This window comes from Nocardiopsis sp. KDC1DS13DA1 (genome assembly GCF_055632325.1).
This window is the reverse complement of the sequence record NZ_JBVMUY010000023.1, coordinates 1-56,689: the sequence shown is the minus strand read 5'-3', so window position 1 is coordinate 56,689 and position 56,689 is coordinate 1. Positions and strand designations below refer to the sequence as shown.

Genomic DNA, 56,689 nt, shown 5'->3' with positions numbered 1-56,689 from the left:
CGACTGGACGGCGGCCACGGCCACCAGGGCCGTGGCCGGGCCGACCTCCTCGGGCAGCCGGTCGAGGGGGACCTCGCGGACGCGGATCCCCTCGTCCTGCCGGGCCATGAAGGGGAAGACCACCGACGCGAACTCGTTCTCCGCGACCAGGACCTCCGAGCCCGGGGGCAGGCTCGCCGCGATCGTCCCGGCGAACTGGGAGACGTGGGTGCCCGCGGCGACCCGGTCGACGGGGACGCCGGTCAGGCGGGCGTAGGCGGCGCGGGCGGAGTCCACGGCGGCGTCGGTGTCGGCCGCCTGGAAACGGCCGGTGGCCACCTCGTGGGTGTGCCGTTCGAGGGCCCGCAGCGCCCGGTGGGGCGGGAGGCCGTGGGTGGCGGTGTTGAGGTAGGTGACCTCGGGGGAGAACTGCTGTCGTGCGGCGTCGAGGCGGGATCGGCTGTCGTCCATACCCTGATGCTCACAGCGGCGGACCGGTCGCTCAAGGGCCAATCCGGGCGGAAGTGGCGCCCGGCTCCGGTGCGGGTCAGCTGCGGAACTTGGCCTGTGCCGTGGTCGATCCGGCCATGAGCTTGTTGAGCAGGCGGACCAGTTCGCGGCGCTCCTCGGGTTCGAGGGCCTCGGCCCAGGCGCTCTCGCGCCGGTTGTGGGCGCGGAAGCCGCCCAGGATCGCGCCGTAGCCCGCCTCGGTCAGGCTGAGCTGGAGGGCGCGGCGGTCGTGCTCGGCGCGTTCGCGCACGATGAGCCCGTCGCGTTCGAGGGTGTTGAGCAGGGCGGACAGGGCGGCGCGGCTCATGCCGGAGATCTCGGCGGTGGTCTTGGCCTCCATCGGTCCGGCCAGCCACAGCGCGAAGATCACGCGGAACCCCGGCCAGGTGAGTCCCCTGGGCCGGTGGACGGACGACTCCAGGTCGTAGATGACCATGCTCGTCGCCCGGTTGAGCGTCAGGACCATGCGCATGGCCTCCGCGTCGACGGAGGGCAGCTCTCGTTCCGCCTTCTGCACCGCGTAGTCGACGAATGACCAGAACGTGAGATCGGTTGGGGGAGCGGTGTTATGGGTCACCTCACCAGCCTAGTACCTGCCTCCGGCGCCGTGCGGGCGGATTCCGCCCGTCCCGGTCGAACTCCGGCGGAGCGGTCCGGGGGGGCGGGTGTCGTGGTGGGGGGTGCGGCCGGGCGGGGCGGGTAACCTCGGTGTGTGACCTGTATCACCAGGCCGGCGGCCGGAGGCCTCTTGGTCGTGTGGTGCGGAGCACGTTATGGTCTAAATCATCAAAGGTTTGATCAATTGGGCGGCAGGCCGTCGTCCATGAGCGAGTGAGGGGTCCCACGACCATGGCCAAGCCGTTCGCCTCGTCCGCCGACACCGAGGCCAAGGAGCAGACGCTGGAGGTCCTGGCCGACGGCGTCTACGCGCTCACCGCCGAGGGCGACCCCAACGTGGGCGCGATCGAGGGCGAGGACTTCGTCGTCGCCTTCGAGGCCCTGGCCACCCCCGCCGCCGCGCGGGACTGGCTCGCCCTCCTGCGCGAGCACACCGACAAGCCGGTGCGCTACCTCGTGCTCTCGCACTACCACGCCGTCCGCGTCCTGGGCGCCAGCGCCTTCGACGCCGACATCATCATCACCCACGAGAAGACCCACGAACTCATCCGCGAACGCGGCAAGGAGGACTGGGCCAGCGAGTTCGGCCGCATGCCCCGCCTGGCCAAGGACCCCGACTCCGTCCCCGGCCTGACCTGGCCCACCCAGACCTTCGCCGACCGCACCACCATCGACCTGGGCGGCGACCGCGGCGAACTGGTCTTGGAGTACTTCGGCCGCGGCCACACCGAGGGCGACATCGTCGCCTGGCTGCCCAGGCACAAGATCCTGTTCGCCGGTGACCTGGTCGAGGCCGAGGCCGCCCTCTACACCGGCGACGCCTTCCACCGCGACTGGGCCGGACCCACCCTCGACCGCGTCGCCGCGCTGGAGGCCGAGGTGCTCATCGGCGGCCGCGGCGCGGTCACGCACGGCCGAGCGAACGTCGACGCCGCCATCAACCAGACCCGCGGCTTCCTCACCACGATGATCCGCGAGGTCGGCGCCGTCCACGAGCGCGGCGGCACGCTCAAGGAGGCGTTCGAGGCCGCCCACGCCGCCCTGGAGGGGGCCTACGGGCACTGGCCGATCTTCGAGCACTGCCTGCCCTTCGACGTCTCCCGCCTGTGGGACGAGTTCCGCGGCATCGAGCGGCCGGTCATCTGGACCGCCGACCGCGACCGCCAGGTGTGGGACCAGCTCCAGGGCTGATTCCGGCCGCCACCGCCCGGGGGCCGCTCCGCCGAAGGGCGGGACACCCCCGCCGGACGCCTCCGGTGCGGCACCTCCCGGCGGTGCCTCCGGCGCCCTACCACCGACCATCCCCCGACCACCGCGCCCGTGCGGGCGCCCCACGCCGAACGGAGCCCACGATGCGCCCTCCAGCTCCACGTCCCCCCGCCGACACCGTCGCCGACCCCGTCCTGGTGCTCGGCGCGGGGCCGGTCGGCCAGACCGCGGCCCTGCTCCTGGCCCGGCGCGGGGTGCCCGTACGGATCCTCGACACCAGACCCGAACGCGACGCCGTCGGCTCCAAGGCCATCTGCCAACAGCGCGACGTGCTGGACGTGTGGGACTGGCTCGGCGCCGGGACCATCGTCGAGGAGGGACTGACCTGGGACACCGCCCGCACCTTCTACCGGGACCGCGAACTGTTCAGCGTCCGCCTCCCCGACCCCGGCGCCTCACCCCTGCCCCCCTTCGTCAACATCTCCCAGTCCCGCACCGAACAGGTCCTCGACCGCCTCCTGGACGAGGCGGGCGTGGAGACGCTGTGGAACCACCACGTCACCGGGATCGCCCAGGACGACGACGGCGTCGACGTCGGCTGCGCCACCCCCGGCGGTCCGGTCCGCCTGCGCGGCTCCCACGTCCTGGCCTGCCTCGGCGCACACGGCGGCGTCGTCCGCGAGGCGCTCGGCCTGGGGTTCGGGGGAACCTCCTTCGACGACCGCTTCCTCATCTGCGACATCCGCGCCGACCTGCCCGGTTGGGAACGCGAACGCCGCTTCTACTTCGACCCCGAGTGGAACCCCGGCCGCCAGGTGCTCATCCACCCCTGCCCCGACTCGGTGTTCCGCATCGACTGGCAGGTCCCCGCCGACTTCGACCTCGACGCCGAACGCGCCACCGGCCGCCTGGACGCCCGCATCCGCCAGATCATCGGCGAGCGCCCCTACGAGATCGTCTGGAACTCGGTCTACCGCTTCCACACCCGCGTGGTCGACCGCATGCGCTCGGGCCGCGTCCTGCTCGCCGGGGACTGCGCCCACCTGGTCGCCCCCTTCGGCGCCCGCGGCCTCAACTCCGGTGTCCAGGACGCCGAGAACGCCGCCTGGAAGCTCGCCTACGTCCGCGCCGGCTGGGCGGGGGAGGAACTCCTGGAGAGCTACCACACCGAACGCCACGCCGCCGCGCTGGAGAACGCCGAGATCACCAGCGCCACCATGCGCTTCCTCGTCCCGCACGGTCCCCAGGAGCACGACCGCAGGCTCGACGTCCTCGACCGCGCCCTGACCGACCCCTCGGTCCACCCGAACGTCGACTCCGGCCGCCTGGCCGAACCCTTCTGGTACACCGACTCCGCCCTGACCACCCCCTGCCCCGACCGCCCGTTCGGCGGCCGGCCCCCGCGCGGCCGGACCCCCGACCCCTGCCCCGGGGTGATCCTGCCCGACGCACCCGCCGCGCTCCTCGGCACCGAGCGGCCCGGACGCCTGCGCCCCCTGCTCCGCGAGGGCTTCACCCTCCTGCTCGGCCCCACCCCGCGGGGACAGGACCCCGACGCGCTCCTCGACCGCGTCCGCGCCACCGCCGAACACGCCTGCCCGGCCCCGACCACCGTCCTGCGCCTGGCCGACGTCGACACCACCGGAGCACTCACCCGCGCCCTGGACCCGGCCCCCGGGCAGGTGTGGATCGTGCGCCCCGACGCCCACATCGCCGCCGTCGTCCCCGGAACCGACACCGCCGCCCTGCACACGGCCCTGCGCGCCGCCCTGGGCCTGACGCCCGACCGGGCCGCGTCCGACGCGCGACACCCGCGGACCACCACGACCCGCTGATCCCGACCAGCCCGCGGCTCCGGCCGCACGGCCCCACGACCACGGTAAGGAGATCACCGCCATGGCCCACTACCGCAGTGTCGGCGAGGTGCCCCGCACCCGCCACACCCAGCACCGCAACCCCGACGGCGGCCTGTACTACGAGGAGCTCATGGGGGAGGAGGGCTTCTCCAGCGACTCCTCGCTCCTGTACCACCGCGCGATCCCGTCGGCGATCGTCGACGCCGCAGAGTGGGAGCTGCCCGACCTGACCCGCACCCGCAACGCGCCGATGGTGCCCCGCCACCTGAGGCTGCACTCGCTCTTCGCCGACCAGGACTGGAAGGCCGCCGACGTCGTCGAGTCGCGCCGCCTGGTCCTGGGCAACGACGACGTGCGCATCTCCTACGTCGTCGCAGGGGCGCCCTCGGAGCTGTACCGCAACGGCATCGGCGACGAGTGCGTCTACGTCGAGTCCGGCCAGGCCCGGGTGGAGACCGTCTTCGGCGCCCTCGACGTCGGCCGCGGCGACTACGTCGTCCTGCCGCGCGCCACCACCCACCGCTGGGTGCCCACCGGTGACGGGCCCCTGCGCGCCTACGTCGTGGAGGCCAACAGCCACATCGCTCCGCCCAAGCGCTACCTGTCCCGCTACGGGCAGTTCCTGGAGCACGCCCCCTACTGCGAACGCGACCTGCGCGGCCCCTCCGAGCCGCTGCTCGCCGACGGCGAGAACGTGGACGTGCTCATCAAGCACCGCGGCGACGGCCCCGGCGGGATCTCCGGCACCCGCTACACCTACCCCACCCACCCCTTCGACGTCGTGGGCTGGGACGGGTGCCTGTACCCGTACGCGTTCAACATCGACGACTTCCAGCCGATCACCGGCCGGGTCCACCAGCCGCCGCCCGTCCACCAGGTGTTCGAGGGGCACAACTTCGTCATCTGCAACTTCGTGCCCCGCAAGGTGGACTACCACCCCGAGTCCATCCCCGTGCCCTACTACCACTCCAACGTGGACTCCGACGAGGTCATGTTCTACTGCGGGGGCGACTACGAGGCCCGCAAGGGCTCCGGCATCGGGCAGGGGTCGATCTCCCTGCACCCGGGCGGCCACTCCCACGGCCCCCAGCCCGGCGCCTACGAGCGCAGCGTCGGCGTGCACTACTTCGACGAGCTCGCCGTCATGGTCGACACCTTCCGCCCGCTCGACCTGGGCGAGGGCGGCCTGGCCAGTGACGACGGCGGCTACGCCTGGACCTGGGCGGGCGGGAGGAGGAACCGGTGACCCACCCCCTCTACCGCCGCCTGTTCGACGACGCCGCGCTCTTCCCGCCCGGCAACGCCCCCATGGGCCAGGCCGTGCCCGCCCACCGCGGGTACCGCGCCGGGTGGCGCGACGGCTACGTCGGCCCGTTCCTGGTCGCCGACGGCCGGGTGGCCGAACTCCGCGCCGTCCTGGCCAGGGAGGAGGACGCACCCGGGCCGCTGCCCGTCGTGGTCACCGTCCCCGGCGGCCCCGACGGCATCGGCCCCGCCGTGGAGTCCGTCCTGGCCGACCCCGCGCTGCGGCTGGTCGGGGTCGAGACCGCGGCGGCGCCCGGCGCGGCCGGGGATGCCGCCCGGCGGCTCACCCGCCACCTGCCGCCGGGCGCGTCCGGGTTCGTGGAGGTCTCCCGGCGGGGGGACGTGCCCGCCGACCTGGACGCCCTGGTCGGCACCGGCCACAGCGCCAAGTTCCGCACCGGCGGACTGACCCCCGAGGCCCACCCCGACGAGGCCGAACTCGCCGCGTTCGTGGCCGCCGCGGTGTCCCGTGAACTCCCGTTCAAGTGCACCGCCGGACTGCACCACGCCGTCCGCCGCACCACGGCCGAGGGTTTCGAGCAGCACGGGTTCCTCAACCTGCTCGTCGCCACCGCCGCGACCGTCGACGGAGCCGGAACCGACGACCTCGCCGGGGTCCTCGCCGACCGCGACGCCGCAGCCCTGGTCGACGCCGCCGCCCGGCTCACCCGGGACCAGACCGAGGCCGTCCGCGGGCGGTTCGTCTCCTTCGGCACGTGCAGCGTCGTCGACCCCCTGGAGGACCTGGTCGTCCTCGGCGCACTGGTCCCCGACGCCCGGCCGCACTGACCACCACCACCGTAGAAAGCGACAGCGATGCCCGACACCTGGCTCGACCTGGACCCGGACGCGCCGTTCGGCCCGGCCACCCTGCCCTACGGGGTGTTCAGCACCGACACCGACCCCGCCCCGCGCACCGGCGTCGCGATCGGTGACCACGTCCTGGACCTGGGCGCCGCCGCCCGGGCTCTGGAGGCCCCCTTCGCCGACACCGTCGCCCAGCCCGACCTCGACGCCCTCCTGGCCGCCGGACGGCCCGTATGGGACACCGTGCGCGCCACCCTGACCGCGTGGTTCACCGACCCGGCCCACGCCGACGCGATCCGCCCGCACCTGGTCGACCGGTCCTCGGTCCGGCTGCACCTGCCGTTCACGGTGGCCGACTACGTGGACTTCTACGCCTCGGAGCACCACGCGAGCAACGTCGGCCGGATGTTCCGCCCCGACCAGGAGCCGCTCACGCCCAACTGGAAGCACCTGCCCATCGGCTACCACGGCCGGTCCGGCACCGTCGTGGTCTCGGGCACCGACATCGTGCGCCCCACGGGCCAGCGCAAGCCCCCGACCGAGCCCACCCCCCTCTTCGGGCCGTCGGCGCGCCTGGACATCGAGGCCGAGGTCGGTTTCGTCGTCGGGACACCCAGCGCCATGGGCGAGCGCGTCGCCGTGGACGACTTCGCCGACCACGTGTTCGGGGTGTTCCTGCTCAACGACTGGTCCTCGCGCGATCTCCAGGCGTGGGAGTACGTGCCGCTGGGCCCCTTCCTGGGCAAGTCCTTCGCGACGTCGGTCTCGCCGTGGATCGTGCCGTTGGCCGCCCTGGAGTCGGCGCGGGTCGAGCAGCCCGCCCAGGACCCCGAACCGCTGCCCTACCTGCGCGGCAGCCAGCACTGGGGACTGGAACTGGACCTGGAGGTGCGGATCAACGGGTACACGGTGTCGCGTCCGCCGTTCGCCACGATGTACTGGACGGCCGCCCAGCAGCTCGCGCACATGACGGTCAACGGTGCGTCGCTGCGCACCGGCGACGTGTACGCGTCGGGCACGGTCAGCGGTCCCGAGCGCGGGCAGCGCGGGTGTCTGCTGGAGCTGACCTGGAGCGGCAGGGAGCCGCTGCGGCTGCCCGACGGTACCGAGCGCACCTTCCTGGAGGACGGCGACGAGGTGGTCATCACCGCGACCGCGCCCGGCCCGGACGGGACCCGGGTGCACTTCGGTGAGGTCACCGGCCGGATCCTGCCCGCCCGGTAGCCCCGCCCCCCGCTGACCAGGCCCCGCGCACCCTTCCGAGGGCGGACGTGCGCGGGGCCTCCATGCTGATGTGCGCCGTTCCGGTGCGAACAAAGGCAGATGAGATCAATGCCCGGTCTCGTCACGGAAAGGAGGTGGGGATGCGGGAATGCGTGCCGGAGTCGGGGATCGTGTCGTCTGTGGTGGGTGGAGGTGCACCCGGCACGCCGGTGGACGGCCCCGTGCCACCGCGAACGGGAGAGGGCTCACCACGAATACGGCGTGGACTCCTGTCGCTGGTGCCGATCCGCACGACTACGGCGGTACCGCCTACTGATGGTCGTACGCGAGGGCGCGGCACGGAGCATCCGATCACTGGCGGAGCGGGCGAGGCGGGGCTCGTACCCCGCCCCCGCGTCCCTAGCCTGAGGGGCATGCCTACCCCCTCCGAGACTCGGCGCCCACACCCCTTCGACGTCGACGCCTTCCTCCAGCGCCCCCTGGTCGCCCGCGTGGCCACCATCAACTCCGTCGGCGCACCCGCGGTCAGGCCGGTCTGGTTCCTGTGGGAGCGGGGCTCCATGTGGTGGATCACGGGTTCCTACGCGGTCGTGGCCAAACACCTGGAACGCGACCCGCGCGCCTCCGCGGTCGTGGACACCTGCGATCTGGAGCGCATGGAGTTCCTCCAGGTGACCATGCACGGCCGGGCCGAGGTGGTGCCCTTCGACCCGGCCCTGGCGCGGCGCAAGCTGCGCCGCTACCTGGGTGACGACGAGACGACCTGGCACCCGGACTTCCGGTACTACGCCGACGATGGCCGCCTGGTCCGCTTCACGCCGGACCGTACCCTCGTCCAGGACCTGTCCAAGACCGTGGACTGATGTACCGGGCGGCCGCCCGGCAGTTCGCGCGCATGACGGTGAACGGGTGCGCCGCCGCTTCGCGCTCCCCACGGCCGACGTCGCCCCGATCCCGGCGGGCACGCTCGCCGGTCCGGTCGTCACGGTCCTCATGGCGGTGGGGGAGCGGGCCCCGTGATCCGTGCAACCGTCCGTTCGTTTGCCGCGTCGAAGGTGCGACGCGCACACCCTGACGCGCGACGGCACGGAAGGACCCGGCCCGTCCATGAAGCTCGCGAAGGACCACGACGGCACACGCCCCGTGTTCGACCCGACCCTCCCCGAGGAGATGCTCCGGGGGCTGCGCACGGACACCGTCGAGATCAGGCAGGCTCCCGCGCGGGCGCGGCCACGGCTACTGCGAACCCGGAGGGAACGCCTGGTCACAGGGGCGGTCCCCTTCACGGTGACCCTGTCCGCGGTGGCCGTGTGCGACTTCGTGCTGGGTCCCTCCGCCGACGCGGCCGCCATCGGCGTGGGTTTCCTGGGGCTGTTCGCCTACATACCGGTGCGCCTGTCCGGGAAAGGCATGAAGAACGTGGGAAGGAGCCTGGTCGCGGGGTTCTTCGCCTCCCTGGGGACGGTGGGGCTCACGTTCATCGTCGGGACCTTCATCTACTTCCTCTTCGTCCACCTCCTGCGGTACGCACTCTTCGTGTCTCTCGGGAAGCGGGAGGAGTACCTCGTGCCCGCGGACCGCTTCGTCGACCCTGCCACGCTCGGATACGAGGCGCGCGGGAGGCTGCGCCGGATCCAGGGCGCGTGCGACCGCGTGGAGCAGGCCCAGCGCCTGATCCCGGACTTGGACGCCCGGTCGGCACTGGTCGTCCTGCGCGAACAGGAGTGGCTCGCGGCGCGCGACCTGGCCCGGATCGCGCCGCTCGGCGCGCAGGTCTCCAGGCTGAGTGCCGAGGCCGCCTCCGACCGGGTCCGTGAGGCCGTGCGCCCCCGGGCGGACGCGGTGAGGGAGGCCGACCGCCAGGTGGACCGTCGACTGGGCCGGGTCGACAGGTACATGCTCCCGGTGGACGCGGCACTCACCGCCCACCGGGAGTGGGAACAGCTCTCCCAGTTGGCCGGAGGCACCGATGGCTACGCCGACCTGCTCGCGCGCGGCGGCTCCGAGCCCGCCGGGCCGCTTGCGCACGACCTCCGCGGGGACCCCGCGCTGCTCGCGGTGCGGACCGCGATCCAGGAACACGTGCGCGAGGCCCACGAGGCGGCTCTCTGGCTGACCTCGGCGGTCGGGGACAACGGTTAGGCCGCGCTGCCCCGCGTGTCCGCGGACACGCGGGGCAGCGGCCCCCGGCGCTCGACCGGGGAGCGTCACGCCGGGGTGAACACGGCGGCGTGGTCCCGGGCGAACCCGGTGACGTCGCGTGCGGGATGGCCGGTGAGGTCGGCGACCGACGTGTGCACCTGGGCGGCCTCGCCCCTGGCGTAGTGCGCGTAGTCCTCCACGAGGCCGTCGAGCTGCCACGGTGGCAGGACACCGGTCAGGGCCGCGGTGAACCGCTCGGCGGACGCCTCCCGGAAGGTGATGTCCCGCCCGGTCGCGGCGGAGAGCGCCTGGGCGATCTGCTCGTGGGTCACGGCCCGGGGGCCGGTCAGCGTGTAGGTGCGGCCGGTGTGCCCCGTGCCGGTCAGCACGGCCGCGGCGGACTCGGCGATGTCCCTGGTGTCGACGGCGCTGACGGCGGCGCCGCCGATGGGCGCGGCGAACCAGCCCCGCGTGATGGTTCCGGCGAAGCCGATCAGCGCCTGCATGTAGAGGTTGGGGCGCAGCACGGTGTGCTCGATCCCCAGCCGCCGCACATGCGCCTCGACCTCGGCGTGCCAGCGCAGGAACCGCACCGGCGAGTCGGCGCGCGCCGCGTACTGCGAGAGCAGCACGAGCCGCCGCACGCCGGCGGCACGGGCGAGGTCGGCGAAGCGGATCTGGAGCGCGGCGGCGTCCTCCGCCGAGGGGCTGTTGAGGAAGACGCCGTCGACGCCTTTGAGAGCGGCGGTGACCGACTCCGGATCCCGCAGGTCGGCGACGGCGTTCTCGACACCGGGAACGGGACGGCCGGGGTCGCGGGTCATGGCGCGGACCGTGACGCCACGGGTTCGCAGGGCGGGGACCAGGGACGATCCGACGGTTCCGGTCGCGCCGGTCACGAGTACGGTGGGGGCGTCCATCGTGCTGTGTTCCTTCCTCTGGGCAGCCGGGACCTGTTCCCGGCGGGTGCGTCTGGGGTTCGGCGTGTTCCGGGGGAGCCGGGACCGCGCCGCCACACCACGACGATCGCGCGGACCAGCCACCGCTCGCGTCGGTGACGATCACCTACTTCGGCGGCGGACGGCGTCCCGCGTAGGGTTGGCGCCATGCCCGCGCCGTCTCCCCGCCCGCTCGTCGGCCGACGTGACGAGATCGACCGTCTGCGTACCCTCATCGGCGCCGCGCAGCGGGGCGAGGGCGGTGCGCTCGTCCTCCGCGGCGAGCCGGGCATCGGCAAGAGCGCGCTGCTGGACCACCTCGAACACACGGTGCCGGAGCGGTTCCGGGTCATCCGCGCCTCCGGAGCGGAGTTCGAGGGTGAGCTGCCGTTCGCGGCACTGCACCACCTGTGCGTGCCGGTGCTGGCCCACCTCGACGAGCTGCCGGCCCCCTACCGTGACTCCCTCCTGGTCGCGTTCGGGTTGGCCGAGGGCGAACCGGACCCGTTCCGCGTCGGCCTCGCCGCGCTCGGACTGCTGGCCGCCGCGGCGGCCGATCGGCCGCTGCTGTGCGTCGTCGATGACGCGCACTGGATGGACACCGCCTCGACGAGGGCGTTGACGTTCCTGGCCAGGCGCGTGGCGTCGGAGCCGGTCGCGGTGGTGTTCGCGGCCCGCGACTCCGGAGCCGCCCGTGAGCTGGACGAGCTGCCCGGACTGGCGGTCGGCGGCCTGGGGGACGCGCATGCGCGCACCCTGCTGGCGCGGGAGAAGGCGGTGACGCTCGACGAGCGGGTGCGCGACCGGGTTCTCGCCGAGGCGCGCGGAAACCCGCTGGCCCTGATCGAGCTGCCCAAGGCCGGCGGTTTCGTACTGCCCGCGCCGTCGCCGGTCGCGGTTCGGATCGAGCGGAGCTTCCAGGCCAGGATGGCGGGGCTGGCCCCGGACGCGCGCCTGCTGCTGATCCTCGCGAGCGCCGACCCCACCGGTGACCCGGGTCTGCTCTGGGAGGCGGCCCGGAGGTCGGGTCTCGGCGGGGGCGCCGCGGGTGCCGCCGCCGAGGGGTCCGGGCTGGTGCGTTTCGGCACGCGTGTGCGGTTCTGCCACCCGCTGGCGCGTTCGGCGGCCTATCGCGCGGCCGGGCCTGAGCGGCGCCGCGCGGCGCACCGGGCACTGGCCGACGCCACCGACCCGGTCGCCGCACCGGACCGGCGGGCCTGGCACCGCGCCCAGGCCACCAGCGGTCCGGACGACGATGTGGCGGCGGAGCTGGAGTCGTCGGCCTCGCGCGCGCGGGCACGTGGAGGTGTGGCGGCCGCCGCCGCGTTCCTCGAACGTGCGGCGGTGCTGTCCCTCGACCCGGGGCGGCGGACCGAGCGCACCCTCGCGGCCGCGCGGACCACACTCGACGCGGGCGGGGCGGACGCGGCGGCGGAGCTGCTGGCCGGTGTCGACACCGAGACGCTGGATGATCTCCAACACGCGTCGGTCGACCTGTTGCGCGGGCGGATCGCCCTCGTCGGCGGCGCGGACGGGGCGGTCGGCGGCCCGGAGCTCATCCTGAGGGCGGCACGGCGGCTCGCCGCCGTCGATCCGCGACGGTCACGCGCGTGCTTCGTGGCGGCGCTGGAGACGGGGCTCGTCGTGGGCAGGGCCGCCGGCGTGATGGAACGGGTGCTCGACGCGGCGCGTGCGACCGCACCGCGACTGGAGCCGGGGGCGGACCCCGATCTCCTCGACGCGCTGGTGCTGTGGGGCACCGAGGGTCACCGTACCGGTGTTCGGGAGCTGCGGCGGGCGCTCACCGGCGACGACGCCGGGTGGGCCCGGGCGCCGGCGCTGGCCACGATGGTCGCGGGCGAACTGTGGGACATGGACCTGCACGCGGCGGTCGTCGGGTGGCTGGTGCGCACCGGCAGGGACACCGGATCACCGGTCACCAGTCGGCTCGGCCTGTCCCAGGTGGCGGTCTCCGCGGTGCTCACCGGTGACTTCGGGCGGGCGATGGCCGCGATCGCCGAGGAGGAGGCGATCGCCGACGCCCTCGGCGACGTGCCGCAGATGTACCCGAGAGTGCGCCTGGCGGCGATGCGCGGCCGCCGGCGGGAGGCGCTCGACCTGTTCGCCGAGGCGGCGAGGCGGGGCACGGGGCAGTTGGCCGCGAGCGCTCCCGGGCCGGAGGCCGTGCTGTACAACGGCCTGGCCGAGTACCCGGCCGCGATGGCCGCGGCCGGGCGTGCCGTGGCGGAGGGCGGGCTGTACCACGCGAGCGTCGCACTGCCCGAGTTGGTGGAGGCCGCGGTCCGGTGCGGAGAGGACGCCGTCGCGGAGGCGGCGCTGGAGTCGCTGCTCGAGCGCACGGAGCCCGCGGGAACCGCGTACGCCCGCGGCGTCGCGGCGGGCGCGCGGGCACTGGTGGGCGGAGGCGAGGACGACTACCGGGAGGCGATCGGGCATCTGGCGGGCGGTCCGCTGGCTCCGGAGCTCGCGCGGGCGCACCTACGGTACGGGGAGTGGCTGCGCCGTGCGGGCCGCCGTCGCGACGCGCGTGAGCACCTGCGCACCGCGCACGAACGACTGTCGCAGATCGGGATGGAGGCGTTCGCCCGGCGGGCGGCCGACGAGCTGCGCGCGACGGGGGAGGTGGCCCGCAGCCGCTCCGGGCACACCCGTGACAGCCTGACCATGCAGGAGACGCACATCGCGCGCCAGGTCGCGGCGGGTGCCACGTCCAAGGAGGTGGCCACACGCCTGTTCATCAGTCCCCGTACGGTGGACGCCCATCTGCGCAACATCTTCCGCAAGCTCGGTGTCACCTCGCGCAGGCAGCTCAGGGACCTGACCGACCTCCGATGACACGGAGCGGGGCCCGGACGCGCCAATAATGAATCTACGACGTAAAGGTGGCCGTTCGGTCGACCACCTTCCAACACGCACGGGGGTGCGCCCGGCAACGCGCCGGACGCACCCCGGGATCCGCACGAGCCGCCCTCACGAGGACCGGCGACCCACCGCCACGTCCACCTGGTTCACCGCGTTGGCCGTGGCGATCGAGAACACCAGGTGGGCCAGCTCGCCCTCGCTGAACCTCGCCTCGGCCTCCGCCCACACCGCGTCGGGCACCGGTCCGCGCCCGGTGGCGGTCATCGCCTCGGCCAGCTCCAGGGCGGCCCGCTCCTTGGGCGTGAACAGGTCGGTCTGCCGCCACACGGCGACCGCGTGCAGGCGGCGGTCGCTCTCGCCCTTCCCCGCGGCGGTCTGGGTGTGCTGGTCCACGCCGTGGGCGTTGCCGACCAGTTGGGCGGAGCGCACCAGGACGAGTTCGGTCAACAGGGGGTCCAGGAAGCCCACCGCCTTGTCGTGCAGGGCGGCCAGGGCCGTGTTCAACTGGGGAGCCACCCGGCGCGGCTCCATGCGGGGTTCGGAAAGCACGTCACTCATAGTGCAGAGGTTAGCGCTTCGGGTGACTTTCTGGGAGTGGTTTCCATGTTCACAAACTCCGGAGGACCGCCAACAGCGCGTCGATCTCCTCGACGGTGTTGTACACGTGCAGGCTCACCCGCACCGACCCGTCCCCCGGCTCCGCTCCCGCCTGGCAGTGGCTGTCCGACCGCACCATGAACCCGTGGCTGAACAGGATGAATCCCAGGTCGCCCGAGCTGATCCGCTCGTGCCGGAACGCCACGATCGACGACCGCCGCTGCACGGGGGAGCCCTCGGCCAGGCTCAGCTGGCACCCCAGCACCTCGAAGGCGGGGAGTGCGCCCAGCCCCCCGGTCAGCCGGGCCGCCAGCCCCGCGCACCAGCGGTCGATCCGCTCCACCCCGGCCCCGTCCAACCAGTCCAGGGCCGCCGCCAGGCTGGCGATCCCCACCGTGTTCGGCGTGCCGTCCCATCCGCCGGGGGAGAACCGCGGCCCGCGCGCCTGCCGCGCCCACACCGCTCCCGTCCCGGGCAGCGCCAGCGCCTTGTGCCCGGAGAAGACCACGAAGTCCACGTCCAGCGCGTCGACCGACACCGGCAGGTGCCCCACGCTCTGCGCCGCGTCCAGGCAGATCACCGTGTCCGGGCCGACCGCCTCGCGTACCCGGTGGACGTTCATGTCGCCCCCGTAGACGTGGTGCACGTGGGTCAGGGCCGCGAACCGCGTCCGGGGTCCGACCGCCTCGGCCAACGCGTCGGTGTCGTAGTCACCCGACCCCGCCTGCCTGGGCATCTCCACCACCCTCACCCCCACCCCGCGCCGGGACAGCGTGTCGCGCGCCTCCAACCACGGGGACAGGTTGGCCTGGTGGTCGGCGAACGGGACGACGATCTCGTCCCCGTCCGCCAGGAACCCCGTCAGCCAGTCCAGGGCGATCCTGCGCAGCCCCTCGGTCGTTCCGCCGACGAAGTGCACCGACGACCGCGCGGGCTCCGGGTCGCCGAGGAAGGCCCCGACTCGCCCACGGGCGCGCTCCACCATCGCCGTCGTCGCGTTGGCCCAGGGGTAGGTGCCGCGCCCCGCGTTGGCGTTGCCGCCGACCAGGTAGGCCTCGACCGCCTCCAGCACCGCGCGCGGCTTCTGCGACGTGGCCGCGCTGTCCAGGTAGGCCAGGCCGGGGTGTCCGGTGATGATCGGGAACTCCTCGCGCAGGGACCGCTGCCAGTCCCCGAGGTCCTCCCACGCCCCGCCCACCTCAGTCCCGTCCCAGCGGGGCGCCGGCGTCGCGCCAGGCGATGATCCCGCCCGCCAGGCTGCGCGTGTCGGGGTGGCCCATCCGGGTGAGCAGGGCGGCGTAGCGCGCCGACTGCTCACCGACCGGGCACGCCAGCAGGACGGGCTGCCGTGTGCCGAACGGCAACCCGCCGCGCAGCATCTCGTCGAAGAGCTCGTCCACGATGTTGACCGACCCCTCGATGTGCAGCGCCGCGTAGGCGAAGGGGCTGCGCAGGTCGACGACCAGCGGCCGCTCCTTCGCGATCCAGGCGCGTGCCTCGGCCACATCCAGAGCGGGGGCGGCCAGGACCTCCTCCTCGGTCAGGCTCGCCACCGAGTTGGCCGCGGGCGGTCGGCGGAACAGCTCCGGGCGCAGCCGCCGGACGTAGCTGAGGTAGCTCTCGCACCGGTCGCACACGATGAACACGGCCGTGGCCCGCCCGGTCAGGGTCGCGTCGACCCCGCGCAGGTGTCGCACGGCCCCGAAGTAGGCCGCGCCGCCCGTGGGGCCGGCCAGGATCCCGCACCGGCGGACCAGCGTCAGCATCCCCTCGACCGCGTCCTCGGCGCTGACGTCCTCGATCGTGTCGTACACGCCCGGGTCGAACAGCCCCACCTCGTGTACCTCGTCGATGGTGCGGATGCCCGGGATGAAGTCGGACTTGGAGCCGACCAGCCCGACCACGCGCGTGGTCGGGTCGTGCTCCCGCAGGACCCGGGCCACCCCCGTGGAGGAGCCCGCGGTGCCCACGCACGCCACGAAGTACTCCGGGGCCCGGCCGTCCAGGTCGGCGACGATCTCCGGCCCCGTCCCCGCCGCGTGCGCGTCGGCGTTGCGCGGGTTGAAGTACTGGTCGGTGTGCAGGTGGGCGCTGTCGGGCGCGGACAGCTCCCGGTGGATGAGGGTGAGCGGGTCGTCGGTCAGCGTCGGATCCAGGCACTCGGTGCGCCCGGGCAGCTCCTCGATCTGCGCGCCCAGCAACAGGAGCAGGTCCTTGACCTCGGGCACCCGCATGCGGTTGGTCACGCTGCGGAACGGCAGGCCGTGCATCCCGGCGATGGCCGCCAGCGCCTTGGCCGTGTTGCCGCTGGACAGCTCCACGACCGTGGCGCCGGACCGCCGGGCCTCGGGCAGACCCGGGCGGGCCATGTTCCACGCCGCCCGGTCCTTGACCGACCCGAACGGGTTGAGCATCTCCAGCTTCGCGTACAGGTCGATGTTGCGCAGGCCGTGTACGGCCGGGTCGACGCGCACGAGCGGGGTGTCGCCGATGGCGTCGGTGATGCTGTCGTACCTCACGCCGACCTTCCTTCCGAACGCGAGACCGGCCAGTACTCCTCGTCGAGCGTCCACCGCCAGTGCCCCGGGCTCCCCCCGACCGCGACCTTGCGCGCCGGGGGTTGGTGCTGGGCGTGTGTGGCGGCGAAGTCCATGCAGTAGCCCGCGGTGTTGGCGAAGGCCAGCAGGTCGCCCGGGCGGGGCGGGCGGGGCAGGAAGACCCTGCGCCGGGTGATGAGGTCGCTCTCCAGGCACAGGCTCCCGGTGAGGAAGACGCCGACGGGTTCCTCGGCGCCGGAGGGACCGGCCGGGCCGGTGCCACCCCTGTCCAGCAGTATCGGGTCGACGAGCACGCCGTGGTCCTCCAGACCGATGTCGGTGGCCTTCGCGGCGAGCCGCAGCATGGCTGCGCCCGCCTCCCCCGTGCGGGTCTCCAGCACGCGGGCCAGGGTCAGGCCGCACTGGTCGAGCAGGGCGCGGCCCGGCTCCACGTACAGGTCGTAGAGGTTCTCCAACAGCAGACCGCCCAGAGTGCGGCCCAGGGAGGGGGCGGAACACGACAGCAGCGCGTCCAGGTAGGCGGGGCCCGCGTCGGGGCGGTGGGCCGGGTACAGGCTGAGCGAACCGCGCACGGTACCGCCCTCGGCGCGCAGGCCGTAACCGTGCCCGCCCCAGGTCAGAGGCGGTCGCTCACCCAGGACGGCGCGGGTCAGTTCGGTGGTGTAGCGGTCCCACTCGTCCCGGTCGTCGACGTAGCCCGCGCCGAACCCGCCGCCCACGTCGACGATCCTGGGCTGGAACCCCCGGGCGCGCAGGGCGTTCATCGCGTGCAGGCAGCCTTCGAGCGCGACCGCCTTCTCGTCGAGGCTGACGGTGTCCAGGTGGTAGGCGGTGCCGACGGGGTCGATCGCGTCGCGGTGCCGCTCCAGGTCGTCCAGCAGGCCGTCCAGGGCGGCGGCGGGGACGCCGAAGCGGCTCCGCCGTGACCGGATCGCCACCCCCGGCGCGGTGAATCCGGACAGCCGGACCAGGACGCGGACCGGGGACAGCCGGTGTTCACGGACGAGTCCGGCCAGGACGCCCAGTTCGGCGGGGCCGTCGATGTGGACGGTGGCGCCCACCAGTGCGGCCAGCCACAGGAACCCGGTGTCCTTGGGGCCGGAGGCCACGATCCGGTCGCCGGTGAACCCCGAGCCGAGCGCGTGCCGCAGTTCGCCCAGGGAGGCGACGTCGACCCCGGCACGGGTCGCCGCCAGGCGCCGGACCAGGGCGCTGGAGCGGTTGGCCTTGTGCGCGAAGAACTCGCGGCCGCCCAGCCGGTGGGCGCGGCGTACGTCGGCGAAGCGTTCGGCGTTGGCCGCGATCCGGTCGGGCAACAGCACGTCCAGGGGGGAGCCGAGCGCGTCGGTCAGGTCGTGGAGGAGGTCGGACGAGCCCAGGAGGGGCGCCAGCGGGGGTTCCAGCCGCGGTCGCAGGTACAGGGGGGCCTCGTCCACCCGGCTCTTCCTCCCCAGAGCGGAACACTCTCGACGGTCCTCCCGACTTCTTTCCAGTTGTCGCGTGCCTTACCCCCCTATGACCGCGGCTTCACCGGGGGTGAGGGGGCGGGGGAGAGGTCTGTCGAGGAAGGCGGTACTGCGACCCCCGCAAACTGTGACCAGGGTCACATCTGCGCGTGGTGGGAGGGGCACGGTGCGTCGTGGGCGCGACCCGCGCCCACGACGGCCCAGACGGACGCTCCCCGCGCAACCCCGGGAGGTCCGTCGTCCCATTGCGGCCAAACCCCTGCGCACATCCGGTCCGCCGGTCATAATCAGGTCCACACCCGTCGTCCGAAACGACCGGGAGATCCCCCATGATGCCCTCACCGCACGGTCCGCACAGGTCCCAGCACACGAGGGGCGGTGGTGCGCACCCCGTTCCCGGTCCCCGCGGGAGCGGGAACGCGCGTCGGCCGCACCCCCTCGCCTCCGCGCCCGGGCGGGTCCGGGTCCGGCCCGTCCCGCTCCTGGCGCGCCGCGCCGCCGCCGTGCTCGCCGCGGCCCTGCTCGCCCTCGGGCCGGGCGGCGCTCCTGCGGCCGCGACCGACGCCGACCCCGCAGCCCCCACGATCGACCCCTTCATCGACCGGTTCACCCCGGACCCCTCACCCCAGGAGCCCCCGGCGGCGGAGTACGCGGCTCGGGAGGTGACCGCGCACGAGCACACGTTCTGGACGCCGACCTGGTCGTTGGTCAAGACCATCGTGGTTCGGGACGCTCCGGCCTGTGCCCTGCCCGAGGGGGTGGAGGGCCCCTCAGCCGACGGGAGCAGGGGAGTACGGCTCAACGGCGCGCTGGCCGTGGGCGAAGGGCTGGAAGCCGTCCCGGTCCCCGAACCGACCGTCTACTACGCCGACCCCGACGACCTCGTCATCGAGATCGACGAGGCACTCCAGGCCCCTCCGGGGGAGACCGTCACGATCACGGTCGAGTGCCAAACGACCGACGACACCTGGGTTCCGGTCGGCGAGGGATCGTACTTCATCGACTTCGGGACGGACGTCCTCCCGCTGGGCCTGGAGTTCCCCACCACGGTCGACTTCGGCCCGGTCGTGGAGAACGGGCGGGTACCGCTCAGCCTCGCCGAACTGCCCACCGACGGGCCGGTCGGATACGCCGTCTCCGACCTGGACATCGCCGACGTGCGCGCGGTGCTGGACGGGGAGCCCGCGACGGTCACGGGTACGGACGAGGACGCGCAGGTGGTGTTCCCGCAGGACACGGAACCGGGCCTGCACATGCTCACCCTGACCTACGCCGACCCCGCCCTCTGGGAGGTGACCGTGCCCGTCATCAACGGGTACGCCGCCCCCGCGGTCGAGCCGCCGCCGACCGTCCCGAGCGAGGGCGACGGCGACGGCGTGCCCCGCCTGGAGGACCTGCGCACCGACCCGGTCACCCTCCTCGTCGCGGTCGCCGTCACCGCCGCGGCGATCGGTGCCGTGTGGCTGCTGGTCGGTTTCCCCTCCGACGTCTTCAACAAGTCCCTGGAGGGCAACCAGGGGCGCATCCGGGGCTGGTGGCACCGCCTGCGCGCCTTCGTCACCGGCCGCCCCGGAGAGCGCCGGGCCCTCCTCTCCCCCACGGCCGGGGCCGCCTTCGTCCTCTTCTGGGTCCTGTCCGCGGCCCTGCCGGTCCTGCTGAACTGGAACCCGGGCGCCGAGGCCACGCCGCTGCTGGACTTCCTCGGCCTCCTGATCGCCGTGTTCGCGGTCACCGTCGTCTACGCGTGGGTGGTCAACGCCCGCGACTGGGCCTGGTCGCAGGTCCCGGGCCGCTTCGAGGTCCTCCCCGGCGGCCTGGTGATCGTCGCGGTCTGCTCGCTCGCCTCCGCCGCGGCGGATTTCGAGCCCGGGTACTTCTACGGCCTCATCGCCGGGTTCGCCGCGGTCGCCGACCGCAGGTCGAAACTGGAGGTGCCCGCGGCGCGGCAGGACGCCTTCGTCCGGGAGAACGAGGGCCGTGCCACCCGTCTGGGCGCCTTCGCCGTCCTCGCCCTCAGCATCGTGTGCTACCTGTTCTGGAACTCCCTCAGCCCCCTCGTCGAGGACGGCGGCGCGCCGTTCGGGGTCCTGCTCATGGACAAGGCGCTGTTGGCCACCACCGTTCTGGGCATCCAGACCGTCGTCTTCGGCCTGCTGCCGATGAGGTTCCTCGACGGCCACCGGCTCTGGAACTGGGGACGGCTGCACTGGGCGGCGGCGTTCGTCCCGGGCCTGTTCGTCTTCGTCTACCTGCTCCACATGCACCCCGACCAGGTGGCGGGCAAGACCACCCCCGAGTCCCTCCTGTCCACGGCCGCGCTCTTCGTCGGCTTCGGCGTCCTGTCCCTGCTCGTCTGGGCCTTCTTCGTCTGGCGCGACCACCGCGCCCCCGCAGACGGGCCCCGGCTCGTCGCGGTGTCCACGTCCAGGTCCGGGGAGGCGGCCGAGGCCGCACCGGCCGCTTCCCCCGGGGCGGCCGCGTCGACGACGACGCCTTCGAAGGAGGCGGGCGAGCCCCTCGCGGACGCGGACGAGGCCGCTCCTGAGGGCGGGCGCGCGGAGCCGGTGCCCGTCGGTCCCGAGGCGGCGGACCCTGAGCCGGGGCACGGTGCGCCGGACGCGGACCGTGCCCGACCCGTGGAGTCCGCAGGCGAGGAGCCCGGCGAGGAGCAGCCGTCGCAGGCCCGCCGGGACGCGACCGGGGAACCGGAGGAGTCGCCGGTCACCGACTCCGCCGTCGGGGGCGGCGCCGATCCGACAGAGCCGACAGAGCCGACCGGAACGGATCCGGCCTCCGACGAGGCCGTCTCCGCGCAGGAGGCCTCCCGACAGGACTGACCGGCCGCCTGTCCCGGGCGGTCCGCGCCAGGTCGGCCACCGGCTACCCCTCCTTCGCGCCCAGGGCCCGCAGCAGGTACGGCAGCAGGCGCCCGGCCATGTCCGCGCCCGGGTCGGCCCCGGGCACGTGCGGGATGAGGAACGTGTGCGTGACCATCGGGCCGATCACCATCTCGCCGACCACCACCGGGTCCTGAACCGGCGCGATCTCCCCGCGTTCGGCGGCCCGCTCCAGCAGTGCCGCCACCCGGTTCTGCAGCGGCATGACGAACGCGTCGAACAGTACGTCCGCCAGCGCCTGGTTGTGCGCGGCCTCGCCCACGACCGCCCGCAGCAGCCGCCCCGAGGGGCCGTCGAGCGCCCGCGCCTTGTCGTGCAGCACCCGGCCCAGGTCCGAGCGCAGGCTTCCCGTGTCCAGGTCGGGTCCCAGGTCCTCGGCCCAGGCCTGGGCGGCCCCCACCACCAGGTGTTCCTTCGATCGCCAGCGCCGGTACAGCGTGGCCGTGGAGACTCCGGCGCGTTTGGCGACCGCGGCCGTGGTCAGGCCGCTGTACCCGTGCAGCTGGAGTTCGGTGAGCGTGGCGTCCATCAGCGCGCGGTCCCGGGCGGCGTCCCGCGGCCGCCCCCGTGCGGGGGCGGCGGACGCTTCGGGCAGATGGTCCGTGGTCATGCCCGGAATCCTATGTGAGCGGCCCTGTTGGAAACGAAACAGTTTCGTTTAGTATCGGCCCATGACCGAGACCCACGCCCCCAGCGAACCGTTGACCGACACCTCCGCGATCCCCGGGACCGTCGACCGCCTGCGCACCGCCTTCGCGGCCGGGCGCACCAAACCGCTCGCCTGGCGCCGCGACCAGCTGCGCGCCCTGCGCCGCCTGCTCACCCAGGAGCGCTCCGCGCTGGAGAAGGCCCTCGGTGCCGACCTGGGCAAGAGCCCGGTCGAGGCGCACACCACCGAGATCGGTTTCGTGGTCAACGAGATCGACCACACCCTCAAGCACCTGGCGTCGTGGCTGCGGCCCCAGCGGGTCTCCGTGCCGATGGCGCTCGCCCCGGCCAGGGCGCGCCGGGTCCGCGAACCCCTGGGCACCGTCCTGATCATCGCGCCCTGGAACTACCCGGTGAACCTGTCCCTGGCGCCCCTGGTCGGCGCCATCGCGGCCGGCAACACCGCGCTCGTCAAGCCCAGCGAACTCGCCCCCGCCACCTCCGCCGCCCTGGCCGAGTTGCTGCCCCGCTACCTGGACACCGAGGCGGTCGCGGTCGTCGAGGGCGGCATCCCCGAGAGCACCGCCCTGCTCGAACAGCACTTCGACCACATCTTCTACACCGGCAACGGCGCCGTCGCCCGCATCGTCATGGCCGCCGCCGTCAAACACCTGACCCCCGTCACCCTGGAGCTGGGCGGCAAGAGCCCCGTCATCGTCGAACCCGGCGTCGACCTGGCCGCCACCGCCCGCCGTCTGGCCTGGGGCAAGTACACCAACGCCGGCCAGACCTGCGTGGCCCCCGACTACGTCCTGGCCGTCGGTGGCGCCGCCGACGAACTGGAGCGTGAACTGGCCGCCGCCATCACCGAGATGTTCGGCGACGACCCCCGCACCAGCCCCGACTACGGCCGGATCGTCAACGAACGCCACTTCGACCGGCTCACCGCGCTGCTCGACTCCGGTACCGCCGTCGCCGGGGGAGACCACGACCGCGACTCCCTCTACATCGCCCCCACCGTCCTGGGCGGCGTCACCGCCGACACCCCGGTCATGGCCGAGGAGATCTTCGGCCCGGTCCTGCCCGTCGTGCGCGTCCCCGACCTGGACGCCGCCATCGCCTTCGTCAACGAGCGCGACAAGCCCCTGGCCCTGTACGCGTTCACCGACTCGGAGGAGACCAAACGCCGCCTGACCACCCAGACCTCCTCCGGGGCGCTGGCCTTCGGCCTGCCCATCGCCCACCTGGCCGTCCCCGACCTGCCCTTCGGCGGGGTCGGCGAGAGCGGTATGGGCGCCTACCACGCGGCGGCCTCGATCGACACCTTCTCGCACACCAAGTCGGTCCTGGACAAGTCCCTGCTCCTGGACACCATGAGGGTCGCCTACGCGCCCGTCACCGACCTCAAGGAGCGCATCCTGCGCCGCATGCTCTGACCGTCGGGGCCGCGCGGCCCCGACGGGCCGCGCGCCTCAGCCGTGCCGGGCGTCGGTGTACACGTCACCGGGGTCCAGCCCCTCCTCGAACATCTCGCCGACCGTCACGAAGTGGAACCCCTGGCGGTGCAGTTCGGACAGGACGTCGGGGATCGCCCGCACGGACGACTCGTGGATGTCGTGGAAGAGCACCACGCTGCCGGACGTGCTGTGCGAGATCGCGTGCTCGGCGACCTCGTCGGTGTTGCGACTGCGCCAGTCCATCGTGTCCACGTCCCACAGGATGATCGGCATGCCCACCGTCTCGCGCACGGTCCCGTTCAACGCGCCGTAGGGCGGCCGCATGGAGTGCGGGTCCGCGCCGGTCACGTCGCGCACCGCCTCGTTGGTGCGCGCCATGTCGGCCTCGATGTCCTTGGCCGACATGCCGCTCAGGTCGTCGTGCTTCCACGTGTGGTTGCCCAGTTCGTGCCCCTCGGCGGCCATCCGCTCCAGAGCCTCGGGGAACTCCTCGACCAGGGATCCCAGGACGTAGAAGGTCGCCTGGGCGTCGTATCCGGCGAGGGTGTCCATGAGCGCGTCGGTGTGCTCGCCGGGGCCGTCGTCGAAGGTCAGCGCCACGCACTTGAGCCGCTGGCAGTCCAGGCTGCCGCCCTCGGCGGACGGCCCCTCCTCGAGGAAGACGTCCGGGTCGGGGCCGGACAGGGCCGCCTCACGGGCCTGGAAGCCCAGTTCGGACAGGACCCCCTCGGCCTCCTCCGGTGCCACGGGGAGCATCACGTCGGAGACCTGGCCCGCCCCGGGCACCTGGGTGGGGTCCATGCGCACGGCCAGCCCGCCCGAGGTGCTGAACGCGACGTCCTCGAAGGGCGATCCGGACCACTCGTCCGCGACCTCCCGCGCCCGCTCGGCGTCGGGTGCTCCGGAGGGCTCCGCCTCCCCTGCCTCCGCGGCGGCCTCCGCGGCCCCCGCGGTCCCGGGGGAGGCCGCGGTGTCGTGCGCCCCGTCGGTGGCCCCCGCCCCCTCCTCGGCGCGCAGGGCGGCCTCGCCGACCACCCCGGGCAGGTCCGCCAGGGGCAGGCCGTAGTCGTCGCGAAGGATGTCGGCCAGGAGGACGTGGGCGCGCTCGACGGCCTCCTCGTCGCGGAACAGCGCCGTCCAGGGCAGGACCGCTCCGCTGTCGGAGTCGAACCACAGTGTCGAGGCCTCCCGGCTCTCCCGCATCCCCGCCGTGGACACGGCCGTCAACCGGGTTCCGACGACCTCCCGGGACGCGGCGAGCACGGACGCGTCCTGCCGCAGTTCGGGGCGTCCGCTCCCGGACAGCTCCTCGAGGAAGGCGGTCTGCCGCGCGGCCATGACGGTGCGCACCTCCCGGGTGAGCGGGTGCCCCGCGCCCAGGACCGGGTAGCGGTATCCGACCACGCTGTGGTCGGTCTCCACCACGTGCTCGCCGACGGTCATTCCCGGCACCTCGTCGAGCGGGAGGCCGATCGCCTCGGCGCGGTGCGGTGTGTGCTCGGCGGCGTGGCATCCGGGTACCAGCAGGAGCGCCAGGACGGCGCCGACGGATACGTTGCGTCGCAGTGAGGTGACAGCCACGACAGGGACCATACCGAAAGTTCCGCCCGGAGCGGCCGTAACGCGACACGCATGGCACGGAGCGTCACGAAACGAGGGCGGACGCGACCCGCGGTGCCCCGGGTGCCCCTCCCCGCGTCCCACACCCCGCCGTCATCCCCGCAGGACCGCGGAAGGGCACGCATGAGTGACGGTCACGGCACCGGGGGCCACGTGCCGCCTCCCGGAGGCCCGGGCGGATACCCGCCACCGCCGGGAGGCGGTTTCGGACCTCCTCCGCCCCCGGCGAGCCAGGGCGCGGCCGTCGGCGTCCAGGACCTGCACGGTCATCGCCTACGTCCTGTCCGGGCTCTCCGCGGCCGTCTGGAGCCTCGTCATCCTGCTCTACGGCGGCATGTTCCTGTTCACGCCCGCGACCGACGGCGGCCACCAGCCGGGACGGTATCCCAGGCACCGGGGCACGCCCGCCCGGCCCGGGGCGCGCCCCGGACGGGGAACGGGCTCAGCCGACGGTGGCCGCCACGATCTTCCTGAGCTGTGCCAGTACCTCGGCGTGCTCGGCCGGTGCCGTCGTCCGGGGCAGGTGCACGTGGCCCGCGGGGATCGACCGGCCCGAACGGTCGCGCAGCAGGGTGTTGCGGTAGGCGATCTCGTTGGACAGGTAGTCCCCTCCGCCGCCCGCGCGGGCGGCCGACCCCTCCGTGGGCCCCTGCGGCCGGCGCACCTCCTCCTCGGCCCCGGCCGGAACCTCGACCACCTCGCTGTTGGCCACCAGCGGGTAGCGTCCCGCGGCGCGTTCGGCGATCCGTCCGAACGGCAGGGAGGAGCGCGTCCACTCGGGCGCCTCCGGCCCGGGCACCGGGGCGCGGCCCGTGGCGGCGCGCCCCTCGTTGTCGGTGCCGCCACCGCGCCACACGCCGTTCCACACCTCCAGGTCGAACCGGTCGGGACGCCCCCGGCTCAGGGTGAGCACCGCGTCCGCGTCGGCGTGGTGGCGGCCCAGGGCCCGCTCCACCACACCCCCGTCGAAGTCCGACCAGCGCACGGGGAAGACCGCGGCGCGCACCACGGCGGTGCGCGCGCCGACCGGGAAGGTCCAGCCGTGCAGGTCGAGTGCGGCGGCCCCGGAGGGGTTGGAGCACTCCACGTCCTCGTCCAGGCGGAAGGGGTCGAAACCGGTCACCACGATCCGCACCCAGCGCTCTCCGGGCGGGAAGTCGATGTCGGAGAAGCCCCGCGACTCCCACTCCAACAGCCGCAGCAGGTCGGCGCGCTGCCCGTCGGTGAGGGCGAAGCCGGGACGCCAGGAGCGCAGCCGCGCCGAGAGCGCCAGACGGGCCCAGTACAGCGGGCGGTCGTCGGTGTCCCCGGCCTCGGCGCGCGTGGCCTCGGTCCACAGACGGGACCCGTGCGCGGCGACCGCCTCGCGCGCCAGTCCGAGGTCGGTGCTGGCCGCCAGGTCGGCGGTGAACAGGGGTTCGGCGGCGTCGAACCCGGACCGTGCCAGGATCCGTCTGGGGCCGGGGAGTTGGGCTCGGGCCTCTTCTGGGGTGGTGGCGTGCTGCACGGTTCCCTGTCTGTGTCGGGGGGCGGGAAGTGGGCCGGTCGAGTGTAGCGCCACGGAGCCGGGCTCCCGGGAGGGGCCCGCCGCGATCGTCCACAACCTCGACACCGGGGGTGGACCGCCGGGCCTGGAGTTGGCAGTGTGAGAACTGACATACCGTCCCTCTCAACGGAGAGAGCAACACATGCACACTGGCGCCCTTCCCGACACCGACGTCCTCGCCGACCGCGCGCGGACCGCGTTGGAGCGGTGCGGAGTCGACCGCCTGCGCGAACCCATCGGCGCGGCCGGAGTGGCCAGGACACCCATCACCGGCCAGATCCTCTTCCCCGTCGAGTTCGACACGCCCGCCTCGGCCGAACGGGCCGTCGGGGCCGCCCACGAGTGCTTCACCGCCGCCTGGCGGGACACGCCCGCGCCCGAGCGCGGCAGGCTCGTCCACCGCTTCGGTGAACTGCTGCGGGAGCACAAGGCGGACCTGGCCGAACTCGTGACGATCGAGGCGGGCAAGGTCACCTCCGAGGCCCTGGGCGAGGTCCAGGAGATGATCGACATCTGCGACCTGGCCGTGGGCATGTCCCGGCAGCTGTACGGACGCACCATGCCCTCCGAACGCCCCGGCCACCGTCTCATGGAGACCTGGCACCCGCTGGGCGTGGTCGGCGTGGTCACGGCGTTCAACTTCCCCGTCGCCGTGTGGGCCTGGAACACGTGCGTGGCCCTGGTCTGCGGCAACACGGTGGTGTGGAAGCCCTCCGACCTGACCCCGCTCACGGCGTTGGCCTGCCACGGCCTGCTGATGCGCGCCGCCGCCGGGGTCGGCGCCCCCTCGGACCTGCACACCGTGGTGCTGGGCGGCCGCGAGGTGGGCGAGGCGCTCGTGGACGACCCCCGGGTGGCGCTGCTGTCGGCCACCGGTTCGGTCGCGATGGGCCGGACGGTCGGTCCCCGGGTCGCCGCGCGGATGGGCCGGTGCCTGCTGGAGCTGGGCGGCAACAACGCGGCCGTGGTCACCTCGTCGGCCGACCTCGACCTGGTGGTGCGCGGCAGCGTCTTCGCCGCCGCGGGCACGGCCGGGCAGCGGTGCACGACGCTGCGCCGTCTGATCGTGCACGAGGACGTGGCCGACCAGGTCACCGAGCGTATCGTCGACGCCTACAAGCAGCTCCGGGACCGGATCGGCGACCCGTTCGAGGAGTCGACCCTGGTCGGTCCGCTGATCGGGGAGCGCGGGTACTCGGGCATGGTCAAGGCGTTGGACCAGGCCAGGGCCGACGGCGGTGACGTGCTGGTCGGCGGCGGGCGCCGCCTGGAGGAGGCCGGTGCGGACGCCTACTACGTGGATCCCGCCGTGGTGCGTATGCCCGGGCAGACCGAGATCGTTCAGGAGGAGACCTTCGCGCCGATCCTGTACGTGCTGACGTACCGCACCCTGGAGGAGGCGGTGGCGCTGCACAACGGTGTGCCCCAGGGCCTGTCGTCGGCGATCTTCACCCAGGACCAGGCCGAGGCCGAGCGCTTCCTGTCCTCGGCGGGCTCGGACTGCGGGATCGTCAACGTCAACATCGGGACCTCCGGTGCGGAGATCGGCGGTGCCTTCGGCGGGGAGAAGGACACCGGCGGCGGTCGTGAGTCCGGTTCCGACTCCTGGAAGGCGTACATGCGGCGGGCGACCAACACGGTCAACTACGGCGGGCAGCTGCCGCTGGCCCAGGGGGTCCGCTTCCTCTGAGAGGTGACCGCCGGGTCGTCGTCACGCCGACGGGCGGGGAGTGCGGGGATGGCCTCACGAACACCATCGTGCGGGTCCTCTCCGGAGGCGGTGGTGCGCTCCGGACACGGGCGCACCACCGCGGTGCCCGTCATACGGACGTTTCCGGCACCAGTCGTCGGCGTGCCGCCACGACGGCCCCTGGCCAGCCGCACGCTCCGCGTCGAGTCCGGGTCCGGTGGTGGCGAGCAGCCGCCGCGCCCGGGCGCTGTGAGCCGGGGGCGATCGAGGGCCGGTCCAGCCGCGCCCCGGGCGCCGTTGGTCGGGTTCGTGCCACCGGATCACGGCGGTCAGCCTGTCGTGTGGGCCTTCCGCGCCGCGTTTCCCCTCCCCGCGGGGTTCGTAGGCTGTCCCGGAACCGCGAACGTCGACCGGAGGCCGCGCATGACCCCCCCACCGCGTAACACCGCTGGCACCAGATCCTTCACGGACGCCCTTGAGGACGGGTGCTGGGGGCTCAGGGGCGGCAACCCCGCGATCGCCGAGCGAGACCTGCGTGACCTGCGACAGGGCCTACCCCTGCGCGCGGTGGCCCATCTGCGGCACGGCCGCTTCCTCCGGCAGGGCCTGTTGGTCATGCACCTGGCCGCCCCCGAGCGCCTCACCTGGCGCAGATGGCGCCCGTTTCGCCCGTACGCCGAACCGATCCCCGTCCCGTCGCCCAGCGAGGGGCTCGACGTGCGAGGGCCCGGCTCCTTCCTGGAGTTCCTCCTCGGGGACGTACGTGTCGTCTCCTTCAGCGCGGGGGGCCGGAAGTGGGAGATGGCCGTGGTCACCATCGACACCGCCGTCGTGACGACCGCCCTGACCGAGGCCGGGTCCTGGACACCGTGACCGCGGCCCTCTCCCGGAACGGGGAAGCCGGGGAGTGGCTCCGGAGAAAAAAGTTGTGCAAAACCATGTTGTGCACAACTAATCTCTGTTACGGTGGTGCCGATCGATGGACGTGCCACGCACGCGAGGGGGAGGAACCATGGCCGACGCCGACGGGGGCGACGCCCTCGCACTGGACAACCAGTTGTGCTTCTCCCTGTACGCGGCCTCCCGGGCCCTGACCGGGCTGTACCGGGAGCTCCTGGACGACCTGGGACTCACCTACCCGCAGTACCTGGTCATGCTCGTGCTGTGGGAACGGGGGACGCTCACCGTCAAGGAGCTGAGCCGGGCACTGCACCTGGACTCGGGCACGCTCTCCCCGCTGCTGCGCCGACTGGAGGCCGCCGGGCTCCTCACCAAGGAGCGGGGGGCCGACGACGAACGCGTCGTCGAGGTCACGGCGACCGAGGAGGGCGCGCGACTGCGCGCACGGGCCCGGGACATCCCGGAGCACCTGCTGTGCGCCGTCGACCTGCCCACGGACCGGGTGCGTGAACTCAAGGGGATCCTCGACCAGATCACCCGGTCGGTGGAGGCCGCCACCAGCGGGCGGGCAGCCGCCGGGCCCCCGACCCCGCGTGACTGAGCACCGTCACCGACATCCCACCACCCTCCGGCCCCGTGCCGGAACACAGAAAGGCAGTCATGGCAGTCGACATCCTGTACACCGCCAACGCCACCGTCACCGGTGAGGGCCGCGCCGGAACCGGCAAGACCGACGACGGCCGCCTCAGCGTCGACCTGTCCGTGCCCAAGGGCATGGGCGGCGACGACGGTCCCGGCACCAACCCCGAGCAGCTCTTCGCCGTCGGTTACGGCGCCTGCTTCCACGGCGCCCTGAAGAAGGTCGCCCGCGAGGCCAAGGCCGACGTCAACGGCTCCGTCATCGACTCCCAGGTCAGCCTGGGCAAGGCCGAGGACGGCTTCGCCCTCGTCGTCGACCTGACCGTCACCATCCCCGGCGCCGACCAGGCCGCCGCCGAGAAGCTCGTCGAGGCCGCCCACCAGGTGTGCCCGTACTCCCGCGCCACGCGCGGCAACATCGACGTCAACCTCACCGTCAAGACGGCCTGAGGCGCGTCCCTCCCGGAGCGCTGACTCCGGGGCGGTCACGGCGCCGGGGCGGGGGATCCACATCCCCCGCCCCGGCGTTGGCGTGTTCCGCGCGCCCCGGCCGTGCCCGGGCCCGGGCGCCGACCGGGGCTGAAGTACATTGACCGGATGGATTCCCCATCCCAGGTGAGCGTGCCCCGCCGTGCCTCCGCCCTCCTGACGGCGTCGCTGCTGGCCGCTCTCGTCGTGTCGGCCGCGTCCCCCGTCCAGGCCGACGCCGATCCGTCCCGGGAACGCACCAGTGTCGCCGCGCACTACGCCGGGCTCCTGGAGCAGCGGCCCGAAGGCGCTGCGGTGGTGGTCGACGACACGGTCCTCGGCGACTACGACCGGGCGGAGCTGGAGCGGAGCCTGCACGAGTCGTTCGACCGGCTGGACGTCGACTACTACGTCGTGGCCCGAGCCGACGTCGGCGGCGTGATGTCGGACCGCAACCTCCTGCCGGCCATCCAGGACCGGATGGGCGAACCCGGGCTGTACGTCCTCCTGCAACCGGGGGAGTCCCGGGTGCACGCGCTGGGCCGAGGAGTCGACCTGCCGCTGCGTGAGGCCGACCAGGTGATCGTTATCGAGCACCTGATGGACTACTACACGCCGCTGGACACCAAGGCCGACGTCTTCGTGGAGGCGCTGACCGCCCCCGACCTGGCCGAGCGGACCGTGCTGCCCTGGTACACGGGACTCCCGACCGCCCGGCGGGTGGAGGGCTACCTCCAGAAGCTGGCGCTGGACACCGTCGACGGCCCGGACACGCTGGGTGAGGCCACCGCGGCCGTCGTCGGGGCGACCGCGACGCTGTGGCTGCTCGTGACCGTGCTCCGCCGCAGGCGGCGCGGACGGGCCGCCCAGGCGGGGTGCGCCCGAAGACCGCCCGGGGACCGGGCCCTGACGGTGGTCCTGTTCCTGACTCCGGTCACGGGGGCCCTCGCCGTGACCGGAGCGATGGTCCACCTGCACACCGCGACCCTGCCGCAGGAGGAGGCGCAGGTGGGGCCGCCACCGCCCGCCACCGCCCCCTACGTCGCCTCCACGGACCGCCTCGAACGGGTCGCCGAGGAGCTCGCGGAGGAACCCCTGTACGTCGACCCCCTGGCGGCGCAGGACGCGGGGGACCTGTCCGGGATCGCCGAGCGCCTGGCCGTCTCCGAGCTGCCGGTCCACACGGCGGTGGTTGCCATGGCCGACTCCGACGAGTCCGGCGGCGACCCGGAGATCTTCGCGCACGCCCTCCACCACGTCATGGACGAGGACGGTGTCTTCGTCGTGGTGGACGGCTCCGGAGTGTCGAGCCCCGAGGTGGAGGCCGCCCTGTTCGGGTTCGCCTTCGACGAGGAGGCCGGCTGGAACCCCCTGTCGGATGTGACCGGTCCCCGGTTCGACGCCACGGTCGAGGGGGCGCTGGAGGAGCTGCTGGACGTGGTGGACCAGGCGTCGGCCGCCCCCGGCGAGGAACCGCCCGTACCGCACGAGGTCGAGTACAGGGCGGAACCGGGCACCGAGCGCTCACGGTTGTCCATGTTCTTCGCCGGTGACACCGGCATGTCGCTGTTGGTGCTCGGACCCCTGGCCGCCCTGGCACTCATGGGAGCGGTCTGGTCGGCCCTGGCCGCACCGGCCCGGATGAACACCGTGCCCGGGGGCTTCCTGCACCCGCGCGCCGACCGGGCGGTGCGCCGTGCGGCCAGGGCGGTCAAGGCGGCTCGGACGGACCAGGCGGGCCTGGACCGGTCCCTGCGGGAGGCCGACACGGCCCTGGCCGTCCTCGGCGGGGAACCGGACGAACTCGACCTGGTCGGGGTCGTGGTCCTGGCGGACCGCGCGGTGCGCCGGCTCCACCCCGACCCCGGCACCGCCGCCGGGGCCGACGTCCCGGTGTGCATGGTCAACCCCCTGCACGGCCCGGCCGCCGTGCACGGGGCCGGGCGGCGGGAGCCCCTGTGCGCGTCCTGCGCCGCGCTCCCGGCCCGGGCGCGTGAACGGCGCACACTCAGGGTCGCCTCCCCGTCGGGCGGGCGGCGGCCGCACCTGGACCTGGACCGGCTGTGGGTCAGGACCGGATACGGGGCCCAGGGCCCACTCGACACCGAAGACCTGATGGGGGAGTCCCGTGTTCGCTGAGTACCGATGGGGCCGGTTCCGGTCGGCCGCGGCAGCCCTCGCGGCCCTGGCCCTGGTGTCCGCGGCACCGGCGGTCGTCCTGGCCGACACCGCCGAGCCGGAGCCGAGCGCCGCGGAACGCATCGCCGCGGAACTGGAGGAGTCACCGGTCCACGTCGATCCCTCCTACGCCTCCGCCTTCCCCGACGGGTTCGCCGACGGGTTGGCGGAACGGATCGACGCCTCCGGTGTGCCGCTGCGCGTGCTGGCCGTCCCGCTGATCGAGGGCGGTGACTGGAACGGCGAGGCCGACCTGATGGTGGCGGCCGTGCACGACCGGATCGGCGGCCAGGGACACTACCTGGTCCTGTCCGGGCAGCGCCTGTCCGGGCACGACTTCGCCACCGCGAGCGAGTCCTCGTCGGGCCGCGCCACCTACGGGGCCCTGACGGTCTCACTGGAGACGGAGTACGACGCCCCGGTCACCGAGCGGATGGAGCGGGCGGTGGAGGTCGCGCTGTCCGAGGACCCCGAGGCGGTCTACCAGGAGGCCGACCGGCAGCGGGACCGGGGGTTCCCCGCCTGGTACCGCTCACTCGGGTGGGGCACGTCAGGGGCGGTGGTGCCGCTGTCCTGGACCCTGGCCGGACTCGCCCTGCTCGGGGCGGGTGTGGGACTGTTCCGCTGGCTCAGGCCCAGGAGGATCCCGTCCCTGCCCCAGCACGCCGCCTTCGACAACGCCGACCAGGCCCGCAGGGACGAGCTGGCCGCCCGGGCCGGACGGGAGCTGGTGGAGGTCGGTGAACGTGTGGGCGCCGCCGTGCCGACCGACGGCGTCCCCGAGGCGGCCGAGGCACTCCACCGGGCCCTGGACGCGCACGCTGCGGCCCGCGGTGTCTACGACCGGCTGCCCGCGGAGGGGGCGCTGGCCGACATCGCGGGGGTGCTGGTGCTGTTGGACATCGCCGAGGACCACGTGAACCGGGCCACCGCCCCGGCCGGCCGACGGCGCTCCACGACCGTGCGCGCGCACTGCTACGCCAACCCGCTCCACGGGACGCGCACCCGGGCGACACGGTGGCGCGCCCTCGGGGGGCACCGGGACATCACGGTGCCGCTGTGCCCGCGGTGCGCCGCGGCCGTCCGCGAGCGTCGGCGCCCCACGGTCCTGTCCGCGCCCCACCGCGGCCGCGAGGTCCCCTACTACGAGGTGCCCGCGGACGAGAGCGTGTGGGCGGCCACCGGGTACGGGACGATCCGGGACGACCTGGTGGCGCGGATCCTGCGCGGCGAGCACTCGGGGCACGGGCGGCCATGACGGGTTCGGGTGCCCTCAGGACGCCCGGGGGCACGTCCCTCCCGCGGTGCCGTCCCCGGGGCGCCCACGGCGGGGCCCGGGGGCAGGGGCCGACCTGTCCGGCCGGACACGTCGGGACCACCGGGCGGCCGGGGACGCCGAACGGACGGCGCCCCGGTCGGGTGGTCACCGACCACCCGACCGGGGCGCGAGAACGGTCCGCACGACCTAGGCCGCGGCCTCCAGCAGCAACAACCGGTCCAGGATGTCCTGGAGGGTGACCAGGCCGATGACGCCCTCCTCCTCGACCAGCGACAGGTGGCTGCGGCTGTCCCGCATGATGCTCATCGCCGCGTACATCGGCGTGCTCGCGTGCAGCATGAGCACCGGCCGCATCAGGTCGGCCGCGGTCGTCCCGGGCGGGCAGGTCAGGGCGTCGCGCACGTGCAGCACGCCCACGGGCTCGTCCCGGTCCATCACCACCAGCCGCAGATGCGTGGAGGAGCGGGAGACCCGCTTGATCTCCTCCAGGTCCGCGTCCGGCGCCACCGACGCGATCTCCTCGCCGGGGGTGACGATCTCACTCAGCGGACGCGAGTTGACCTCCAGCGCGGTGGCCAGTTGGTCGCGTCGTTCGGAGTCCAGCGCACCGGCCTTCGCCGAGTGCTCCACCAACTCCCGCACGTCGTCGGGGTTGTGCCCCGAGGCCACCTCGTCCACCGCCTCGACACCGATGCGGTGCAGGCACCAGTTGGTGATGCCGTTGAGGAAGACCAGCAGCGGACGGGTGAACCACATGAACACCCGCATCGGCAGCGACAGCAGCGTCGCCGACTTCTCCGGGTGCGAGATCGCCCAGGACTTGGGCGCCATCTCACCCACCACCAGGTGCAGGAAGGTCACGATGACCAGGGCCAGCACGAAGGAGACCACCGAGGCCACCGCGTGCGGCAGGCCGTGGAACAGCGGCTCCAACAGGTGGTGCACGGCGGGCTTGGAGATCGCGCCCAGCGCCAGTGTGCACAGCGTGATCCCCAGCTGGGACCCGGCCAGCAGCAGCGACAGGTCGCGCGCGTTGCGCAGCGCCGCGCGTGCGGCGGCGCTGTCGTCCGCGTCGGCCTCCAGCCGGTAGCGGCGCGCCGCCACCAGGGCGAACTCGATCGCCACGAAGAAGGCGCTCAGCGCGATGATGAGCACGGTCAGGACCAACGCGACCCACGGGTTCATGTCACTCATGCCCGCACCTCCCGGGACTCCTCGTCGGCCAGTTCACGCAGTCGCAGCTCCACCGTGTGCGGAACGTGCCGCTGCACCGAGTTCACGATCATCGTCAGTGCCAGGTCCGGGTCGTCGTCGTGGGCGCCGGCCGGACGCGGCAGGGCGAGGTCGACCTGGTCGCCGACCTCGGGCAGGCGGTGCAGCTCGTGGATGAGCAGGCCGCCCACCGTCTCGTAGTCGCCCTGGGGCAGGTCGTGCCCGAGCAGGCGCTCGGCCTCGTCCACGTGCAGGGCGCCGGGCACCAGGTAGCTGCCCTCACCCTCCAGGTGCGCCGGAGCCTCCTCGTCGGGGGAGTGCTCGTCGGCGATCTCCCCGACCAGTTCCTCGGCCAGGTCCTCGGTGGTGATCACTCCGGCCAGACCGCCGTACTCGTCCACCACGCAGGCGAACTCCTCGTTCGCCTCACGCAGCTGGCGCAGCACGCCGGGCAGTGCCAGCGACACCGGCACCATGACCGTGGGCCGGGCCACCTCGGTGACCTTGGTGTCGTTCAGGTCGCGTTCGCCCAGGGCCAGGACGTCACGCAGGCAGATCACGCCCACGATGTCGTCCACGCCGTCGCCCAGGACCGGGAACCGCGAGTGGTCGGAGGCCATCAGCTCCACGACCCGGCTCACCGGGTCGCCCTCCTCCACGGTCGCCACCTCGGGCCGCGGGATCATCGCGTGCCCGGCGGTGCGCTCGTGGAAGTCCAGGGTGCGGTCCAACAGGGTGGACAGCTCCGCGGGCAGGTCGCCGGTCTCACGGGACTCGGCGATGATGCTCTCCAGGTCGCGCGGTGTCGCCGCGTGCTGGACGTCCTCGACCGGGGTGATCCGCACCGCCTTGAGCAGCACGATCGCGGCCTGGTCGAACAGCCAGATGACGGGTCCGAAGACCTTGAGGTAGGCGTTGGTCGACAGGGCCAGCCATCGGGCGACCGGTTCCGGCCTGGCGATCGCCAGGTTCTTGGGGAACAGCTCGCCGAACACCATCTGCACGACGGTCGAGAACAGCAGGGAGACGGCGATGCCCACGGCGAGGCCGGTGCCCATGGGCACTCCGGCCCACCCCAGGAGCTCGCCCAGCCCCCGGCCGAGCAGCGGCTCGGCCACGTAACCGACCAGCAGACCGGTCACGGTGATGCCCAGCTGGGCACCGGAGAGCATGAACGAGGTGCGGTCGGTGACCCTCTTGACGCGCTGGGCGACGGGGTCGCCCGCCGTGGCCCGCGCCCGCACACGCGAGCGGTCCACGGCCATGTAGCCGAACTCCTGGGCGACGAAGTAGCCCGTCGCCGCGGTGATCAACAGGATCACCAGCATTCCGGCGATGATACTGAGGACGGTGCTCATCGGGCACGCACCCCCTGGGTCCGCCGCTGGGCGGGGTTCCTACGAAGGTACGCGCCCCTCGAAGAAGGAGGCTCGTCGGAGTCGGGTTCACAGCATCCACGCGGGATGCTGCTGGTACTTCGGGACGGGTCCACTGTTCCTCTCTCTGCGCCTTGGCGCGTTGGGTGTGATTGATGTGGTCCTGGTGAAGTAAAAGACGATTCGGACCGGGTCAAAGGTTCCCGGTCAGCCTCCGACGGGGGCGTCGGCCTCGTCACCGAGGGCCGCCCACTCACGGCGACGCGCCTCGGACAGGGCGATCGCGGTCGCCACGGCGACGTTGAGCGATCCGACCCGGCCGATCTGCGGGATGTAGGTCACCGCGTCCGCGCCCGACAGCAGCGCGGGGGAGCAGCCGTGGTCCTCGGCGCCCACGGCCAGGCACACGTCCGGCTCCAGCGGCGCGGCGTGCAGGGGCACGGCTCCGTCGGCCAGTTCGACGGCGACCACCCTGTAACCGTCACCGCGGGCCGCGGACAGGGCCTCGGCGGTGGTGGCCAACCGGGTGTGCGGCACCTTGGCCGCCGTGCCCAGGGCGGTCTTGCCGACCTTGGGGTCGTTCGGGTCCGCGCTGTTGCCCGTGAGCCACAACCGGTCGACGCCCAGGGTCGCGCACGTGCGCAGGATCGACCCCAGGTTGTAGGGCTGGGTGACGGATTCGACGAGGAGCGCGAGCCGCCCCTCCGTGCGCCTGCGCCACTGGCGGTTCAGGCGTTTGACGTCCGTGGGACGCAACTGCGTGCTCAACTGCGGTGTGTTCCTCAGCGGGTCTGTTCCGGGACGGTCCCGGTGGTCCGGTGTTCGCAACAGGTTACCGGTCAGCCGACGTGACCGCACTCCCGGCCCGGGACACAACAGGCAAAAACGGAGTCCAGGCTCCGTTCAGGCGGTCTCGGACCGGCGCACGGCCAGGACGCGGAACCCCGCGCGCGAGGCCACGCGCTGGGCGGGCAGCCCCCGGGCGTCCAACCAGCGCTGGAGCGAGTCAGCGCCCAGGTGCTTCTGGACGACCAGGTGGGCCGTGCCCTCGGGGGTGAGCCGTCCCAGCCACGTCCGCAGCATCGCGTGCAGCACGCCCTTGCCCACCCGGATCGGCGGGTTGGACCAGACCGCGTCGAACGGTCCGAGCAGGTCCTTGGCCGTGGCCGCAGCCTCCGCCGACTCCCGCCCCTGGTCCGCGGCCAGTTCGCCCTCGGGCGAGACCACCGCGAAGCGCGCGTGGTCCAGTCCGTGCTCGGCGGCGTTGCGCCGGGCCAGACCCACGGCGCGCGCGTTGACGTCCACACCCAGCACACGCGCGCCGGGTGCGCGCGAGGCCATGGTCAGGGCGATCGGCCCGTACCCGCACCCCAGGTCGAGCAGGCGGCCCTGCGGAGGCGGCGGGGGCACCGTCTCCAGCAGCACGCGCGTGCCCAGGTCGACCCTGTCCGGGGAGAACACGCCGCGGTCGGTGCGCAGCCGCAGGTGCAGGTCGGGCAGGACCAGGTCCGCCGTCGAGGGGCGGCTGGCGGCGTCGGGATCGGAGTCGAAGTAGTGCTGGGCCACGTCGTGACGCTACCAGGGGCAAGACACTCCCGTGCCCCGGGCAAAAACCTCCCATACCACCAGAAACGAAATCGCCAAGCCTCCGGTCCTGGCGGTGCTCAGTGCAGAAGATGGAGGTAGCCGAGGTTTGTGGGGGAAGCATGCGAGCACACGTAGGTGACCGACTCGTAGTCGAGAGCCCGCGCGCCGACACCCATCGCCGGACCGGGGTCGTGACCGACGTTCGTGGAGCCGACGGAGCACCGCCGTACCAGGTGCACTGGCTCGACACCGATCAGGGCCACGACACCCTCGTGTATCCGGGGCCGGACGCGCACATCGAGCACACGCCCGGCGTCACGGGCACGCAGGCGGAGGGGGCGAGCACCATGCAGACGACGAAGCGCTGGGATGTCGATGTCGTCGTGTCCGAGGAGGCCGAGGGCGACACCGCGCGCACATGGGCCGAGGTCGGTCTGGTCGCCGACGACGGGACGGCGCTGAGGGGTCACGGTATGGCCCGCAAGCACCCGGCGGACCTGGACGTACCCGAGATCGGTGAGGAGCTCGCCGTCTCGCGTGCGCTGTCCGACCTGTCCCGGCAGCTCCGCCAGGTGGCCGCGGAGGACATCAACGAGAACACCGGGACACCGTGGCGGCCCAGCTGACCCGGCCGCCGGGGCGCACGCCCGAGGTCGCGTCCCGTGGAACGCTCACCTGAGGGGTCGCCGTCCGGGCGCCGCCACGCCTGCGCACTGCGGGGCGGTCCGCGAGCCGGGGACGAGCCCCGGGCGTGGCCGGGGAGGAACCGTCCCCGGCCTCCGGGGCGCCAGACGGGAGCGGGTACCGCGCCGCAGGGGGGGCGGTGGACGGCGACGGGCGGGCCGAAGGAAACACAGGCGAAGGCCCCCGGCCGCGTGCCGGGGGCCTTCGCCTGCCCGGCCGCGCCGAGACGACCCGAAACACCAAACGTCCATGTCCGGAACCAGTGCACGTCACCGGCCCGACCGGAAGTGGCCACCCCCACCACGGGTGGTCCGCACGGGTTGGTCACCCGCATCGGGCAGACTCGGAACCGTTCCACCGATCCAAGGAGGCCCGTTGCCCACCTCTTCCGGAGCCCAGGCCAGACCCGCCCGTGCGCTGGGCACCGTCGACGCGGTCGCCATCGGCGCGGGCGCGATGCTCGGCGCCGGGGTGTTCTCCGTCTTCGCCCCGGCGGTGGTGGGCGCCGGGGCCTGGCTTCCGGTCGCCATCCTCGTGGCCGGTGCGGTGGCCTACTGCAACGCGATCTCCTCCGCCCGCCTGGCCGCCCGCCACCCTTGGTCCGGCGGCGCCTACGTCTACGGCCGCGAGCGTCTGGGCGACCTGTGGGGCTACCTGGCCGGCTGGTCCTTCGTGGTCGGCAAGATCGCCTCCTGCGCCGCGATGGCGATGACCTTCGCCGCCTACGTCCTGCCCGGCTGGGAGAAGCCCGTGGCCGTGGCCGCCGTGGCCGCGCTCACGGCCCTGAACTACCGGGGTGTGCACCGCTCGACGTTCGTGGTCAAGATCCTGGTCGCCGTCGTGCTGGCGGTCCTGCTCGCCGTCCTGGCGGCCATGGGCGTCAGCGGGCGGCTCGGGGCGGTCCTGGAGGTCGACGGGCTCGGTCCCTGGCCCGGCTCCTTCGGCCTGCTCGGCTCGGCCGGGATGATCTTCTTCGCCTTCGCCGGGTACGCCCGCGTGGCCACGCTGGGCGGTGAGGTCCGGGACCCGGCCACGACGATCCCCCGCGCGATCACCCTGTCCCTGGGCGGTGTCCTGGCCCTGTACCTGGCCGTGGGCACCGGGGTGCTCATCGTGTTGGGCCGCGAACGCCTGTCCCAGAGCACCGCTCCGCTGGTCGACGCCGTACGTGTGGCGGGGTTCCCCGGGCTGGTCCCCGTCGTCGTGGCGGGGGCGGCCCTCGCCAGCCTGGGGGCGCTGCTCTCCCTCGTGCTGGGGGTGTCGCGGACCACGGCCGCGATGGCCGCGGACGGCCATCTGCCCCGGTACCTGGCCGCCGTCCACGAGCGCCACGGGGTACCGCACCGGGCCGAGGTCGCCGTGGGTGCAGTGGTCGCAGCGCTCGTGCTGTTCACCGACCTGCGCGGGGCGATCGCCTTCTCCGCCTTCGGCGTGCTGGTGTACTACGCCATCACCAACGCCTCGGCGCTGCGGCTCGGACCGCACGAGAACCGACCGCCCCTGTTGGTGCCGGTCACCGGCCTGGTGGGATGCGTGGTCCTGGCGTGCAGCCTGCCGCTGCCGGTGGGAGCCACCGGGCTGGCCGTGCTCGCCGTCGGCGCCGGCCTGTGGTGGCTCCGCGATCAGCGGCGCTGAGACCGGTTCCGGGAGTACCGGACCAGGAACTCCAGCCCGCGCCGCGCCGTCGTCGACAGCCGGAGCCCGGCCAGCTCCTCGGGCGTGAACCAGGAGCAGTCGGCGGTCGATCCCGCCCTCTCCACCACCCTGGGCTCACCCGGACGGGACACGTGCACGTGCGAGAACACCCACACGCCGTGGACCTCCGGTTCGCCGGGGCGGGTGCGGTGGTGGCTGGAGACGGTGATCAGGTCACCGATGACACCGTCCTGCCCGGTCTCCTCGACGATCTCGCGCCGCAGCGCCGTGCGGACGTCCTCCCCGGCGTCCACACCCCCTCCGGGCAGGTGCCAGGTGCCGGCGCCGGGGAAGCCCTCGGCGATCAGGCACAGCAGCACGCGGCCCTCGGGGTCGGTGACCATGCCGTAGGAGGCCAGACGGCTCATCCGGGCCCCGGGGTCGCCGGGGTCCTCGTCGGGAGCCAGCTCCCCGACGGCGGGGAGCAGACCCGCGGTCGGGAGCACGGAGGGCCAGGCGCCCAGGGACGCGGGTTCGGCGTACACCACCCGGTCCACGTGCAGCCGCCGCCCCTCCGGTGTGGACGCGAGCTCGGTCACCACGTCCACCGCCACGAGCGGGGCCCCACCGGGCAGACCGCCCAGTTCGCGGGCCACCGACTCGGGTTCCTCCCCGAACCGCAGCCGCCGCCCGCGCACGGTCGGACCGGCCGCGCCCGAGTACACCAGATGCACGGTGACCCGGCGTGCCGTCTCCGAGGAGGGGTAGGGCCTCACAGCGCCCCCGAGGTGGCCGGGTTGGACAGGCCCACCAGCTGGAGCAGCTCGTCGAGACCGGCGATCGTGGTCACGCCCTCCAGGTGCTGGCGGCCCTGGCGGTCGATCATGATCGGGCGCATCCGCGAGGCCACGGCACCGACCCCGTCGGACTGGATCTGGTCGCCCACGTGCCAGCAGGCGCGCGGGTCCACGCCCAGGCGCTGGGCGGCCAGCTCGAAGATCCTGGGGTCGGGCTTGCCCGCGCCGGCGCTGTCGGCGCAGACCACGGTGTGGAAGTACGGGGTCAGTTCCAGGGCCTGCATCTTCGCGTGCTGGAGGGCCTCCACCCCGTTGGTCACCACCGCGAGGCGGTACCCGGAGGAGGCCAGGGCGTTGAGCACGGGGAGGGTGTCGGGGAAGACCTGCCAGCCGGAGCGGTGGGCGTCCAGGTAGAGGTGGTAGAGCTCGTCGCAGTGCTGGTCGGCGATGTCGGCGTGACCGGCCTGGACCGCCAGGGCGCGGATGCGCTCGCGCCGCTGCTGCTCCAGGCTGAGCCCGCCGCGCAGGTAGGCGCCGAAGGAGATCTCCGTCTGCACGTCCCACAGGGTGCGTGCCGCGGTGAAGTCGGGGTGGCCGAGCCGCTCCATCACCGCGCGCAGTCCCGTGGAGGACGCGGCGTTGTCGTCGATGAGGGTGTCATCAAGGTCGAAGCAGATCGCGGTGGGGGCCGCTGCGGGTATGTTCGGCATCGTTCCTCAACTGAATGGGCAGGACAAAACATGCCAACGCTAACCCGTGGGCAGGACAGAAAAGGTGTAAACCCCGCCTAAAGGGATGTGGCCAAAATCACTGTACGCAGGGTGTGGCCCCCTCTCCCCTGAGGTCAGAGCCTCACGGCAGGCGCTGGAACCACAGGAGTGATGTCACAGCGGTGGCCGTGCCGAGCAGAATCGCAATCAACACGAAACGCGTCACGATCTCCTCGTGTACCCACTCGGTGCCCAGGGAGGAACCGATGTCCTCGTACACCTCGTCCAGCTCGGTCTCGCTCTCGGCCTCGTAGTAGTGGCCCTCGGTGTCCTGCGCCAGCTCCATCAGCGCCTCCCGGTCGATGTCGGCCGGCACCCGGTAGCCGTCGATCTCGATCATCGCCGCGCCGCTGCCGAACGCGATCGTCGACACCGGCACCCCCGCCTCGGCCGCCGCCGCGGAGGCCTCCCCGATCGCCCGGCCGCTGGTGTTCTCCCCGTCCGACAGCAGCACGATCGCCGACGGCGGCGGATCCTCCCGCGAGTCCTCGTCGAAGCCGCGGATCGCCTCCAGGGAGGCGAACACCCCCTCGCCGATCGCCGTTCCCGGACCCAGGCGCAGGTTCTGGATCGACCCGACCACCGCCTGGTGGTCCTGGGTGGGGGAGGCGACCACCGTCGCCGCCGAGGAGAAGGACACCAGGCCCACGTTGAACCGGTCGGGGAGGGTGTCCACGAACCCCTGCGCCGACTCCTTGGCCGCGTTGAGCCGGTCGGGCTCGATGTCGGTGGCGGCCATCGACAGGGACACGTCCACCGCGACGATGATGGTCGCCCGCTCCCGGGGCGCCTCCACCGGCATCGCGGGCAGCGCCAGGGAGGAGATCAGCACCGCCAGGGTCGCCATGAACAGCGCGGCGGGCACGTGGCGGCGCACGTCCGGGCGTTGGGGCACCACCTGGTCGAGCAGCGCGAGGTTGGTGAACCGGGCCGCGTACCGGCGGCGCCGGGTCTGCGCGAACACGTAGACGGCCACGAGCACCAGCAGGGTCAGCAGCCACCACAGCCGCTGGGGTTCCAGGAAGGTCATGGCTCACGCCCTCCGCGCGTCGGCTCGGTTCCGCGGGGCGCCCCCGCGCCGTCGCTGTCGCATCTTCGGCCCTTCCGTGTTCATCGGGGGGTTCCCGGGGTGTGGCGCGCCAGGTGGTGGGCGGTCCGCCGCTGGTGGATGACGAACCGCGCCGTGTCCAGGACCCAGTCGCGGTCGGTGCGCAGGACCAGGTGGTGGACACCGCAACGGCGCAGGGCCGCCCGGATCGCGGTCCGCTGGGCGTGCGCCGCCCGCCGGTAGCGTTCGCTGACCGACCTGGTCAGCCGTACCTCGCGCACGCGTCCGGTACGCGGGTCGCGCAGGGTCACGTTCCCGATCGGGGGCACCTCCAGCTCCCGGGGGTCGAGCACCTCCACCACCAGGACCTGGTGGCGGGAGGCCATCAGCCGCAGCGGCCGTTCCCAGGGGACCGGGCCGCCGTCGAGGGGGGTGTCGAGGAAGTCGGAGATGACCACGCGCAGGCCGCGCCGACGTCGGGTGCGCACCAGGTCGGTGCACGCGTCGGCCAGTGTGGCCCGGTCGGGCGGGGGGTGGTCCTCGTCCCCGGTCGGGGCCGCCGCCACCGTCGCCAGGAGCGACAGCAGGGCCTCCTTGCCGGATCGGGCGGGCCAGCGGCGCACGGTGCCCCGGTGCAGGAAGTGCGCGCCGAACCGGTCGCCCACCCGCTGGGTGAGCAGGTTGGCGGCGACCAGCGCCCCGACGGCCACCTCCCGCTTGGACCGCAGGCCCGTTCCGAAGTCCATGCTCGGTGACAGGTCCAGCAGGGTCCAGCTCTCCAGCTCCCGGTCGGCGACCAGGTCGCGCACGTGCGGGGTGTCGGTCCGCGCGGTCACGGCCCAGTCCATCCGCCGTACGTCGTCCTCGCCCGGCCGGTACAGCCGCGCCTCGGCCGCCTCGGAGCCCGGTCCCAGGCGCAGCCCCAGATGCTCGCCGTGCAGCAGGCCCTCCAGGCGGTGCACGATCCGCAGGTCCAGGCGGCGCAGCGCGGCCCGCAGCCGCGGGTCGGTGCCGATCATGGGTGCGGACACGCCCGTCACCTCGGCGCGGACAGGGAGGCGGACTCGCCGCTGGGCGGCTGTTCGTCCCAGATCACCCGCGGCGCCAGCACCGTGGACAGGATGCGGTCGACCACCTGCTCGGGGGTGATCCCGTCGGCGAGGGCGTCGAAGGTCAGCACGAGACGGTGGGCGATGACGTCGCGGGCCAGGACCCGTACGTCGTCGGGGAGCACGTAGTCGCGGCCGCGGAGGACGGCCAGGGCCCGCGCGGCGGCGACCAGGCCGAGGGTCGCGCGGGGGCTGGCGCCGACCTCCAGGACGTTGCGCAGGTCCGGCATCCCGTGGTTCTCCGGCTCGCGGGTGGCCATGACCAGGCGCACGACGTAGTCGGCGATGAGCTGGTGGACGTGGACGCGCTCGGCGTCGGACTGGAGTTCGCCGAGCGTGACGGGGTCCAGGACCTGGTGGGCGGTGGGCGGGGTGGTGCTCATCCGCCGGAGGATCTCCATCTCCTCGTGCGCGCGGGGGTGCCCGACGTTGACCTTCATCAGGAACCGGTCGCGCTGGGCCTCGGGGAGGGGGTAGACGCCCTCGGACTCCACCGGGTTCTGTGTCGCGATGACGATGAACGGGGAGGGAAGGGGGTAGGTGGTGCCGCCGAGGGACACCTGGCGTTCGGCCATGACCTCCAACAGGGCGGACTGCACCTTGGCGGGGGCGCGGTTGATCTCGTCCGCGAGGACGAAGTTGGCGAAGACCGGCCCCAGCTCGACGTCGAACTGCTCGGTGGAGGGGTGGTAGATCCGTGTTCCCACGATGTCGGAGGGGACCAGGTCCGGGGTGAACTGCACCCGGGCGAAGGACCCGCCGGTGACCCTGGCCAGGGTGGACACGGCCAGCGTCTTGGCGATGCCGGGTACGCCCTCGATGAGGCAGTGGCCCTTGGCGACGAGGGCGATCAGGGAGCGTTCCACCATGCGTTCCTGGCCGACGATGACCGTGGACACCTCGTGGAGTGCCGCCCGCAGCAGCCTGGTGGGCTCGCCCGGGGCACTGTCCGGGCCCGAGGAGGGCGCGGTGCCGCTTCCGGGTGAGTTCTCTGCCATCGTCCGCCTTCCCGCGTCCCGAGACGGCGCCCCGACGGGCGGCGCCGAATAGGGTGTGCATCATCCGCCTGTGGCGACACTACCTGCTTCGGTCGGCGCAGTCTGGGACACAGCGCCACGAGGTGTACGACCGCATTCGCTGGAGAGGGGCGTGACATGGGGGTTCCCACCCAGGGCCTGCACGAGGGTGATCCTCGTCAGTTGGGCGGGTTCCGGTTGGTCGGCCGGGAACGCACATCCCCGCTCGGCGTCGTCTACCTGGGGCGGGATGCCTCGGGGGCCGAGGTGAGCGTGGCGGTGCTCAATGCGGGAGCCTCCGGCGACCCCCAGGCGCGTGAGCGCTTCGCGCGGGCGGTCCGTGACAGGAAGGACGTGCTGGCGTCCCGCACCCGGGGCCATTCGGTGCTCTGGGTGGCGATGCCGGCCGGCACGGACGGCCCCGGGGCCGAGGTGGTCCTGGAGGAGACGGCGCGGGGCGGGCCGGTGGGCGGCGGCGGCCCCGTGGTCCAGCCCTACTGGGCGGGGGAGCGGCGCGGCTCGGTGGTGCTGTGGGCTCCGTGGCGGACCCGTCGGGACAGCGCGGTCGGCGCGGGGGCGGCGAGCCTGTGGCTGGCGGTCGTGCTGGGTGTGCTCCTGCTGCTGCTCATGCTGGGGGGCACGTCCCTGGTCGGGTGGCTGTCCACGTTCCCGCCCCCGGAGATCCCGCAGCCCGGGCAGCCGGTGGAGGTCGAGCCGGAGGAGTCCGCGCCGGCGGGGGAGCCGACCCCGGCGGAGGAGGGCGAGGAGCAGGCCCCCGAGCCCCGACCGGGGGACGGGGAGACCGAGGTTCCCGAGCCGACGGTGCCGGGGGAGCTGGAGGGGGATCCCGAGGACCACCTCTGAGTCGTCCCCGGAGAGGGGGCGGAGGTGGTGCCCCGTCCGTGCGCGCCAATAAAAATCTACGATGTAAAGGTGGCGGGGCTGTTTCCTCCAGCTCAGAACACAACCGATATCGCGCGGCTACGCCGCACACTCCTCCACAACCCCCGCCCGGGCGTGGCGTCCGTCGCGAGGGTGTGGCCTAGAACATGTTCAGCGTTGCGTAAGAGAACTTGCGAGGCCAAAGGTGATGGTGGGACTAGGGGCGATCGGCCGCGGTCGTCAGCGTGTGCGTCAGGAGTCCGCGCTTCGTCCGGTCCGGGCACCACTGTCCCTATGCTGGTCCGCGTGCTGAAAAAGGTGATCGCGACGCGGTACGTCCTGCCGCTGCGCGAAGGAGGTTCGCTCCCGGGGTTGGTCGAGGCCGACGACCTGGGGATGTACGTGGTGAAGTTCGTCGGTGCGGGTCAGGGTCGCAAGACTCTGGTGGCCGAGATCGTCACCGGGGAACTCGGCCGGGCCCTGGGACTGCCCGTTCCGGAGTTGGCCCTGGTCGAGATGGACCCGGTGATCGGTCGGGGAGAGCCCGACCCGGAGGTGCAGGAGCTGCTCAAGGCCAGCGGCGGGCTCAACCTGGGAATGGACTTCCTGCCGGGGTCGCTCGGCTTCGACCCGCTCTCCGTCGACGTGGACCCGGGGTTCGCCGGCCGGGTGCTGTGGTTCGACGCGCTGACCGGCAACGTCGACCGTTCCTGGCGCAACCCCAACATGCTCCTGTGGCACGGGCGCCCGTACCTGATCGACCACGGGGCGACGCTGATCTTCCACCACAACTGGGCCGGGGCCGAGCGTTACGTCACCCGCTCCTACGACGCGCACGACCATGTGATGGCGGGGTCGGCGCCCGACCTGGCCGCCGCCGACGCGGAGTTGGCCCCGCGTGTGGACGAGGAGCTGTTGCGGGAGGTCGTGGACCTGGTGCCGGACGAGTGGCTGGCGGAGGAGCCCGGGTTCGGATCCCCCCAGGAGGTCCGGGCGGCCTACGTGCGGCATCTGCTGGCCCGGGTTACGGACCGCTCCTGGCTGCCGGAGGTGACCGGGTGAGCGGGTTCAGGCGGTACAGCGAGGCGGTGACGACCGGTCGTGTGGGTGAGGAACGCGACCGGGCGGTGTTCGAGTACGCCCTGGTGAGGGTGGTGCCCCGGTTGGAACGGGGTGAGTGCGTCAACGCCGGGGTGGTCGTGTACTGCCAGGAGCGGGCGTTCCTGGCCGCGCGCACGGCGTTGGACGAGCGGCGGCTGTTGGCCGTGGATCCCGGGGTGGACGTGGCCGGGGTGCGGCGTGCGCTGGAGTCGTTCGAGGTGATGTGCGCCGGGGGTGCCCGGGCCGGTGCGGTCGGTCGGGAGCGTCCGGGGCAGCGGTTCCGGTGGCTGACCGCTCCGCGGAGCACGATCGTGCAGACGGGGCCGATCCACGGCGGTCTGACGGAGGATCCGGCGGCGGAGGTGGAGCGGTTGCTGGAGCGGCTGGTGCTGTGAGGCGGCGAGGGTAACCGACATCACAGGCGGCCGGAGGGTTGTGGGGGACAGTTCCGTCGGTGTGTGGTGTTGGTACTGGGTGGTCCGTGTCCGGGAACGCTCCCGGACACGGGCCACCCCGTTCCCCTTTCCTCCCCCTGTATTGGAGTGCCTGTGTCGTCTCCGAACGCCTCGTCCGCTCCCGCCGACGTCGGCGGGTCCGTCCCCCCGGAGGGGGCCCGGTCCCGGGGGTGGGTCGCCGGGCTGGTCCTGGTGCTGGGTGTGCTGACGGCGGTCGGACCGTTGGCCACGGACATGTATCTGCCCGCGTTCCCGGAGATCACCCGCGACCTGGAGGCGACGGAGGGGCAGATCCAGCTGACGTTGACGGCGATCATGCTGGGTATCGCGGTCGGGCAGCTGGTGATCGGCCCGATGAGCGACGCGTGGGGTCGGCGCAGGCCGTTGCTGGCGGGGGTGGCCCTGTTCACGGTGACGTCGGTGCTGTGCGTGTTCGTGCCGGACGCGACGACGTTCGCGGTGGTGCGGTTCGTGCAGGGTGTTGCGGGTGCCGCGGGTGCGGTGATCGCACGTGCGGTGGTGCGTGACCTGTTCTCCGGTGACGGTGCGGTGCGGTTCTTCTCGCGGTTGGCGCTGGTGATGATGTTGGCACCGCTGTTGGCTCCGTTGGTGGGTGCGCAGCTGTTGCTGGTGGGGCCGTGGCAGTTGAGTTTCTGGGTGCTGGCGGGGGTGTCGGCGGTCAGTTTCGTGCTGGTGCTGTTGTGGTTGCCGGAGAGCCTGCCGGCGGAGGAGCGGCGTGCGCGGGGGCCGCGGGAGTTGGCGTTGACGGTGGGTCGGCTGCTGCGTGATCCGCGGTTCGTGGGTCCGGTGCTGACCGTGGGGTTGAGTTTCGGCATGTTGTTCACGTACGTGTCGTCGTTCTCGTTCGTGTCGCAGGAGGAGTTCGGTGCCTCGCCGCAGACGTACGCGTGGTTGTTCGCGGTGAACTCGTTGGCGATGCTGGCGGGTACGCAGCTCAACGGTGTGTTGGTGGGGCGTGTGGAGACGCCGCGTCGGCTGGCTGGGGGGTTGGTGGTCGCGCTGACGGCGGTGGTGTCCCTGTTGGTGGTCGCGTTGGCGGGTGTGGCGTCGTTGGGGCTGGTCGCGGGGTTGCTCGGGCTGATGATGTTCAGTGTCGGGTTCATCATGCCGAACGCGACGGTGCGGGCTCTGGACGGTCAGCCGGTGGCGGTGGCCGGTACGGCCTCGGCGTTGATGGGGGCGTTGCAGTTCGCGTTGGGCGGTGGTGTGGCCGCGTTGGCCGGGTTGACGCCGTCGGGTGAGGCGTCGGTGCGGAGCATGGCTGTGGTGATGGCGGCGGCGGCGGGGTTGTCGTTCGCGGCGTTCGTGTGGTCGGTGCGGTCTCGGCCAAAGGTCCGATGACCCTTCGTGTGAGTGCTCTGCGCTGGGTTTTCGCCGGATTGCTCCGGGTTGCCGTCGGGTGGTGAGTCCGGGCACAGTAGGGCTTCTGATCCCCTTTTGTGTGGCGAGCCCGCTCTGCGGTGGGCTCGCCCCTCCGACGTGGCAGGTGATGTGTGGGTATGGGCGAGGCGAGTGTCAGCCCGGGTGTGCGGGTTCGGGAACTGTCGGGGCTGGGCGACCTGGTGTACGAGGCGGCGCACACCGACGCTCATGCTGAGGTGTTCTCCGTGCCGTTGCCGGAGGAGGGATGGGGGCGGCGGACGGCGGGCGCTTTCGCCACGGACGTGACGGGGATCGCCAAGGGGCTGGTCGCCGCGGGTGTGTCCGAGGGTGACCGGGTGCTGGTGGTGTCGGGCACGCACCATGACTGGGCGAAGTTGGCGTTCGCGGTGTGGTCGGTGCGGGCGGTGTTGGTGCCGGTGTCGTCGTCGGTGTCGGTGGAGCGTGTGACGCATGTGGTGCGTGAGACGCGTCCCGCGGCGGCGGTGGTCGAGGGCGGGCGGTTGCTGGCCGCGGTGACCGCGGTGCAGCGGGAGTTGCCGGACCTGGGGCGGGTGTGGCCGCTGGAGTCGGGCCTGGAGGAGATCGGGCGGTTGGGGGCGTACATGGACGCCTCGGCTGTGCGGTTCCGTCGTGACGCGACGATGCCCGAGGACGCGGCGGTGGTGCTGTATCCGATGAGTGCGGTGTCGCGGCGGATGCGGGGTGTGGTGCTGTCGCACGGTGCGCTGTTGTCGGCTGCGGCCGGTGTGGTGGATCGGATGTGGCCCCGGCTGTCGGAGTTGGAGCCGGGGCGGGCGAGCGCCCTGTTGGATCTGCCGTTGTCGGAGATCTCGGGGTTGGCGTCGTTGTTGGCGTGTGTGGTGGGCCGGGTGCGGGTGGGGCTGTCGGCTCCGGGGTCGTTGCCGCGGTTGGTGAAGTCGTTCCGGCCGACGGTGCTGGTGTGCGGCCCGGGTTTGTTGGAGCAGGCATACGAGGTGGAGCGGGGGCGTGCGCACTCGACGGGGTGGGACTCGTTGGGGACGTTCAACGCGGCTGCCGAGGCCGCGGTGCAGTTCGACCGGGCGCCGAAGAAGGGTGCGTGGCGGCGGTTGTCGCGGTCGATGTATGACTGGTCGTTCGCCAAGGTGCGGGAGATGTTCGGTAACCGGGTGCATCTGGCGGTGTGCTGGGGTGGGGGCCTGTCGCAGCGTCTGGACGAGTTCTACGGCGGTGTGGGTGTGCCGGTGATGCAGGTGTTCGGTGTCCCGGAGACGGCTGGTGTGTTCACGGCGAACGCGGTGGGGGATCGTTCGGCGGGTTCGGTGGGTCGTGCGTTGGACGGCTGTGAGGTGTGGGTGTCGCGTGAGGGCGAGGTCCACGTGCGTGGTGGTGGTTTGTTCTCGGGGTACTGGGCTGATGGTGAGGCTTCGGGTTCGGCGTTCCGTGAGGGATGGTTGGCCACGGGTGTGCTCGCTGAGGTCGATGAGGCTGGTTTCGTGCGGGTGCGTGGCCGGTTGCGGCCGCAGGCGTCGGTGACTGAGGTGCCGGGGCGGTTCGTGGCGGTGTCGCGTTCGGTGGAGCGGTCGTTGCCGGTGGGGCCTTCGGAGGGTGTTGGGGCGCCGGAGGGGGCGGCTGGCGGGGGTGCTGTGGCTCCGGTGGTGCCGGTGGCGTCTGAGCCGGGTGTGGACCCGGGAGTGGTGGTGGAGCCGGCCGGTGCGGAGGCCGCACCCGAGGCGGACGCGGCGTTGGTGGCGGAGTTCGAGGCTCGGTTGCGGGCGCATCCGTTGATCAGTCAGGTGTTGGTGATCGTGGAGGGGCGGCCGTTCGCGAGTGCGTTGGTGACGTTGGTGCGTGACCAGTTGGAGTACTGGCGGTTGGTGAACGGGCGTCCGTTGTCGATGGCGCCGGAGGAGATCGCGGGGGACCGGGATCTGCTGCGGGAGGTGCAGGGGTTGGTGTACGAGGCCAACCGGAGTGTGCCGCGGCATCTGGCGGTGCGGTCGTTCCATGTGTTGGCCGAGGAGTTCACGGTGCAGTCGGGGTTGGTGGCGCCGTCGGGTGAGTTGCGGCGTGAGGCGGTGTTGCGGGCGTTCGCGGAGGAGATCGACGGGTTGTACCGGGTGCGTCGCGAGCAGCGGTAGTCGGCGGGGCTGAGGCCCGGAGCGAGCACAGCCGCGGTCCCTGTGGGGCCGCGGCTTCGTCGTGTCCGGGGAGGGGATCGGTCGGGTCAGGCCGGTGGCATCTTCGTGGAGGAGAGGTAGGCCAGGACGGCGAGGACGCGGCGGCTGTCGTCGGCTGAGGGCGGGAGGTCGAGTTTGGTGAAGATGTTGTTGATGTGCTTACTGACGGCTTTTTCGGTGATGTAGAGGCGGGCGGCGATGGCGGAGTTGGAGCGGCCTTCGGCCATCTCGGAGAGGACTTCGCGTTCGCGTGGGGTGAGTTGGGCGAGGGGGCCGCTCTGGTCCTGGCGGGCGAGGAGTTGGGAGATGACGGCGGGGTCCATGGCGGTGCCTCCGGCGGCGACGCGGCGGACGGCTTCGATGAACTGGCCGATGTCGAGGACGCGGTCCTTGAGGAGGTAGCCGACGGCGCCGGTGTCGTCGGAGAGGAGCTCGCGGGCGTAGAGCTGTTCGACGTGTTGGGAGAGCACGAGGATGGGCAGCCCGGGGATCTGGGTGCGGGCGCTGAGGGCGGCTTGGAGGCCTTCGTCGGTGAAGGTGGGTGGGAGGCGGACGTCGACGACGGCGACGTCGGGTTTGTGTTCGGTGAGGGCGTTGTGGAGGTCGGGGCCGTTGTCGACGGCTGCGACGACGGTGAAGTCGTGGGCTTGGAGGAGGCGGATCAGTCCGTCTCGGAGGAGGGCAAGGTCTTCGGCGATGACAACGCGCACGGGATCTCCAGGGTCACGATGGTGGGTCCGCCCGGGGGGCTGGCGATGTTCATCGTGCCATCGAACGGGTCGAGGCGGCGCTGGATTCCGGCGAGGCCGCTGCCGGGTGCGGGGGTGGCGCCACCGGTGCCGTTGTCGGTGAGGGTGATGACGAGGCGGCCCTGGCCGTGGTTGATGCGGATCCAGGCGTGGGTGGCGTGGGCGTGTTTGGCGGTGTTGGTGAGGAGTTCGGCGACGGCGAAGTAGGCGGCGGATTCGACGGGGTCGGCGGGGCGGCCGTGGAGGTCGACGTCGACGGTGGTGGTGAGGGGGTGGGTGAGGGCGAGGGCGTGGACGGCGCCGTCGAGGCCGCGTTCGACGAGGACGGGTGGGTGGATGCCGCGGACGAGGTCGCGGAGTTCGGTGAGGGCTTGGCGGGTGGTTTCGCGGGCTTCGGTGAGCATGTCGCGGGCGGTGGCGGGGTTGTGTTCGATGATGTGTTCGGCCATGCCGAGGTTCATGCCGAGGGCGACGAGGCGGGCTTGGGCGCCGTCGTGGAGGTCGCGTTCGATGCGGCGGATCTCGGCGGCCTGGGTGTCGATGGTGTTGGCGCGGCTGGTGGCGAGGTGGGCGACGCGTGCGGTGAGGCGGGCTTTTTCGTTGGGGGCGAGGAGGAGTCGGTTGAAGGCGAGGTAGAGGTGGAGGGCTTTGGGGGCGGTGTAGTAGGCGAGGTAGGTGAGGAGGGCGCCGGTGATGAGGGGGATGAGGGTTTGGGTGGTGGTGTGGGGGGTGTAGAGGCCGTAGAGGGGTGTGTGGGTTTGGGTGAGGGTGTGGAGGATTTGGTAGAGGCCGTGGGTGAGGAGGGCGGTGGGGATGGCGATGAGGAGGAGGTTGGCGGCTCCGGCGGTGAGCCAGAGGATGTCTTTCCAGGTGGCGGGGTCGTTGAGGAGGGTGGTGGCGCGGCGGAGGATGCTGCCTGCGGGGATGGGGCGGTAGGCGGAGGGGACGGGGCCTTGGGGGAGGAGGTGGCCGAGGGTGCGGCGTTGGGCGTTGGCGAGGATGCGTAGGAGGGCGGTGGTGAGGACGACGAAGGGGAGGCCGATCCAGATGAGGGTGAGCAGGGCTGAGGCGAGGATGAGGGGGGTGAGGAGGAGGGCGGCGGTGTTTTGGGAGAGGAGGAGGAAGAGGTAGGCGAGGGTGGTGAGGGGGCCGGGGCGGTGGGTGCGGTGGTGTGTGGTGGTCATGTGTGGTGGGGTGCCCGGTCTTTCTCGCCTGGTGGGGGGTGGGTCGGGTGGGTGTGGCTGTGGTGGGGGTCCACGTACACTACCCGGGCCTTGGCGGGTGTGGCGGGTGTTGGGGGACAGTTGGTGGTGCACTGGTTCGTTGTGGGGCGAAGGGGGCGTGACCTGGGGGTGTTTTTGGGGTGGGGGTGGGTTTTCGGGTCGACTCGCCGCTGGCGATTTCCCGTGGGTTGCCACGACCTGTGATGATCGGGGGTGTGTGGCGTGAACTGATCCTGGAGATGTATCCCGAGGCCGATCTGCGTGATGCGGCTGATGAGGTGACCTTGGCGGAGGTGGAGCGGCGGTTGATGCTGCCGTTGCCGTTTGAGTTGGCGTCGTTGTTGCGTGAGACCGACGGGGTGGTCAACGAGTACGGTGACGCGGTGGTGTGGGATGCGCGGCGCTTGGTGGAGGACAATCTGGCGATGCGTGCGGAGCCGGACTATCTGGAGTTGTACGCGCCGTTCGACGAGATGATCTTCTTCGGTGATTCGGACATGGGTCCGCAGTTCGCGTATGTGCATACGGACTACGGGCCGGGGATCGTGGTGTGGGACCATGAGTCGGATCGGCGGCGGTTGGTGGTGGTGTCGTTGCGGGACTACCTGGCGCGTTGTCTGATCCAGGGGAATTCCTGGTTCCGTTGATGTGGTCGATACTGTGCGTGGTTGACCTGCCGTTTTGTGCTATTTTTCGGGTGTTGTGGTGGTGTTGTGCCGCCTGTTGTCTCCCCGAGCACGTTGTGAGAGTAGGACCATGTCGGAGCAGTCCACGCCCGCGCAGGTGGCCGCCGTCGTCCAGGGGCGGGAGGTGGCGGAGTTTCCCGTGCTGGCGCCGGAGGCGGCGCGTGGCCGGGTGCTGCGGGTGACCGTGACCGGTGAGGAGGTGCTGCACCGGCGTAACGCTGATGTGCCCGAGGAGATGTTGGGCGGGGCGGAGCTGGGGCAGTTGGTCGACGACATGTTCCGGACGATGTACGTGGCTGAGGGTGTGGGGTTGGCGGGCAACCAGGTCGGGGTTGATCTGCGGTTGTTCGTGTATGACTGCCCGGATGATGATGGTGTGCGGCATGTGGGGCACGTGATCAATCCGGTGTTGGATGAGCGTGGTGTGGACGACACGGTCGTGGTGGAGGGTGAGGGCTGCCTGTCGGTGCCGGGCCCGCACGCGGATCTGGGCCGGGCCGAGCACGCGACGGTGCGGGGTGTGGACCGTGACGGTGCTCCGGTGGTGATCAGCGGCAGCGGGTACTTCGCGCGGTGCCTGCAGCACGAGACCGATCACACGCTGGGGCGGTTGTACGTGGACCGGCTGTCGGCGCGTGAGCGCAAGCGGGTGCTGAAGAAGATGAACGAGATGTCGGCCGGCGTGTTCGAGCGGCGCCAGGTGCGGGCGGCTGAGTTGGAGCGTGAGCTGGCGGGCTGAGGCCTGGCGGGTGTGCGGGGGTGTCGACGGCGGCGGCCGTGGCACCCCCGTCGTCGTCTCAGCGTTCGTGGTCGCCGCGCACGACGCAGAACTCGTTGCCCTCGGGGTCGGCCAGGACGGCCCAGCCGGATCCGTCGGTTTCGCGCCGGTCGTCGATGAGGGTGGCGCCCAGGTCGAGGAGGCGTTCGGTCTCCTGTTCGCGGGTGCGGTCGGGGGTCGCGCTCAGGTCGAGGTGGAGCCGGTTCTTGGTGGTCTTGGGTTCGGGGACGCGCAGGAAGAGCAGGTGCGGGCCCTGGGGGAGGCGGATGAGGGCCTCGGGGTCGCCGGGCTCGTCCTCGGGGTGGAGGGGGTGGCCCAGGGCCCGGGACCAGAAGGTGGCCAGGCGGTGGGGGTCGGCGCAGTCGACGGTGATGGTCGTGAGCTTCAGCGGCATGCGGTGCTTTCCAGGGTCAGGTGTGTGAGCTGGGTCATTGTCGTGGGTTCGGGGCGGGGCGGACAAGGGGTTTTCGGGGTGGTCGGCGGGCGTGGGGCGGGTGGGTGCCATTGGCGGGGTCGGTGGTCCGGAGTGGGGGTTTTGGGGGTTCCAGTGGGGTGGTGTGGCTCTGTTTGTGGCCTGGTTTTTGTGGTCTGTGGCCTTTTTGTGACCGGTGGGGGCGGTAGATTGCCCGGCATGGACAACGGGGAGGACCAGGTCGACCTGGATCAGCGGGTGGTCATCTACACCGACGGGGCGTGCAGCGGCAACCCCGGCCCGGGCGGGTGGGGTGTGTGGTTGCGCTACGGCGCGCACGAGAAGGAGCTGTACGGGGGCGAGGAGAGCACGACGAACAACCGGATGGAGCTGATGGCGGCCATCCGCGCGTTGGAGAGTCTGACGCGGGAGGTGCCGGTGGTGGTGCACACCGACTCCTCCTACGTGCGTGACGGGATCACGTCGTGGTTGGCCAACTGGAAGCGGCGCGGGTGGCAGACGGCCGGGCGCAAGCCGGTCAAGAACGTCGACCTGTGGCAGCGGTTGGACGAGGTGGCCTCGCGCTACGAGGTGGAGTGGCGGTGGGTGCGCGGCCACAGCGGGGACGAGGGAAACGAACGCGCGGACGCGTTGGCGCGGCGGGGGCGGGATGAGGCCGCGGCGGCGGTGTAGGCGGATCTGACGTGGTGGCGGTGGCCTGGTGGGGTCACCGCCATCGGTGTGTCAGGGGGCTTCGTCCTTGAGGGCGTCGACGAGGAGTCGGCGGGCGCCGGGGCCGGTGGTGGAGAGGACGTCCTCGGGGTTGGAGAGGGTGCACGAGTCCAGGGACAGGCAGCCGCAGCCGATGCAGCCGGTGAGGTCGTCGCGTAGCCGGGTGAGCTGGGTGATGCGGGTGTCGAGTTCGTCGCGCCACTGTTGGGACACACGTGCCCAGTCCCTGGGGGTGGGGGTGCGGTTGTCGGGCAGGGAGTCCAGGGCCTGGCGGATGCGGGCCAGGGGGATGCCGACGCGTTGGGAGATGCGGATGAAGGAGACGCGGCGCAGGGTGTCGCGGCGGTAGCGGCGTTGGTTGCCGGTGGTGCGTCGGCTGTGGATGAGGCCTTGGCGCTCGTAGAAGTGCAGGGCGGAGACGGCGACTCCGGCGCGTTCGGCGACCTGTCCGACGGTGAGTTCCTTGGCGATCGGTGGCACGTGCCCATCCTAGGGCGTGTGCGGGGGTGTGGGGGTGGGTCAGGTGGTTGGGGTGCGGTGGGGGCCGTGGAGGGCGTAGAGGCGGGCGTAGGCGCCGCCGCGGGCCAGGAGTTGGAGGTGGGTGCCGGTTTCGGTGACGCGGCCGTGGTGGAGGAGGAGGATGCGGTTGGCGGTGCGGGTGGGGTGGTTGGTGATGCTGATGAGGGCGGTGGTGGGTGGGGGTGTGGGGGGTGTGGGTCCGGTGTGGATGAGCAGTGGGGCGTGGGTGGGGTGGGGTTGGGTGGTCAGGTGGGCGGTGGTGTGGGTGGTGATGTGGCCGTGGGTGGGGGTGGTGTGGCCGGTGAGCAGGTGGGTGAGTGCGGTGGTGGCGGTGGGGGACAGGCCGATGAGGGCGATGTGTTCGCCGGGGTGGATGGTCAGGTCGAGGTGGGTGATCAGGGGGGTGTGGTTGTGGGTGAGGGACACGTTGTGCAGCTCGATGAGGGGTGGGTGGTGGGGTGGTGTGGGGGCGGGGCTGGCGTGCAGCTTGCCGCGGTGGGAGAGCCTCACGGGTGTCCGTTCGTGTGGGTGGTCGTCTGGTGGGTGGGATCGTCGGGGGTCGGTGAGAGTTCTGCCGGGGTGTTCGTGTCCTTGGTCTCGGTGGTGTGGGGGCGGTGGGGTGCTTTGAGGTTATTGGGGTTGGTGTTGTGCGACGTGTGTGGGGTGTGGGGGTGTGGTTATGGATCCGATGGGGTGATGCTGCGGTGATGGGGGTGCGCTCCGGTGCGGGTGGGGCGCCGAAGAAGGGTGCGTGGCCCCCGCCGGGGGCGGGGTCTTCGAAGAGCGTGCCGCGTGAGGTGGTGGACCTGGCGCGGTCGCGGTTCATCCTGACCGGGGAGTAGGTGTGGTGGTCGGGCCCGGGGCGGTGTGTCCTTGGGCCCGTTGGTGTGTCGTGCCCGGTCGTGGGTGGGGTGATCGGGGTCATGGGGAGTGGGGGCGGG

Annotated in this window: 50 protein-coding genes (1 of these 50 cut by a window edge); 26 read left to right on the top strand and 24 right to left on the bottom strand. The window is 72.5% G+C overall.

The features are described from left to right. Positions 1-450 carry the 5' portion of an aminotransferase class V-fold PLP-dependent enzyme gene (locus ACTVAJ_RS15640; RefSeq protein WP_470388885.1) on the bottom strand. 603 nt of this gene lie to the left of the window's left edge, so 450 of the gene's 1,053 nt are visible here — the first part of the coding sequence; it begins with the start codon at positions 448-450; its stop codon lies off the left edge, out of view. A gap of 76 nt (positions 451-526) precedes the next feature. Continuing rightward, positions 527-1,066 (bottom strand): MarR family winged helix-turn-helix transcriptional regulator, encoded by a 540-nt coding sequence (locus tag ACTVAJ_RS15635; RefSeq protein ID WP_116246678.1) that lies wholly within the window; start codon positions 1,064-1,066, stop codon positions 527-529. A gap of 272 nt (positions 1,067-1,338) precedes the next feature. Between ACTVAJ_RS15635 and ACTVAJ_RS15630 the strand changes: the two genes are divergently transcribed. The 7 genes from ACTVAJ_RS15630 to ACTVAJ_RS15600 all read left to right on the top strand — a co-directional run bounded on the left by ACTVAJ_RS15630 (position 1,339) and on the right by ACTVAJ_RS15600 (position 9,650). After that, positions 1,339-2,298, top strand: a complete 960-nt coding sequence (locus tag ACTVAJ_RS15630; protein ID WP_470388884.1) for an MBL fold metallo-hydrolase — start codon at positions 1,339-1,341, stop codon at positions 2,296-2,298. Positions 2,299-2,459: 161 nt separating this feature from the next. Beyond that, entirely contained in the window at positions 2,460-4,151 is a 1,692-nt protein-coding gene (locus ACTVAJ_RS15625; RefSeq protein ID WP_470388883.1) for an FAD-dependent monooxygenase, read from the top strand. 61 nt (positions 4,152-4,212) lie between these two features. Further along, on the top strand, positions 4,213-5,418 hold the full coding sequence (locus ACTVAJ_RS15620) for a cupin domain-containing protein (RefSeq protein WP_470388882.1): 1,206 nt from the start codon (positions 4,213-4,215) through the stop codon (positions 5,416-5,418). After that, positions 5,415-6,266 (top strand): hypothetical protein, encoded by an 852-nt coding sequence (locus ACTVAJ_RS15615; protein ID WP_470388881.1) that lies wholly within the window; start codon positions 5,415-5,417, stop codon positions 6,264-6,266. The genes ACTVAJ_RS15620 and ACTVAJ_RS15615 overlap by 4 nt, the downstream gene beginning before the upstream one ends. Positions 6,267-6,293: 27 nt before the next feature. After that, positions 6,294-7,508: a fumarylacetoacetase gene (gene fahA, locus ACTVAJ_RS15610; protein WP_470388880.1), complete on the top strand. Its 1,215-nt coding sequence runs from the start codon at positions 6,294-6,296 to the stop codon at positions 7,506-7,508. A 413-nt stretch (positions 7,509-7,921) separates the two neighbouring features. After that, positions 7,922-8,371, top strand: a complete 450-nt coding sequence (locus ACTVAJ_RS15605; RefSeq protein ID WP_470388879.1) for a pyridoxamine 5'-phosphate oxidase family protein — start codon at positions 7,922-7,924, stop codon at positions 8,369-8,371. 244 nt (positions 8,372-8,615) lie between these two features. Then, the gene (locus ACTVAJ_RS15600; protein WP_470388878.1) at positions 8,616-9,650 is read left to right on the top strand and encodes a hypothetical protein; all 1,035 of its coding nucleotides are present in this window, start codon (positions 8,616-8,618) and stop codon (positions 9,648-9,650) included. 65 nt (positions 9,651-9,715) lie between these two features. Here ACTVAJ_RS15600 and ACTVAJ_RS15595 read toward each other — a convergent pair whose 3' ends face one another. Next, positions 9,716-10,570, bottom strand: a complete 855-nt coding sequence (locus tag ACTVAJ_RS15595; protein ID WP_470388877.1) for an SDR family oxidoreductase — start codon at positions 10,568-10,570, stop codon at positions 9,716-9,718. Positions 10,571-10,756: 186 nt separating this feature from the next. Here ACTVAJ_RS15595 and ACTVAJ_RS15590 point away from each other — a divergent pair, with 186 nt between their 5' ends. After that, entirely contained in the window at positions 10,757-13,444 is a 2,688-nt protein-coding gene (locus ACTVAJ_RS15590) for an AAA family ATPase (protein WP_470388876.1), read from the top strand. Between the two features lie 135 nt (positions 13,445-13,579). Here the strand turns inward: ACTVAJ_RS15590 and ACTVAJ_RS15585 are convergent, their stop codons facing one another. The 4 genes from ACTVAJ_RS15585 to ACTVAJ_RS15570 are packed head-to-tail and all read right to left on the bottom strand — an operon-like array spanning position 13,580 to position 18,062. Then, positions 13,580-14,029, bottom strand: coding sequence for a carboxymuconolactone decarboxylase family protein (locus ACTVAJ_RS15585; protein ID WP_470388875.1), 450 nt, complete (start codon positions 14,027-14,029; stop codon positions 13,580-13,582). Positions 14,030-14,078: 49 nt separating this feature from the next. Then, positions 14,079-15,266: an aminotransferase class V-fold PLP-dependent enzyme gene (locus ACTVAJ_RS15580; protein ID WP_470388874.1), complete on the bottom strand. Its 1,188-nt coding sequence runs from the start codon at positions 15,264-15,266 to the stop codon at positions 14,079-14,081. A gap of 1 nt (position 15,267) precedes the next feature. Beyond that, positions 15,268-16,587 carry a pyridoxal-phosphate dependent enzyme gene (locus tag ACTVAJ_RS15575; protein WP_470388873.1) on the bottom strand — a complete coding sequence of 440 codons (1,320 nt, stop codon included), beginning with the start codon at positions 16,585-16,587 and terminating at the stop codon, positions 15,268-15,270. Continuing rightward, complete coding sequence (locus tag ACTVAJ_RS15570) at positions 16,584-18,062, bottom strand: type III PLP-dependent enzyme domain-containing protein (protein WP_470388872.1); 1,479 nt, start codon at positions 18,060-18,062, stop codon at positions 16,584-16,586. Before ACTVAJ_RS15570 ends, ACTVAJ_RS15575 begins: the two co-directional genes overlap by 4 nt. Before the next feature lie 359 nt (positions 18,063-18,421). Between ACTVAJ_RS15570 and ACTVAJ_RS15565 the strand changes: the two genes are divergently transcribed. Then, on the top strand, positions 18,422-20,929 hold the full coding sequence (locus ACTVAJ_RS15565) for an FGLLP motif-containing membrane protein (protein ID WP_470388871.1): 2,508 nt from the start codon (positions 18,422-18,424) through the stop codon (positions 20,927-20,929). Positions 20,930-20,972: 43 nt separating this feature from the next. Here ACTVAJ_RS15565 and ACTVAJ_RS15560 read toward each other — a convergent pair whose 3' ends face one another. Continuing rightward, positions 20,973-21,599 (bottom strand): TetR/AcrR family transcriptional regulator, encoded by a 627-nt coding sequence (locus ACTVAJ_RS15560; RefSeq protein ID WP_470388870.1) that lies wholly within the window; start codon positions 21,597-21,599, stop codon positions 20,973-20,975. 61 nt (positions 21,600-21,660) lie between these two features. Between ACTVAJ_RS15560 and ACTVAJ_RS15555 the strand changes: the two genes are divergently transcribed. Then, on the top strand, positions 21,661-23,073 hold the full coding sequence (locus ACTVAJ_RS15555) for an aldehyde dehydrogenase family protein (RefSeq protein ID WP_470388869.1): 1,413 nt from the start codon (positions 21,661-21,663) through the stop codon (positions 23,071-23,073). A gap of 36 nt (positions 23,074-23,109) precedes the next feature. Here ACTVAJ_RS15555 and ACTVAJ_RS15550 read toward each other — a convergent pair whose 3' ends face one another. Both ACTVAJ_RS15550 and ACTVAJ_RS15545 read right to left on the bottom strand, forming a co-directional pair. After that, complete coding sequence (locus ACTVAJ_RS15550) at positions 23,110-24,687, bottom strand: polysaccharide deacetylase family protein (protein ID WP_470388868.1); 1,578 nt, start codon at positions 24,685-24,687, stop codon at positions 23,110-23,112. Positions 24,688-25,156: 469 nt separating this feature from the next. After that, the gene (locus tag ACTVAJ_RS15545) at positions 25,157-26,221 is read right to left on the bottom strand and encodes a pyroglutamyl peptidase (RefSeq protein ID WP_470388867.1); all 1,065 of its coding nucleotides are present in this window, start codon (positions 26,219-26,221) and stop codon (positions 25,157-25,159) included. Between the two features lie 181 nt (positions 26,222-26,402). On the opposite strand from ACTVAJ_RS15545, the gene amaB reads away from it, so the two are divergent. The 6 genes from amaB (at position 26,403) to ACTVAJ_RS15515 (ending at position 33,393) form a co-directional block, all read left to right on the top strand. Then, positions 26,403-27,950, top strand: a complete 1,548-nt coding sequence (gene amaB, locus ACTVAJ_RS15540; protein WP_470388866.1) for an L-piperidine-6-carboxylate dehydrogenase — start codon at positions 26,403-26,405, stop codon at positions 27,948-27,950. Positions 27,951-28,373: 423 nt separating this feature from the next. Continuing rightward, positions 28,374-28,823, top strand: coding sequence for a hypothetical protein (locus ACTVAJ_RS15535; protein ID WP_470388865.1), 450 nt, complete (start codon positions 28,374-28,376; stop codon positions 28,821-28,823). A 139-nt stretch (positions 28,824-28,962) separates the two neighbouring features. After that, complete coding sequence (locus ACTVAJ_RS15530) at positions 28,963-29,451, top strand: MarR family winged helix-turn-helix transcriptional regulator (RefSeq protein ID WP_470388864.1); 489 nt, start codon at positions 28,963-28,965, stop codon at positions 29,449-29,451. A 59-nt stretch (positions 29,452-29,510) separates the two neighbouring features. Beyond that, the gene (locus ACTVAJ_RS15525; protein WP_470388863.1) at positions 29,511-29,939 is read left to right on the top strand and encodes an organic hydroperoxide resistance protein; all 429 of its coding nucleotides are present in this window, start codon (positions 29,511-29,513) and stop codon (positions 29,937-29,939) included. Positions 29,940-30,086: 147 nt separating this feature from the next. After that, positions 30,087-32,096 (top strand): hypothetical protein, encoded by a 2,010-nt coding sequence (locus ACTVAJ_RS15520; protein ID WP_470388862.1) that lies wholly within the window; start codon positions 30,087-30,089, stop codon positions 32,094-32,096. After that, the gene (locus ACTVAJ_RS15515; RefSeq protein WP_470388861.1) at positions 32,086-33,393 is read left to right on the top strand and encodes a hypothetical protein; all 1,308 of its coding nucleotides are present in this window, start codon (positions 32,086-32,088) and stop codon (positions 33,391-33,393) included. Before ACTVAJ_RS15520 ends, ACTVAJ_RS15515 begins: the two co-directional genes overlap by 11 nt. A gap of 207 nt (positions 33,394-33,600) precedes the next feature. On the opposite strand, the gene ACTVAJ_RS15510 is transcribed toward ACTVAJ_RS15515, so the two are convergent. From ACTVAJ_RS15510 to ACTVAJ_RS15495, 4 genes are all read right to left on the bottom strand, one after another. Then, positions 33,601-34,608, bottom strand: coding sequence for a hemolysin family protein (locus tag ACTVAJ_RS15510; protein ID WP_470388860.1), 1,008 nt, complete (start codon positions 34,606-34,608; stop codon positions 33,601-33,603). Further along, on the bottom strand, positions 34,605-35,984 hold the full coding sequence (locus ACTVAJ_RS15505) for a hemolysin family protein (RefSeq protein ID WP_470388859.1): 1,380 nt from the start codon (positions 35,982-35,984) through the stop codon (positions 34,605-34,607). Before ACTVAJ_RS15505 ends, ACTVAJ_RS15510 begins: the two co-directional genes overlap by 4 nt. A 225-nt stretch (positions 35,985-36,209) precedes the next feature. Beyond that, complete coding sequence (locus tag ACTVAJ_RS15500) at positions 36,210-36,770, bottom strand: TrmH family RNA methyltransferase (protein WP_470388858.1); 561 nt, start codon at positions 36,768-36,770, stop codon at positions 36,210-36,212. Positions 36,771-36,905: 135 nt separating this feature from the next. Further along, positions 36,906-37,568, bottom strand: coding sequence for a class I SAM-dependent methyltransferase (locus ACTVAJ_RS15495; protein WP_470388857.1), 663 nt, complete (start codon positions 37,566-37,568; stop codon positions 36,906-36,908). Positions 37,569-37,678: 110 nt separating this feature from the next. Between ACTVAJ_RS15495 and ACTVAJ_RS15490 the strand changes: the two genes are divergently transcribed. Then, positions 37,679-38,215 carry a dsRBD fold-containing protein gene (locus ACTVAJ_RS15490; protein ID WP_470388856.1) on the top strand — a complete coding sequence of 179 codons (537 nt, stop codon included), beginning with the start codon at positions 37,679-37,681 and terminating at the stop codon, positions 38,213-38,215. Between the two features lie 433 nt (positions 38,216-38,648). Continuing rightward, a complete protein-coding gene (locus ACTVAJ_RS15485) occupies positions 38,649-39,908 on the top strand; it encodes an APC family permease (protein WP_470388855.1) in 1,260 nt (419 codons plus the stop codon). Here ACTVAJ_RS15485 and ACTVAJ_RS15480 read toward each other — a convergent pair. The 5 genes from ACTVAJ_RS15480 to ACTVAJ_RS15460 form a co-directional block, all read right to left on the bottom strand. Beyond that, the gene (locus tag ACTVAJ_RS15480) at positions 39,896-40,684 is read right to left on the bottom strand and encodes an NUDIX hydrolase (RefSeq protein WP_470388854.1); all 789 of its coding nucleotides are present in this window, start codon (positions 40,682-40,684) and stop codon (positions 39,896-39,898) included. The genes ACTVAJ_RS15485 and ACTVAJ_RS15480 overlap by 13 nt on opposite strands. Then, positions 40,681-41,415 carry an HAD family hydrolase gene (locus ACTVAJ_RS15475; RefSeq protein WP_470388853.1) on the bottom strand — a complete coding sequence of 245 codons (735 nt, stop codon included), beginning with the start codon at positions 41,413-41,415 and terminating at the stop codon, positions 40,681-40,683. Before ACTVAJ_RS15475 ends, ACTVAJ_RS15480 begins: the two co-directional genes overlap by 4 nt. 142 nt (positions 41,416-41,557) lie before the next feature. Then, the gene (locus tag ACTVAJ_RS15470) at positions 41,558-42,505 is read right to left on the bottom strand and encodes a VWA domain-containing protein (RefSeq protein WP_470388852.1); all 948 of its coding nucleotides are present in this window, start codon (positions 42,503-42,505) and stop codon (positions 41,558-41,560) included. 80 nt (positions 42,506-42,585) lie between these two features. After that, on the bottom strand, positions 42,586-43,554 hold the full coding sequence (locus tag ACTVAJ_RS15465) for a DUF58 domain-containing protein (RefSeq protein WP_470388851.1): 969 nt from the start codon (positions 43,552-43,554) through the stop codon (positions 42,586-42,588). Positions 43,555-43,559: 5 nt separating this feature from the next. Then, positions 43,560-44,630, bottom strand: coding sequence for an AAA family ATPase (locus ACTVAJ_RS15460; RefSeq protein WP_470388850.1), 1,071 nt, complete (start codon positions 44,628-44,630; stop codon positions 43,560-43,562). Positions 44,631-44,786: 156 nt separating this feature from the next. Between ACTVAJ_RS15460 and ACTVAJ_RS15455 the strand changes: the two genes are divergently transcribed. From ACTVAJ_RS15455 to ACTVAJ_RS15435, 5 genes are all read left to right on the top strand, one after another. Then, the gene (locus ACTVAJ_RS15455; protein ID WP_470388849.1) at positions 44,787-45,512 is read left to right on the top strand and encodes a hypothetical protein; all 726 of its coding nucleotides are present in this window, start codon (positions 44,787-44,789) and stop codon (positions 45,510-45,512) included. A 312-nt stretch (positions 45,513-45,824) separates the two neighbouring features. Then, positions 45,825-46,592, top strand: coding sequence for a HipA family kinase (locus ACTVAJ_RS15450; RefSeq protein WP_470388848.1), 768 nt, complete (start codon positions 45,825-45,827; stop codon positions 46,590-46,592). Further along, a complete protein-coding gene (locus ACTVAJ_RS15445; RefSeq protein ID WP_470388847.1) occupies positions 46,589-47,026 on the top strand; it encodes a DUF3037 domain-containing protein in 438 nt (145 codons plus the stop codon). Before ACTVAJ_RS15450 ends, ACTVAJ_RS15445 begins: the two co-directional genes overlap by 4 nt. A 294-nt stretch (positions 47,027-47,320) precedes the next feature. Then, positions 47,321-48,448 (top strand): multidrug effflux MFS transporter, encoded by a 1,128-nt coding sequence (locus ACTVAJ_RS15440; protein WP_470388963.1) that lies wholly within the window; start codon positions 47,321-47,323, stop codon positions 48,446-48,448. Positions 48,449-48,606: 158 nt separating this feature from the next. Continuing rightward, positions 48,607-50,610: an AMP-binding protein gene (locus ACTVAJ_RS15435; protein ID WP_470388846.1), complete on the top strand. Its 2,004-nt coding sequence runs from the start codon at positions 48,607-48,609 to the stop codon at positions 50,608-50,610. Positions 50,611-50,696: 86 nt separating this feature from the next. On the opposite strand, the gene ACTVAJ_RS15430 is transcribed toward ACTVAJ_RS15435, so the two are convergent. Together ACTVAJ_RS15430 and ACTVAJ_RS15425 are read right to left on the bottom strand one after the other, a co-directional pair. After that, entirely contained in the window at positions 50,697-51,359 is a 663-nt protein-coding gene (locus ACTVAJ_RS15430; protein WP_470388845.1) for a response regulator, read from the bottom strand. Next, a complete protein-coding gene (locus ACTVAJ_RS15425) occupies positions 51,311-52,582 on the bottom strand; it encodes a sensor histidine kinase (RefSeq protein WP_470388844.1) in 1,272 nt (423 codons plus the stop codon). Before ACTVAJ_RS15425 ends, ACTVAJ_RS15430 begins: the two co-directional genes overlap by 49 nt. A gap of 242 nt (positions 52,583-52,824) precedes the next feature. Between ACTVAJ_RS15425 and ACTVAJ_RS15420 the strand changes: the two genes are divergently transcribed. Both ACTVAJ_RS15420 and def read left to right on the top strand, forming a co-directional pair. Beyond that, positions 52,825-53,268 carry an SMI1/KNR4 family protein gene (locus ACTVAJ_RS15420; RefSeq protein ID WP_017598843.1) on the top strand — a complete coding sequence of 148 codons (444 nt, stop codon included), beginning with the start codon at positions 52,825-52,827 and terminating at the stop codon, positions 53,266-53,268. Between the two features lie 109 nt (positions 53,269-53,377). Then, a complete protein-coding gene (gene def / locus ACTVAJ_RS15415; protein WP_470388843.1) occupies positions 53,378-54,046 on the top strand; it encodes a peptide deformylase in 669 nt (222 codons plus the stop codon). A gap of 58 nt (positions 54,047-54,104) precedes the next feature. Here def and ACTVAJ_RS15410 read toward each other — a convergent pair whose 3' ends face one another. After that, positions 54,105-54,479 (bottom strand): VOC family protein, encoded by a 375-nt coding sequence (locus tag ACTVAJ_RS15410; RefSeq protein WP_470388842.1) that lies wholly within the window; start codon positions 54,477-54,479, stop codon positions 54,105-54,107. 237 nt (positions 54,480-54,716) lie between these two features. Between ACTVAJ_RS15410 and rnhA the strand changes: the two genes are divergently transcribed. Continuing rightward, positions 54,717-55,190, top strand: coding sequence for a ribonuclease HI (gene rnhA / locus ACTVAJ_RS15405; RefSeq protein WP_470388841.1), 474 nt, complete (start codon positions 54,717-54,719; stop codon positions 55,188-55,190). 51 nt (positions 55,191-55,241) lie between these two features. On the opposite strand, the gene soxR is transcribed toward rnhA, so the two are convergent. Together soxR and ACTVAJ_RS15395 are read right to left on the bottom strand one after the other, a co-directional pair. Next, complete coding sequence (soxR, locus tag ACTVAJ_RS15400) at positions 55,242-55,709, bottom strand: redox-sensitive transcriptional activator SoxR (RefSeq protein WP_470388840.1); 468 nt, start codon at positions 55,707-55,709, stop codon at positions 55,242-55,244. A 39-nt stretch (positions 55,710-55,748) separates the two neighbouring features. Then, the gene (locus ACTVAJ_RS15395) at positions 55,749-56,258 is read right to left on the bottom strand and encodes a hypothetical protein (protein ID WP_470388839.1); all 510 of its coding nucleotides are present in this window, start codon (positions 56,256-56,258) and stop codon (positions 55,749-55,751) included. Between the last annotated feature and the right edge of the window lie 431 nt (positions 56,259-56,689).

Coding starts and splice junctions, on each gene's coding strand:
- ACTVAJ_RS15565 (WP_470388871.1), top strand. CDS start 18,422: ATGATGCCCTCACCGCACGGTCCGCACAGGTCCCAGCACACGAGGGGC.
- ACTVAJ_RS15510 (WP_470388860.1), bottom strand. CDS start 34,608: ATGAGTGACATGAACCCGTGGGTCGCGTTGGTCCTGACCGTGCTCATC.
- ACTVAJ_RS15590 (WP_470388876.1), top strand. CDS start 10,757: ATGCCCGCGCCGTCTCCCCGCCCGCTCGTCGGCCGACGTGACGAGATC.
- ACTVAJ_RS15420 (WP_017598843.1), top strand. CDS start 52,825: ATGATCGGGGGTGTGTGGCGTGAACTGATCCTGGAGATGTATCCCGAG.
- ACTVAJ_RS15520 (WP_470388862.1), top strand. CDS start 30,087: ATGGATTCCCCATCCCAGGTGAGCGTGCCCCGCCGTGCCTCCGCCCTC.
- ACTVAJ_RS15410 (WP_470388842.1), bottom strand. CDS start 54,479: ATGCCGCTGAAGCTCACGACCATCACCGTCGACTGCGCCGACCCCCAC.
- ACTVAJ_RS15535 (WP_470388865.1), top strand. CDS start 28,374: ATGACCCCCCCACCGCGTAACACCGCTGGCACCAGATCCTTCACGGAC.
- ACTVAJ_RS15620 (WP_470388882.1), top strand. CDS start 4,213: ATGGCCCACTACCGCAGTGTCGGCGAGGTGCCCCGCACCCGCCACACC.
- ACTVAJ_RS15630 (WP_470388884.1), top strand. CDS start 1,339: ATGGCCAAGCCGTTCGCCTCGTCCGCCGACACCGAGGCCAAGGAGCAG.
- ACTVAJ_RS15455 (WP_470388849.1), top strand. CDS start 44,787: ATGGGGGTTCCCACCCAGGGCCTGCACGAGGGTGATCCTCGTCAGTTG.
- ACTVAJ_RS15440 (WP_470388963.1), top strand. CDS start 47,321: ATGTATCTGCCCGCGTTCCCGGAGATCACCCGCGACCTGGAGGCGACG.
- ACTVAJ_RS15490 (WP_470388856.1), top strand. CDS start 37,679: ATGGAGGTAGCCGAGGTTTGTGGGGGAAGCATGCGAGCACACGTAGGT.
- ACTVAJ_RS15475 (WP_470388853.1), bottom strand. CDS start 41,415: ATGCCGAACATACCCGCAGCGGCCCCCACCGCGATCTGCTTCGACCTT.
- ACTVAJ_RS15600 (WP_470388878.1), top strand. CDS start 8,616: ATGAAGCTCGCGAAGGACCACGACGGCACACGCCCCGTGTTCGACCCG.
- ACTVAJ_RS15625 (WP_470388883.1), top strand. CDS start 2,460: ATGCGCCCTCCAGCTCCACGTCCCCCCGCCGACACCGTCGCCGACCCC.
- ACTVAJ_RS15585 (WP_470388875.1), bottom strand. CDS start 14,029: ATGAGTGACGTGCTTTCCGAACCCCGCATGGAGCCGCGCCGGGTGGCT.
- rnhA (WP_470388841.1), top strand. CDS start 54,717: ATGGACAACGGGGAGGACCAGGTCGACCTGGATCAGCGGGTGGTCATC.
- amaB (WP_470388866.1), top strand. CDS start 26,403: ATGCACACTGGCGCCCTTCCCGACACCGACGTCCTCGCCGACCGCGCG.
- ACTVAJ_RS15450 (WP_470388848.1), top strand. CDS start 45,825: ATGCTGGTCCGCGTGCTGAAAAAGGTGATCGCGACGCGGTACGTCCTG.
- ACTVAJ_RS15560 (WP_470388870.1), bottom strand. CDS start 21,599: ATGACCACGGACCATCTGCCCGAAGCGTCCGCCGCCCCCGCACGGGGG.
- ACTVAJ_RS15505 (WP_470388859.1), bottom strand. CDS start 35,984: ATGAGCACCGTCCTCAGTATCATCGCCGGAATGCTGGTGATCCTGTTG.
- ACTVAJ_RS15425 (WP_470388844.1), bottom strand. CDS start 52,582: ATGACCACCACACACCACCGCACCCACCGCCCCGGCCCCCTCACCACC.
- ACTVAJ_RS15525 (WP_470388863.1), top strand. CDS start 29,511: ATGGCAGTCGACATCCTGTACACCGCCAACGCCACCGTCACCGGTGAG.
- def (WP_470388843.1), top strand. CDS start 53,378: ATGTCGGAGCAGTCCACGCCCGCGCAGGTGGCCGCCGTCGTCCAGGGG.
- fahA (WP_470388880.1), top strand. CDS start 6,294: ATGCCCGACACCTGGCTCGACCTGGACCCGGACGCGCCGTTCGGCCCG.
- ACTVAJ_RS15530 (WP_470388864.1), top strand. CDS start 28,963: ATGGCCGACGCCGACGGGGGCGACGCCCTCGCACTGGACAACCAGTTG.
- ACTVAJ_RS15550 (WP_470388868.1), bottom strand. CDS start 24,687: ATGGTCCCTGTCGTGGCTGTCACCTCACTGCGACGCAACGTATCCGTC.
- ACTVAJ_RS15460 (WP_470388850.1), bottom strand. CDS start 44,630: ATGGCAGAGAACTCACCCGGAAGCGGCACCGCGCCCTCCTCGGGCCCG.
- ACTVAJ_RS15605 (WP_470388879.1), top strand. CDS start 7,922: ATGCCTACCCCCTCCGAGACTCGGCGCCCACACCCCTTCGACGTCGAC.
- ACTVAJ_RS15595 (WP_470388877.1), bottom strand. CDS start 10,570: ATGGACGCCCCCACCGTACTCGTGACCGGCGCGACCGGAACCGTCGGA.
- ACTVAJ_RS15555 (WP_470388869.1), top strand. CDS start 21,661: ATGACCGAGACCCACGCCCCCAGCGAACCGTTGACCGACACCTCCGCG.
- ACTVAJ_RS15435 (WP_470388846.1), top strand. CDS start 48,607: ATGGGCGAGGCGAGTGTCAGCCCGGGTGTGCGGGTTCGGGAACTGTCG.
- ACTVAJ_RS15470 (WP_470388852.1), bottom strand. CDS start 42,505: ATGACCTTCCTGGAACCCCAGCGGCTGTGGTGGCTGCTGACCCTGCTG.